Source organism: Parachlamydia sp. AcF125, from assembly GCF_018342475.1.
Lineage (GTDB): Bacteria > Chlamydiota > Chlamydiia > Chlamydiales > Parachlamydiaceae > Parachlamydia.
Genome location: NZ_JAEMUD010000004.1, coordinates 1 through 57671, shown reverse-complemented (window position 1 = coordinate 57671; position 57671 = coordinate 1). Strand labels below are relative to the sequence as shown.

The following is a 57671-nucleotide window of genomic DNA, read 5'->3' as shown; positions in this document are numbered from 1 at the left end:
AGATTCGGTATAACCTTTTGTGGTCTCATATTGATATTCTAAAAGTCCGTGAAATTCTTGATCGCGACATTTAAAGTCTGGTTTAACAAATAAAAGCGTCACCTCTTGGGTTGCTTGCCAAAGGTTGGCATGAAAACTGAGCTTTTCTCCTATTCCTCTAAAATTGCGATTTTCCCAGTCTGCTGTTATCCCAGAACCGCGTTGAGTGGTGAAACTAGCCCCTAAACCAATGCTGCGATTTTTCCCTTCTGTTACTTCTATGACCATGCGAGATAAATGGTCGGCAGAATTAGCGGGCTTTTCAGGAGTAATGATCACTGAGCTAAACAGACGCGAAGCTTCAATGGCATGCTGTGTTTCTTCCACTTTTTTTGTGTCATAAAGGGCTCCTTCTTCCCAACGCAGCTTGCTGCGGAAAAAACGGGCCTTAACGTCTTTATTTCCCACAATTTTAAAAGGTCCAAAAACAACCTGAGGACCGCTATCGACGGTTAAAACTACCGAAATATCTTTTGCTGTTTGATCGGCAAAGACTTCTGTTTTTGAGATAGAAGCAAACGGAAAGCCTTTGCGTGCTAAGATGCTAAGTAAGTTTTCTTTAGCTTCAATGATTGCTTTAGGATAAGCAGCTCGATTGATCCCAATTCCTAAATCAGCCACTTGTATGTTATCTAGTAAATCAGGGATTATGCTTTCTTTTAAAATTTCAGGCTTAGCAAATTGAATTTTAAAGGCTTTGAAAGGGTAAATGGGGCCGGGGAGAATGTGGAATTGGACGACGATAGGAGAAGCTTTAAAATCAATTTTGACATCAATTTTTGCATTATAATAAGCTAAATTATGCATGACTTTGATGAGTTGAGGGGTGTCTGCCTCAGCCCTTCGCTTGAGCATGGCTTGAGTGGTAGGGGGGTGATCTTGCAAGCGGACAAGATCAGATGCGGATTGTAAAAGTTCTTTTGTCTTACTGTCATCTACTCCGTAAAATTCCACTTCGTAAGAAAGAGCGCTAAACCCTTGATTAGGAATAAGGAGAACCAATAGAGTAATGAAACAGTACAAAAAAGGGGGACGTTTCATTTTTTGCTTATCATCCATGAATTAAATGCTGGTTATGCACATTGAGAATTATGAGCTTTTAACCTGATTATTTTCAACAAACTCTGCTTATTAACTTAGAGGAAATCATGATTGAATTGCATGCGATAATTAAAGGACACGTGCAAGGGGTCGGATTTCGTTACACCGTTCAAAATTATGCTAACCAAATGGGAATTTTTGGGGTGGTACGCAATTTACCCGACGGTTCAGTAGAGTTGATTGCTCAAGGAGTACAAGAAATTTTGGAAAAGTTGTTGGAAAAAATCCGAGAGGGACCCGGTGTTGGGCGGGTTGACTCGCTAATGATCGAATATACAGAGGTGAAAGTGCCCTACCATTCCTTTAACATTGTCTATTAAAAGCGCAAAATTCAAGTAGGAGGTTTAATGCCTGAAGACTTAAATATTATTTGGATTTTGGCTGTGGGGCTAGGCTTTGCTTGTGCAGCAGGATATGTGGCACAGCGTTTAAAACTTTCCCCTATTTTAGGGTATCTGATTGCCGGGTTTTTGATAGGACCCAATTCTCCAGGTTTTATTGCCGACCAAAATATTTCTGGCCAGCTTGCCAATATCGGTGTGACTTTACTCATGTTTGCTGTGGGCCTTAACTTTAATTGGAAGGATATCGATGCAGATAAAAAAATCGTGATACCAGGAGCCCTTTTGCTTTCTTTTCTATCGATTTGTGCAGGGATTGGGTTGAGCAGAGCGTTAGGGCAGACGGTGATCGAAGGGTTTGTCATTGGGGTGGCCATCTGCGTATCGAGTACCGTGGTTATTGTGCGAGTTTTGGCAGATCAAAATTTGTTACACACGAAGCAAGGGCATATCGTTGTCGGGTGGACGATTATTGAAGATTTAGTTTCGGTTTTAGGCTTAATTCTACTGCCCGCCTTAATTTATTCTCCTTCTACCTCATCTTCAAGTCCTTTTTTCACCATTTTGGCTTCAGTGGGAATGGTTCTATTAAAAGTTTTCCTGCTCGGATTAATTGTGCATTTTATTGGAGAGAATTTAATTGAAAAAATTTTAAAACTCATTGCACGCGCAAGGTCGCATGAGCTTTTCACCTTAGCGATTTTAGCCTCTGTCTTTTTGATTGCCGTAGGGTCTTCCTATATCTTTGGAATTTCGCTTGCCTTAGGCGCTTTTATTGCAGGGACGGTGGTCGGAAAGACGGAATTAAGCCACCAAGCTGCAGCGAATGCGTTGCCGATGCGCGATGCTTTTGCGGTGATTTTTTTTGTCTCTGTCGGAATGTTATTTAACCCCCTTGTCGTAAAAAACAACCTTCCTCTTTTTGGAGGAGTCTTACTCATTCTTTTGTTTTTACGCCCGCTTGTTGCCTACTTCATTGTGAAAATAGCCAAATATCCCAGCTATGTTGGGTTTACGGTGGCTCTTGCGATCAGCCAAATTGGGGAATATTCCTTTATTTTAGCTGAAGAGGGGAGCCGTTTAAAAATTTTGCCCGATAACGCTTACGATATTTTAGTGGCTTGCGCTTTTATCAGCATTGCCTTGAATCCTATCCTATTTCAGTTTTTTAAACCTCTTACACAAGCGGCCAAAAGGGCTGTTAATGTAAACTCTTCTGACATACATCTAAGCGGGCTTTCAGAGGTGACCGGCTTATTTTTACCGAGGGTCTTAGTTGTCGGATTTGGTCCTATTGGAAGAGCTGTCGCTCATCATCTAGCTGCAAATCACCAAGTGTTAGTCATCGATCAAAATATCGATACCGTTTCTTCGACGAAGGAAAAAAATATCGAGTTGTTTTTTGGAGATGCTACACAGCTTCAACTTTTAGAAAGAGTTAAAATTGAAAACGTGCAACTGATTGTCATTACTACGCCTGATCTCCCTATTACCAACTCGATTATCACAGCGGCTCAACACATTAATCCTCATGCCGATATTATTGCACGCGTGCATTTTGAAAGAGATTACGAGCATGCTAAATTTAGCAATATTCCAATTGTGTGCGACGAAACAGCTTGCGCGGAAAAAATGGTTTTATTACTTAGCCAACGCGTCCCTTCAGGAAATATATAGGGCCTTAAGTTTTATCATTTTAACAATTGAAATTAAGCAAATAGTCTTTTATGATTTTGGTCTGATCGGATAAAGGAGGCTAAATAATGAAGCTATTGCTATCTAAACCCCGCGGTTTTTGTGCTGGTGTAGAACGCGCCATTGAAACAGTGGAAAAAGCTTTAGAATATTGGGGAGCGCCCATTTATGTTAAACACGAAATTGTACATAACCGAGCGGTAGTCGATAGTTTAAAAGCCAAAGGAGCCATTTTTATTGAAGAAATTGACGAGGTTCCTATAGGAGCTCGTCTGATTTATTCAGCCCACGGTGTTTCTCCTGCTGTGCGTGAGGCGGCTAGCCGTAGGCAATTAATTGAGATTGACGCTACCTGTGGGCTTGTCACGCGCGTGCATTCTGCCGTTAAGCGGTATGCGGCCCAAGGATATCAAGTGATTTTGATTGGGCACCGCAATCACGTGGAAATTATTGGCACTGCAGGAGAAGCTCCAGACGTGACCACAATTGTGGAGTCAGTGGCAGATGTGGAAAAATTGGCTTTTAAAAACGAGGAAAAGTTATTTTATATTACCCAAACGACTCTCAGCTTGGATGATGTAAAGGAAATCACAGAAGCTCTAGTTCAAAAATATCCACGCGTTGTCACCCTGCCAAGTTCTTCTATTTGTTATGCGACAACCAATAGGCAACTTGCCCTGCGTGAAATTACGGACCAAACCGATTTGGTTTTAGTTGTGGGAGATCCCACCAGTTCCAATTCTAATCGTTTGCGAGAAATGGCCTCTAAACGGGGAGTGCCCTCTTATTTAATCAACAATGAAAGCGAAATCCAACTAGAATGGATGAGCGGAGTCAAAACCATCGGATTAACTGCGGGCGCTTCTACTCCAGAGGGGATCGTGCAAAAGTGCATTCAAAAATTGATGCAACTAGGAGTTAAAGAGGTTGAAGACGTGGTTTTCACCAATGAAGACGTTGTTTTTCAGCTTCCTAAGCCCATTGTGAATGTTAAATTTGGACAGGGCTAGTTTTTTATAACAGCCCCCTAATAAGAAAAGAGGCTGGGAAAGAGATCTAATAAAGAAAATTAAAGACATTTTCTTAATTGTTCTAGGGGTTGCTAAAAATTTTTTCCATCTTATCAAGGAAAGCTTGATAGGCTTCGGGCGAGCCCCCTCGGATACCGGCTTCGGGGGAGGGAGTCGTAATTTCGTCTGCCAAGGGAATTGCCACAAGAACTACCTTTTCTAAAGTGTCATTCGTTTCAAGTAAACGTTTTAAAACAGCGTGTGTGGGATGCGCAAAGGCCATGTATACGCGGCGCTTCCCTGTTCTGCCTTGAAAATGGCTTTGAGGGCCATAATAACTTGTGTCATAGAAAGTTTTAATTAAGGCAATTTTTTCCGCGGTGACAGCCCCTTGGCTATCATGCCAGTCACTTGCATGGTCATAACCAAAGCGGGTAGTTCTTTTTTTCCCAAAAAAGCTTTCAAATTCATCTACAATCGGCGCAGCGGTGTAATAGCGCACTTCTCCGTTGTAAGGGTCATACCCGCAGCGCGCTGCGTGCGGTGGGAAAAGCACGAAATTATCATGATCGAGCTTTCGTTGTAAAAATTCGTATAAAGCTTGGGATCGGCAGGTCCCCCCCGAGCAAACGGGATATAAGGCATCTCCAAGCTGAAAAGTAAAACGGTTTTCTGACTTTTCAGAAAATGTTTTAACGATATGCAGATGGCCTCCTTTTATTTTAAATTGTTGCTCTAGCTGAGCTAATGCGCAATCTTTATGATTTATTAGGTTAGGATCAGTAAAAATTTTTGGGTCTAATTCAAGAGAAACAGGAAGAGGGGTGGATTGCATAAATTAGCTCGAAGAAGGGTTAGCTGGTTTTCTTTTTTTTGTGTAAAAACGTTGCTTTCGCCCTGTTTTTTCTTGCTTTGACGAAGTTGCTGGAGGAGGAGGGCCGATCCAATGAGGCTCTTTCTTCAAGACTTTTAAGAGCCGATTGAGAGTGCGCAGTTCTCTTTGCGTCACCAGGGTTACGACAATCCCTGCTTTTTCGTAACGTCCTGTGCGCCCCGCGCGATGGATATATAAATCTAAATCCTCGGCTAGGTGATAAATAAAAACATGGGAGACGGAAGAAAAATCAAGCCCTCGGGAAGCCACATCGGTAGCAACGAGCAATTGGATTTTACCTGTGCGAAATTTATTTGTAATAGTAGAGCGAATATCTTGACTTAACCCAGCGTGGAGAAAATCGACCGTCTCCTGGATCTGTTTCCGAAGCATAAAGGTTACTTTTTCACATTCTTGCCTTGAACTGCAAAAGATAATGGCTTTGGAAGGGGCTTGATTCTTGATGAGTTGAATGAGATTTTGTTCTTTTTCATGGTAGCGACAATAAAGAAAACGGTGTTCAATCCTATCAGGAGTGGTATCCTCCCCAATCAATGAAATTTCCAAAGGAGATTGCATGTGCTTTTTTGCAATATCCCGAATTTGATTGGGCATAGTGGCCGAAAATAGCAAGGTTTGATGTTCGTGCACCAAGCAGTGGATGATGAACTCCAAGTCCTCGTAAAAACCCATGCTCAACATTTCGTCCGCTTCATCGAGAATAAGAGTTTCCACATGGGTTAAATCGATTTGTCTAGAATAAATAAAGTCGATTAAACGGCCAGGTGTGGCGACCAAGACTTGCACACCGTGTTTGAGCTTCGATTGCTGAAGGGCAGCGTCTTCACCTCCCAATAGTGCAAAAGTTTTAACCCCTTTCTCTGCTCCAATTTTTTGGGTTTCTGTGGCATATTGTAAGGCTAGCTCTCGTGTAGGAACTACAATTAAGGCTTGCACAAAGCCGGATTGCACATCTACTCTGTCGCAGATGGGAATTGCACAAGCGGCTGTCTTACCAGAACCTGTTTTAGCTAAAGCGATTAAATCTTTTTTTTGAAGGATGTGAGGAATAGCGGCTTTTTGAATAGGGGAAGGCGCATGAAACTTTAATTTTTCCAGCGCTTTTAAAATAGTAGGATCTAATCCAAAATCAAGAAAACTAGTCATATTACTCATTTAGACTTATGATAAACAACATGATAACTTTTTAAGAAATTTTAGTAATAACAGTAATTGTTTTAGCACCTCGCAGGGAGGTTTCTTTTACCTCCAGCTCAAAGGGTTCAATGTAAATAGAATCGCCCACTTCAGGAGCATAGCCAAGCACTTTTGCAACTAATTGAGCCAATGTTAAATCTCCCTCCTCATCGAGTTTAGCTTCGAATTGCTTGTTGAAATCTGCCACGCGCATATCGCCAGGAAATGTTCTTTCCATGAGCCATTTTGTTTTTTGTTTTGTCGAAGCCTCTTCTCCCACTTTTCCGATAATTTCTTCTAATAAATCATCGAGGTTTAGCAAGCCGACGGCAGCTCCTTGGTCATTTAAAATAACGGCCACACTTTGGTTATTGCGCCTATAGTGTTTTAAAATTTGCATGGTTTTTGTATTTTCTGTGACGAACCATGCAGGGCGCGCATGGTCGCGTACTCTTTTTGTAGGAGGAAGTCTAACGAGATCACGTGGAAAAGCAATTCCCACAATGTTAGATGGATCCTTGTGATAAACAGGTAAATAATCGGCCCCGGTTTTTTTCAAGATGGCGCGCATTTGTGCAATGGTTCCATTTGAGGGGATCATAGGAATTGATTGAATGCGAGTCATGATTTGAGCTGCATTTTTAATCCGCAAATGGAAGATGTTAGCCGCTATATCATTGAATTCTTCTGAAGGTGAGCCGCCAGGTCCTCGATCCTCTCCATGCTCTTCTAAAATTTTCTGCAGCTCTTCTTGACTTAAGAAGAGGTCTGGCTCTGAGCTTGGTTGGTTTAAAAGCTTGCTTCCAATCTTAGAGGCTTGGTGAGTAGCCCATAAAATAGGGGACATCAGCTTAGCAGAGGCATATAGGAGGGGCGCTCCTAGCATGGCGACATTTTCAGAATAATGCCGCGCAGCAAACATGGGGGAAAGCTCTCCAAATATTACCACTAAGAAGATTTGAGGAATGGGGGCCCAGTCGGGGCTTAGCCCTAAAGAGGTGAAAAATTCTCGGGCGCACTCCGAACCGATGACCATGGCCACATTGACTCCAATTAAAGTCGTTCCAAATAAACGGGCAGGATTTTGCAGCAGGTAATTTAAATAAATTGCTCGCGTATTTCCTTGGCTGACGTAATAATGAAGCCGTACCTTGTTAAGAGAAACGCAAGCCATCTCCACCATGGAATAAAATGCGAGAACGACAATCGAAAGAAAATTAAAAAAAAGCCACCACCAGGCAGAGAAACTCATTTAAATAATTCCTATTATCTTAAACCTTATCATGCGGCCTTTCGCTTGCCTTTTAATTTGCGAATATAAAGCCGCCGAACACGATTTGGATATGCCGATAACACGTGGAACAAGAAGTCGTGGGTCTCATATTTGGTTCCTGCTTTTGGGATGTCTCCTAGTTGTTCGGTTAACCATCCTCCTAATGTAACCATGTTATTTTCGCTAACCAAATTAGTGTTAAACATTTCATTGAAATCTGCTAATTCTAGCCTGCCGCTTGCAATAATTTCGTTCGTCCCGGCTCTTGTATATAAACTTTTTTTATCGCGCAAGTCGGCGATTTGCCCAATCACAGTTTCTGCAAGGTCTTCGCTGGAAATTAACCCCGAAATAGAGCCATATTCGTCCACTACAAGAGCTAAAACCTGGTTGATTTCATTCATTTGCCGAATGAGGCGCCGGGCTAGAGTGGTTTCTGGCACATAAAAAGGTTTTTCTAGAATGGGGATTAAATCATGGCCAGAGAGCATACGTTGATTGTGAAGGAAGTAAGCTTTTGCACTCAAGATTCCCTGAATATTATCGATATTTTTATCGCAAACAGGAATGCGGGAGACCTCTTGTTCCACAAATAAATACGTGAGCTTAGATAAGGGCTCATGGATGTCGTAAAATAAAATATCTTCTCTTGGGCGAGCAAGTTCTTTCACGATTGCATCTTGAAGATTTAGATAGCCAGCTACAAGCTCTGCCTCGTCTTTATGCAAAACCCCATGTTTTTCAGAGGCGCGCAAGACATGCATTAACTCTTTTTTTGAGATTTCTTGATTGCGTTTAAGATAGAAAAATAAACCGCGCGAAATGGGAGCCGTAATCGCAATGATTGCTTGGCGCACAGGTTTCAGCAATTTTTGTAAGATATCAATCACAGGGCTGACCATGGAAGCAAACTTGACATTGTTTTGAAATCCCAGGTTTTTGGGAATGATTTCTCCAAATAAAAGGGTCATCACTAAAGGAAACCCCACTTTCCATTCCCAGCCACTCTCTATGCCACTCATGCTGGAGGAAACGTTTTGCAGCAAAATGTTAACAATGGTATTTAAAATGAAAACCGTGACAAGTAAGTCCTTAGGATGTGCTAGAAGCTTTGCAATGAGCTGCTTGCGCGGATCCGCATCTTTAGCATAAGCTTTAATTTTCATGGAAGACAGAGAAAACAAAGCTGTTTCAGACATAGAAAAGTATCCTGACAGAAATGTAAGCACCAGAATGAGAAAGACAAATATAAAAAGACTTAACATGGGGGATTTCTTAGAGTTTGTTATCTATCTACACTGTTATTGATTTCTGTTTTACCTTTTCTCATTATTCTCGTCTATTTGCTTTTTGTGTAGTAGAGTCTGAAGCAACAAAGAGAACTTTGATGCTCCCTTTTGGGCTCAGTCCCAACTCTCGCATTAGAGTCAATTCTATCCACGCCGGATCACTTTCGCTGTTGATTTGGGCAAGCAGCTTTTGTTGAAGGAGCAAAGCCTCTTTTTTTTGTTTTTGAAGCATTTGAAGCTGTTCGGTGAGTTTTGAAAAATCAGCTTCTCTTTGTTTGATTCCGTGTTCATAACTCATCAAACAAAAGAGGACAAAAAGGATGACCCACCAGGAGCGGATCATTCCTAAATGTACAATCGAACGCATGTTTTGTTTGAATAAATGCAAAGTTTTTTGAGGCATCATTAAATGCGGGGGGTCACAATTCCAACCTGATTCATGTACTTTCCTTGACGGTCTGCATAAGAGACCTCGCAGGGATGGTCAGACTCAAAGAAAAGAACTTGGGCTAACCCTTCATTGGCGTAGATTTTAGCTGGCAGGGGAGTTGTATTTGAAATTTCAAGGGTGACATACCCTTCCCACCCAGGCTCGAAAGGGGTCACATTCACAATGATGCCGCATCGGGCATAGGTAGACTTGCCGATACACATGGTTAAAACATTTCGAGGAATGCGAAAATATTCTACACTGCGCGCCAAAGCGAAAGAATTGGGGGGGATAATACACTCGGCTGTTTTCAACGAAACAAAAGCGTTGTCTTCAAAATTTTTAGGATCCACAATGGTGTTATAGACGTTTGTAAAGACTTTAAACTCGTTCGACACGCGTAAGTCGTAGCCATAACTGGATAAGCCGAAACTGACGGCTTTAGCCCCGTTATCTGTATGACGGACTTGTTGATCGGCGAATGGTTCAATCATTCCGTGCTCTTTTACCATTTTTCTGATCCAATGATCGGGCTTAATACTCATACTTTTACCTTCATGAAACTTCGTTTAAGTAGAACAATGGTATCACGCTTTAAATAAAAAGGCTAGTGGTTGTATGAATCTTCTTTTTTTTGAAAGATGGTTAGAATGTGTTGAGTAATTTTTAGCAATCAGGTAAAAAGCCTATTTTGCATACTCGCTATAACTTTTTTGAAATCCAAAATAGGAAATATACGACCATGAAAAAGAAATTATTAGTCTCAGGAGTGTTTGCTTTACTCACATGGGGAACTTCTCTTTACTCTCATTGCCAAATGCCATGCGGGGTTTACCATGATAATATGATTTATGATCAAATCGATCAGTATGTGGAAACAATGGCCAAGGGGATCACCGTGTTAACAGATAATAAGTTTACCACGTTGCATGATAAAAATGAGTTTATGCGATGGGTCATGACTAAAGAGATGGAATCAAACAAAGTGGCGGAATTAGTTACCACATATTTCTTGCAGCAAAAAATTAAGCCTGATGAAGAAGATTCAGCTAAGAAAGCAGAGATGGCTCACCGTTTGCTGTTTTTGCTCGTGGGGATTAAGCAAAACATTGATATGAAGATGGTAAAAAATTTCCAAGAGCAATGGGAAAAATTTAAATTGTTATTTCACGTAGAAGGTTACGAATGCAAAATGGGGCAAATTAAATTAAAAGAATGGGAAGAAGCGAGAGAGCGGGCTAAGAAGCAAGAAGCTGCTGATCACGCTCATGATCATTCCCATGACCATGCCCATGCCCATTATCACCATCACCATTAAGAATTAAGGGGGAAACCTGCTCTAGCGAAAAGGGCGCGAAGAACGATGAGAGGGTGAAGGAAGAAAAACTTCATCACTCTCCAATAGGTAACGGAAGAAATGGGCTTCTGGATAACGTGAGAGCAATTCAGCAAAGCATCATGGATCCACTCAAGGTGAATTTCTAAAAAGGGTTGGGGGAGGCTATCGAGAGGGAAAAAAGCCGTTTCCAACGATTCTTCTCCTGGCTGAAGAGTGCCTCCGTTCGGCTTACATTCAAAGACATGCGTACGTGTTGCCAAGCGGTTGATGGGAAAGTACTCCCCTGTTTTCCTAACCCCTTTAACGCATAAGCCGCTTTCTTCAAAAACTTCCCGTTCAGCTGTGCGTGCAGGTAACTCTCCATCGTCGATTCCCCCACCTGGCAAAACCCAGATGGGAGTATCACGCCTTTTAATTAAAAGCACTTGTGAACGATCTTCAGAAAAAACAATTCCTAGAGCGCAGTCTTTCACAATTCAGAAACCTCTGGCAAACGGGCATGCAATTTCAGGACAAAATCCACAAGGTTTTTGCCTTGTTGAATGGCTTTGTGCTGCTCCTTGGGATCTTTTAGCTGCCCTTCAGCAGTGAAAGCTTTATCTGCATAGGCTACCCAAACTTGTTCAGGTAACACGTGGATGAAAATATTTTCAAGCATAGCCCGCAAATGAACAAGTCCTCTTAAGCCTCCTAAATGGCTAGGGGAGGCGCTCATAATGGCAGCTGCTTTGCCTTTGAACGGAGCTAAATATTCAGGCTCATCAGCTGAAGGTCTGGAAACCCAGTCAATCATATTTTTAAAGGTTCCAGGAAGCGAGCTGTTGTATTCAGGCGAAGCAATTAAAAATCCTTGGTGGGCAAGAAAAATTTTTTTTAGCGCTTTAACATTCGCAGGCAGACCCTGACTTTGCTCTAAATCGCCGTCATACAGCGGGAGGGGGTAGTCAGCAAGGTCAAGATAAGTGACTTCTACTCCAGGTTGTTTTGCCCCTTCTAAAGCAATTTTAACAAGCTTTTTGTTGAAAGAGCCTTTTCTTAAGCTGCCAGAAAAAGCTAAAATTTTTGGTTTAATTCCCATTCAAGTCCTTTAAATTAAAATTTTAGAAAAAAAAATCAACTTTATCACATCGCCCGCACTAAGCAGACGGAATGAATTCTGGCGGGCATTTCTCATCAATTTTTCTAAAAAAAGGCGACAAAAATTCACATAAACAGGGGCGGGTTCGTCAGGGTTTTTTTGGGTATATTTAGAAAAAAAGGTATCAAGAAAGTTAGAATTTGCCACTGCTTTATTGAAGTTAAAAAAATCTTTAGAAATATTTTTTCGGTAGTCGCGAACGACATAGTACCCATCCGATTGTTTTTTCTTTTGGAAGCAGGAATAAGCGGAAGCAATGTATAGAGCGGAAAGGGTATCGTAGTAGCGATAAAGTAAAACCGCATAAGCAAGGACTAAGCTGGGATGATTTACTAAGCTTGTAAAATTTTTTATAGATGCAGGCTTAATTTTTATCAGTTTTTCAATTTTTTTTTGCAACGCAGTAGAATCGGGGGCCCTTAGAAAAAATTCAGGCGTAAAAGCGAAACCTTTAATAAATTCTTTTTTAAAATGGAGAAGTTGTTCAACTTCCTTTAGCTGCTTGCTTAAAAGAAGGCCGATTGGTGAATGAGTGGTAAGATAAGAGTGAATGGCTTCCAGCAGCTCGTTACATTTGCGCTCTACTTCTGAGGCCTCACTTGTAGGAATTTCACTGTAAACACAAATTTCAAATAAGGAGTTTTGCACACTTTTGACAAAATCCTCTTTTGAAAGGCCTTGATTAGGCATCGAGATACTTAATGTCTGCTTTGGCATAATTAGTTTGGCAAGCTCACTCGGCTTTACTTGCATTTTATCGCCAGAGGTAAATGAAGTGGGAGGGTAACGGACTTTTCCCTCTAATGCACCCGCTAATACGTCTCTTGCGCTATTTATCTGCTTGGTTTTTTCTGACCAATCAGCAAGATCTAGATCCTCTCCATGCTTATCTGAATGAATTATTCTCATTAATTCACGGTAGCGTCTTTTCAAATTTTCTTGAGTAAGGTCTTTTGGATGAATTCCTAAAATGCGGTAGTAATCGATTATGTTAGAAAATTCAGGTTCGTAGTATAGCCCGGTTTTTTCTTTCTTAGGGGGAGGAATGGAAGGAAGCGGAGCATTTTGCACAGAAGAGAGGCTTTCAGAGCAGAAATAGGAGCAAGTAGGGGCTACCCTTTGAATTTGAAAAAAACTGTTTAGGTCTTTGGGTAAAGTATGGAATTTAAAACGATTCAATCGATCGACTTTCTCTTCTATCCATTTTGCGAGACAAGGGTGAATCAACACACCGCAAGTGTATCCAAAGAAAGAGCCGACCGTTTGTATAATGCGAATGGCCAATCGCATGGCGCTCTTGCTGCAATCGTGCCAAGCCTCAACCTGAATCTTTCCGAGTCCAGGGGTTACGGCCCTTGCTCCCGATGTACCAATTGTGAGCAATACGAATGTTACCGAATGAAAGATAAAGAGTAAGGTATCTTTTGCAAGCTCCACCGGTAAAGATGCAAGCTTAATCAGGCAAACTTTACGACCCTTCAAGTCTGCAAATGACTGAAACCTATCTCGAAATTTACTTTTTTGTAGAGGGGCTGCAACAAAATGAATACTGAAGCTTTTGAGCATCTTAAAATTTCTCCTTCAGGCAAAGCCACCCTTTTGAACGTTGGTCACCAAAGTATAGGAAGCTAAAATATTATCATAAATAAATCGGCTTTCTTGGCAAGATAAGCTTTTCCTGGGGCTTGAAGAAAAAAAGCTGAAAGAAAAAAGGGCTATATGCAGTGTTTCTGGAAGAAGCTTGGCGATAGAGAAATTTCTAGAAGTGGAGATCAGCTTCCCCTTTCCTTTAAAACCAAAGCTGCCGCTACCCCTTCCCGCTATTTGGGGACAAGTAATGACAAGACACTATTCGTCACTGCCAAGACAAGTGCAAATGCGACAGCCCACCAAAATCCCAGCACATAAAAACCTGGAACAACCGCGCTGACAAGTAAAACAAGCAGACCTAAAATGACAAAGCTAAATAGGCCTAATGTTAAAATATTGATCGGCAAAGTCAATAGAAAGATGATAGGTCGAATAAAAGTATTAATAGCCCCAAACGCAATGGCAACGACTAAGGCCGTGCTAAAATTGTCTAGATGCACACCTGGAAGAATATGAGCTGTGACAAAAACAGCGATTGTATTTAATAAAATGGTCATTAAAAAACGCATGCTAAACTCTTTACCATGTTTGGTTTTGCTTTTTTAACTCTTCTTTGGCTTGGGAATTTCCAAGACGAGCCGCTCTTTTGAAAAGGTCTAAGCCTTCATCCATTTTCTTTTGAGTGCCTAGACCGCTTATATAAAGGCGTCCCAAATAGTATAGCCCTGGGGGATCATTTTGCTCAGCAGATTTTTGATACCAATATAAAGCTTTTGTATAATCTTGAGGTGCGCCGCTGCCAGTTTCATATAATCGGCCTAAATTAGTCGCCGCAACAGGATGCCCACTTTCAGCAGCCAAAGTAAAAAGTTCGAAGGCATGTTTTAAATCTTTCTCAACACCCTTCCCGGTAAGGTAAAAAACCCCTAAATTATTTTGAGCAAGATTGGAACCTTGATTAGCAGCTAGTTGATAATAGTGGGCAGCTGTTCGCAGATCAGCTTTAGTCCCCCGCCCATTTTCGTACATTAAAGCTAAATTATATTGTCCTTCGGGATTACCATGTTGGGCAGCTTTTTGATACCAATTAAAAGCCTCTTCCTCATTTTTTGGGACTCCCATCCCATTTTCATACATCACACCCATATTAGTTTCGGCAGATCCCAACCCCTTTTTAGCCGCCATTTGGTAAAATTTTAAAGCCATTTGAAAATCTTGCGGGACCCCCCAGCCATATTGATACATGCGACCTAGATCATTTTGTGCAATATCTAAGTCTTGATTGGCCGCTTTTTGGTACCAATGGATAGCTTCTGAATAATCTTTTTGAACCCCTTTGCCATTTTCATAAAGGCGACCTAAGTTCGCTTGCGCATAGGGGTTACCTTGGTTTGCTGCCTGCCAGTACCAATGTAAAGCTGACGAGATATTTTTGGGGGCACCCCAACCATTTTCATACATGACACCTAAATTATTTTCCGCATGCGCATATTTTTGGTTGGCAGCTTTTTGAAAATATTCGAAAGCTTTATGGGGGTTTTTGGGGGTTAAAACTTCCAGATAAAAACGTCCTACAGCATTTAACCCTTGAGGATTATTTTGATCGGCAGCCTCCATGTAATAATTAAAAGCCTGCGCCACATTTTTTTCGACGCCCACCCCATTTTCACACAATCTTCCCAAATTTGCTTGGGCAAAAGGATTTTTTTTGTCGGCAGCCTGTCGATATAATTTTAAAGCTTGAGAAAGATCTTTTTGAACCCCCCAACCGTTTTCATACATAGTCGCAAGGTTATTTTGAGCTAACGAATATCCGGATTTAGCAGCTTCATTAAATAATTGAAAGGCTTTTTCATAATTTTTAGCGGCGCCCTCTCCCAGCACCAACATGTTGCCAAGAAGAGTCATAGCTTCAATATTTCCTCGATCGGCTGCTTTTTTATACCATTTAAAAGCTTCTGCATAATCTTGCTGCCCATTTGTCCCGTAAAAATAGAGGGCGCCTTTTTGTAAATCCTCATCCCATTCAGGATCGGTGGATAATGATTGCTCTACTGGCATGTTTTTAGCGGGTTGGGAAAGAGAGGAAGAGGTTTCTCTTTCAATTAAAGGTTGGAGAGGATGAACCTCAGGGGACGTGACAAAAGGAATTGCACCGAGAATACGTAAAAAGAAAAAATGCATGGACATAGGTTTTCCTTTGTGAAGCCATTTGATTTCACACTAGTTTATCAGGAAATAATAATCAAGATGTGGCTGGCAAATGTACAAAATGTACAAATTGATTTAAAAGCTTCTTAACAATGACTAAAAATTCTCATCTCCGCTGCTAGGTTTAACGAATTTTTTTAGTCGCTTTACTTAAATTGGAGAGATTGATATGATTCATTTTCAAAGCATTCAAACTTTATTAAGTTAGTAATCGATTAAAATAGCATAACTGATTTAATTGCTTTTAGGAGGGAAAGATGGCAAATCAACAAGCTGTCGTCGAAGTCTTATCGAAAGCTTTAGACAATCAAGAAAGCGTAGATCCTAACCACCTTTCTGTAGAGGCTTTACTTCTTTTGATTAACACGGAAAGGCTGCGCCAGTTAAAAGAAGAAACAATTAAAGAATTTTCTACCCTAAAAAAGCGGCAGGGAGAGGTCAGTAAACTGCACAAGCTTTTACAAGTGATCAATAATGCAACCTCTAGTAAGGGGGAAGTGGATTGCTCCCATAATGAAGAATTAAAAAATCTTTTAGAAGAAGCAAAGCAAATCGGGGTCAGCATTCCTGAAAATAAGCAAAGCTTTAAAAAAGATGAAAGAGATCGACTCATCGAAAACATTCGGATGACGATTGAGGACCAAAATATCCAAAACGAAATGCAAATGCAAACAATTACACGCTTGACAAATGATCGTTATGAGACGTATCAAATGGCAAGAAGTATCTTAAAACCCTTGCACGAAGATAAAATCAATAAGGCGCGCAAGATTGCGGGTGGATAAAGCCATGGCTACTTATGGGACTCAAAGTCAGATGGAAACGATGGAGAAATCCCTCGAACAGATCTCTGATTTTATAAGTAAAAGCGGTCAAAAGCCGATCCTTTCAACAGAGGTCCTCTCATGCTTATATGCCTCTGCTTATGAATTTTATACGCACGGCAAGTATGAAACCGCTCAACATTTTTTTCAAATGTTGACTGTTTTAGAGCCTCATTCCAAAAAAAATTGGATGGGATTAGGGGCTACTTTGCAAGTTCAAAAAAACTATCAGCTGGCACTTGAAGCTTATTCTTTTGCCGCGTTGTTAGATTTAAATGATCCTTATATTTCTTTTCATGCTGCCGAATGCTTTTTCTTCCTCGATCAAATTCAACACGGATTTGACGCTCTCACCGCAGCTGAGGAGATTGCAACTCAACAAAAAAATGATTCACCCCCTCATCCTCTCCTTAATCACATTGAGCTGATGCGAACAGGATGGAAAAAATACCTTAAACAGACAGGAGACCAACATGCCTGTACCAAAACTTAATTCAACCACTCCACTCGGTTTAGAGCAAAAGACGCTGCGTATCAAGGACATTATGGGGAAAACGGCTCCGGTCCTACCAGAATCTGATTATTATGTGAGTACTCTCCAATCGCTTGCTCAATTTGAGGAGAAAGAAGCCGAACCCGAGCTCCTCCCCATTGTGCCTGAGCAGCCTAAAAAGGGCGACTCAGCTGCATTAGGGAAGGTTTATGATTATGTGTCTTGGTTTATAGGGTTATTTTATAAGTCAGAAGTTAAGCCAATCCCTGCTTCCGAAGTCGATCTCCAGGAGCAAGAGGATGAGGAAGAACAACCTAAAATTCTTTCTAAACCGATTACTCCCTGTCCGCGTCTTCAAGCGCCCGATCTGATTGACGAACACGCTTTGCAGAAAACGATGGCAGCGGTGGATCATTTGCTTTATCAAATTAAAGAAACGAATGAGGAGGAGCACGAGCAGGCAAAAGAAACTCCAAATGGAAATAAAGTGGTGGTTCGCTCTCTTTTTCAACCCATTGAAGCAAAGCAGGGTCAATCCAGTCAAAAAGACGATGGAAGCAACTCGGGCAGCCATGCTTTTCTAAAGCAGGAAATAGACCTTAATGCAGAAGAAGCCTACCTCTATAAAGAATACATGCGGCTGCTTCTGGTAGAAAAGGAACTTTCCCAAGAAAATTTGAAAATTTTAACAAATCTCGTTTCGATTGCTGTCACTACTAATAAAGAGCTAGGAAAAACTTATTTTGATCTTAAGGACGAGCAAGCATCTAGGAATAAAGTGGTGAAGGTTATGCAGTGGGCCGATGGGCTTTTTGCCGGGTGCATGATTGCGGGTACAGTGGCAACGGTAGCTCTCACAATTGCCTCTGCAGGTGCAGCTTTATTTATAGTAGCGGGAGCCCTTCAGGCGGGACTGAGCTTGGGAAAAGGCACAACCGATTTTCTTCAAGCGATTTTTCAACATAAGAGTCAAAAACTGATGGGCGAAATGCATGCCCTTTCCTTAGATCGCCACCAAAACAACCAGCAAATCGAGTTATATATAAATGGGCTGCAAGACTCCTTAAACCATGTGAAAGAGTCTTGGGGAGAGCTTATTAAGCTTTTGAGACAACGTCAACGGGCTTTGAAAATTGAAGCTTAAAGGAGGCACACATTATGGCAGTAACGGTGGATTTTAAGAAAAGAGATGTAAAAGATCATAGCGAGCTTCACGATTATGAATCGAGCTTAGCGCAGGGAAGTCCTTTGTTGGATGAGAATGGGAACCCCTGCTTACGTGACCCGATTGAGCTCTATTTAGAAAAATTAGGGGAACAGCTGCGTGAGGAGCTAGCCCATGTCAGCTCTAATGATGAAAGATTGTTGAACCTTGCCTTAAGTGTCTTGATGCTGATGTTTCGCAAAAGCTCTCGCTTTGACCAACAACATTGCCAAGATACTTTCCTTGAGATTAAGTATCAGGGCGTTAAAATTCGAGATTCGATTGATAATTGGAAGAAAATGGTTCCTTCGATTGCTGCGGCGGCCCTAACGATTGCTTCGGGATTCACAGGACTTGCTCCAGCAGCCGGAGGAGCCTTTAAGGCGGTTCATATTATTAGAGAAAAGGGGACTGTTTTTAATACTTTAACAGGAATAGGAAGTATTTCGTCTCCGTTAGGTGCATTTGGACAAGGTGCCGGGTCTGTGCAGGGAATTGTCACCAACCGTTTTGATGCGGAAAGATCGTTTAGGGAGCTCCGCTCAGATCGTGCCAAGCAAAAGCAGCAAGAAGCCATCCAATCTTCTTCTGCGAATACCCAAAAATGTGATGCCATGGCTAGAAAAATTTACGAGCTTTTGGCTCAACATTCTTCTGTTTTTACTCAAATGGCCGGCGGGCAATCCTAGCGTTTTCTCTAATTTCTAAAGCACTCTTCACAAGAGTGCTTTTCTACTTACTTTACAGGCAAAAATAGACGCATCTATACTCTTAAAAGGCTTGGTTGTGCGCTTATTTGTGAAGTCATCCCTTGCTATTTTCCTTAATCCCTAGCTAAGCATCTCCTTCGGCTGTCTCAAAAGAGCGTAGGCCTATTGTTGACTGAGTGGAATTCCTAATTTGACCTCTGGGGGCTATCTTTCTTGCTTTTACTCCAATTTTTTTGCCTTATTTTGGCCCGTCCGAAAGGAGAAAAGCAAGACAAAAAAAGATGGGGCAAGTTCTAAAAGAAATGTGAAAAAGATCTCATGCTTTTGTAATGTCTTTTTATCCCCAAATTTATTTGGAAATTTTGATTGCATTTCTCTTTCTAAAATACTAAAAAAATAAACAAGGGAGAAGGTCCAAAAAAGATCGTTTTCGCCCCTTATCTATTAAATAAATAGAAAGGTTTTATGCAGATTTTTGTTGTTGTCAATAATCTTAAAGATTGGCCACTAGAGATTCCTGAAATTGAAGTCATCGAAGCTAAGACCTATTTGATGGACCCGTCCTATAGTAAAATACGCCACGCCCGTATCTTTAATCTGTGCCGGTCATATCGCTATCAAACAATTGGTTATTACGTGACTTTGATTGCCACGGCGCGGGGGCATAAACCCCAGCCAAGCTTAGTGGCTATGCAAGATTTTAAATCTTCAGCCATGATTCGATTTGTTTCGCAAGAGTTAGATGAGCTCATTCAAAAAAGCTTAAAGTCGATCCATTCAAACCGCTTTACTCTGAGTATTTATTTTGGAAAAAATGTGGCGCAAAAATATGAGAGGTTGTCCTCTCATCTCTTTAAAGAATTCCAGGCTCCTTTTCTTCAAGCTCAGTTTCATCGCGAGGCCCAAAAATGGTGTTTGACCTCGATTGGAACAATTGCTGGCAGTGAAATTCCGATTGAACATCACGACTTTGTGCTAGAAAAAGCCCGGGATTTTTTTCTGGGGCGTAAAACAATCACGCCTAAAAAAAGCAGTAAAACCTATGATTTGGCCATCTTGTATAATCCAGCAGAAAAGTATGGGCCTTCAAATGAAAAAGCCATCCAGAAGTTTATTAAGGCGGCAGACTCGTTGGGAATGTGTGCCGAAATCATTCATAAAGAAGATTTTGGAAGGCTTGCAGAATTTGATGCTTTATTGATTCGGGAAACCACCAATGTCAATCACCATACCTACCGATTTGCACGCAGAGCCGCAGCAGAGGGGCTAGTAGTGGTCGATGATCCCGAGTCGATTTTGAGGTGTTCAAACAAGGTTTATATGACAGAACTTCTAGAACGTTACTCGATTTCGGCTCCCAAAACAATTGTTGTGCACAAAGATAATTTAGAAGAAGCCTTGGCCAGCTTGCCTTTTCCATTTGTGATCAAGCAGCCTGACAGTGCTTTTTCTCAAGGGGTGGTCAAAGTCAGCAATAAAGAGGAGTTTTATCAGGTTTGTAGCTCGCTAATGGAAAAATCGGATCTTCTTGTGGCCCAAGAATTTCTTCCCACTGAATTTGATTGGCGCGTCGCTATTTTTGACGGGCAGCCTCTATATGTCTGCAAATATTTTATGGCTCGAAATCACTGGCAAATTTATAACCATTCTTGCAAAGGGGGGGCCGCTACAGGAAAATATGAAACTATCCCTGTTAGCCAAGCTCCCAAGCAGGTGATTAAGACGGCTTTAAAAGCAGCCAAATTAATTGGGGATGGCCTTTACGGAGTGGATTTAAAACAAATAGAGAAAGAATGTTATGTCATTGAAGTGAACGACAACCCCAGCATCGATGCAGGCATTGAAGATCTTGTCTTGCAAGAAGAACTGTACCATAAAATCATTTCAATCATTTTCCACCGAATTGAAAAGCAAAAAAGAAGATTATAGTTATGTCAGCTCCTCTTAAAGAAGAACCTGTGCACGCCATATGGCATTTATTTGATGTATTTGGGGTAGAATTAGAATACATGATTGTCGATCAAGACAGCCTCAATATTCTACCGATCACGGATCAGCTCTTTTATTCGGTGCTAGGAGAATATAAGGGAGATTACGAGAAAGAGCCGATCGGTTGGTCGAATGAGCTCGCTTTACATGTTTTAGAGCTTAAAACAACGCACCCCACTGCTAAACTCCCTCTCATATATGAAGATTTTCAAAAAGAGATAAAGAGCATCAACGAGTATCTGAGAGCCTTCAATGGGATTTTAATGCCTACCGCCATGCATCCATGGATGGTCCCCTCTCGCGAAATGAAACTATGGACGCACGACAATAAAGAAATTTATGCGGCTTTCAATCGTATCTTCAATTGTCAAGGGCATGGCTGGTCTAATTTGCAAAGCAATCACTTGAATCTTCCTTTTGGAAACGAACAGGAATTCATACGTCTACATGCTGCTATTCGGATGGTATTGCCCTTAATCCCCGCCCTAGCCGCAAGCTCTCCTATTGTTGAAGGAAAACCCACAGGTTTGCACGACACCCGCTTAAATGTCTATCGTTCCAATTCTGCTAAAATTCCTTCTATTACCGCTCATATTATTCCGGAAGTTTGCCGGTCTTTTAATGACTATAAAACCAAAATATTTGATCAGATTTATCAGGATATTGCCCCCTTTGATCCTGAAAAAACGTTGCAGTATGAATGGCTGAATGCTCGAGGGGCCATTACTCGTTTTAATCGGAACGCCATTGAAATTCGCTTAATAGATGTCCAAGAGTGCCCCAAGGCTGATATCGCGATTAACAAGGCTCTAACAGAAGTGATTCGGTGTTTGACTCAGGAGAAATGGGTCTCTTTGGCATCCCTTCATCAATTCCAAGAAGAGCGTTTGAAAGAGATTCTGCTGGATACCATCAAACAAGGAGAGTTTGCAGAAATTCACGATAGAGAGTTTTTACAAGCTTTTGGATGGTCCTTCTCATCAAAGTGTAGAGCTAAAGATTTATGGGGCTATCTGATTCAACAAATTGGATTGGAAAGTGATCAAACGCTTCAACATATCCTCGCACATGGCACACTTTCTACACGCCTTCTTAAGGGGTTAGGTGCCCATTATTCGCGCAAGGAATTAGAAGAAACGTATCGCTATCTCTGCCAAAATCTGGAAAAGGGGACCTTATTTTTGCGTTCTTAGCGGGAAAAATAGGAATGAAATGCGCTTTTTGGTGTTGACTTGTGAGCATGGGGGCAATCAAGTGCCTCCACGTTGGAAATCTTATTTTAAAAAAGCTGGGGCTGCTTTAGCCTCCCACCGAGGCTATGACAAAGGGGCGCTGGAGCTGGCCCAATTTGTGTCCCAACATCTCTCCGTTCCCCTCATTTTTAGCACGACAACGCGCTTGCTCGTGGAGCTTAATCGTTCTCTGCACCATCCCCATTTATTCTCTTCCTGGACAAAAAATCTGTCTTCTGAAGAAAAAGAAGAAATTCTTCAGAAATATTACTATCCTTACCGTTTACAAGTAGAAGAAAAACTTTTAGAACAAATGAAACAAGGACCTATCTTACATCTTTCTGTGCATTCATTTACTCCAGTTTTAGAAGGAGTAGAACGAGAAGGAGAGATAGGCTTACTATATGATCCCAAACGCCAAAAGGAGAAAAATTTTGCTAGGCAGTGGAAGCAAGCCTTGCAAGGCAATGTGGCTGCGGGAATGCGAGTGAGAATGAATTATCCTTACTTGGGTAAAGCAGATGGACTCACAAGTTTTCTGCGTAAAAAATGGGACGAGAATTTGTATTGGGGAATTGAGTTAGAAGTTAATCAAGGACTTAAAGAGTCGGAAAAGAGGTGGGAAAGCCTTAAAAAAGGGATCCTTTTTTCTTTGCGGCAAATCCTTGAGTTAAACTAATTATTTATATATCGTGAAATAACGATAGGCAGGATTATGAAACAAAAGCTTTCCATCAATATGCTTCCTCAACCCAATGAAATTACTTGTGGTCCAACGTGCCTGCAAGCGGTTTACCACTACTATGGAGATGTAGTGCCCTTGTCAAAAGTGATAGAAGAGGTTCCTTCTTTGGAAGAAGGAGGCACATTGGCTGTCTTGCTGGCATGTCATGCTTTAAAGCGGGGTTATGACGCCACTATCTACACTTATAATTTGCAAGTTTTTGATCCTACCTGGTTTGAGCCAAAGCCACTATCAAACATCCAACTCGCCCAAAAACTTAAACAACAGGCTGACGCCAAAAAAAATAAAAAGCTGCAAATTGCCACAAATGCTTATCTGGAGTTTTTGCGCTTAGGAGGAAAAATTCGTTTTCGCGATCTTTCGCGTAGTTTAATTCGACATTATTTGCGTCAAGGCGTTCCCATCTTGACTGGGCTGAGTTCAACCTTTTTGTACCATAGCTGCCGCGAAATTGGGGCCTCAAACCTGCAAGATGACATTGCTGGGGAGCCAGAAGGACATTTTGTGGTTCTTTTTGGTTACGACAAGCAAAAAAAAGAAATCTTAATAGCGGATCCTTTTGTGAGAAACCCCTATTCCTATGATCTGAAGTATAATATAAGTATGGATCGAGCCATCTGTTCGATTCTTTTAGGCGTTTTGACTTATGATGCGAATTTTTTGCTTATTCGGCCTAAACAAAAAACTAAAAATGAGGGGGGGAGAAAAGAGAGGGAATAGGTGTAAAAAACGATGGCATTTCTCCATGCAATGAGAGAGGGGAGATAGGTTGCCTTTTTCGAAAGGTTAGACAGCAGGTTCAAGTTTTATGGTTTCCCTGTCAGGCCCTTTTGAGAAAGAAAAACCGAGGGCTTTCCCATAAGCTATGCAAGCAGCTTTTCCATCTCACCTTTAAAGGTAAAGGGAAGCAGAGAAGGGCAAGAAAACGTCTGTAAAAGTAGGCGTCTCAAGTACACATAGGGCTTTTGAAACTCCTACTTCTTAGCTTTAAAGGCTATCTTTCTTTAGGCATCAGCTCTCCATGGCTTAAATAAACAAGCCGAGCTTATTTTCCGCCATGACAAGGTTGTAAGTATTCATGGCGATTTTTATTTAAACAGCGGCCTCTTTGAGGGTATAATCTTTAGAGGCCTTTCTGCCGTTCCCTAAAAGGTTATGAGGATTTTTCTTTTAGGGTCTTTAACGTTTGTAAAACAGCTAAAAATAACCTTTCCTCTTGAAAAATACTCCACAAATCTAAATTTTTATTGGTATCTCCATCGATGAAAAATGCAGGATTTACAATCTTTAGCTTTTCAATGAGGGCTGGCTGATGTTGTTCAAAAAGCGAGATAAGCTCTACACAAGAAATCTGATAAAGCAAAAGATTTCTTAAACTTTCGTAGGCGGCTGGTGTTTGCTCTATTTTTTCAGCAAATGTGGAGCTTGTCAACAGCTTTGCAAGCAGCGCTTTATGTGTCTTAGAAGCTTCCCCTTTATCTTTTGGAAAAAGGAGGGTGTGCAGGTTTTTTAATGTGGCCGTATGCTTTTTCTTATGTTCTTCGATCGCTGAAGTTAAAATTTTGGGGATTAATAAGGCTTTTAGCTCTTCAACCGTTGTCCATCCAAAACGGTCGATTTGCTTCTTAACTTCAGGTTTAAGCTCCTGCCAGAAAATATGGTTTTTATAAAAGGTCGATATAGCAGCAAGAATCCCTTCAGAAGGGGTTTCAATGTCTTTTTCCGTGATTCCTAAGATTTTTAAGGTGGAGATAATTTCAGCCACTTGCTTCGCAGTCGCTTTTTCGTCTGGATTAAAGGAAGTGAAAATCGCTGCCGCTAATTCCTCAAAAGTTTGGGTTGTAGGGGTATTGTTAAGCAAGGAGGCTTCTTTAACTGATAGAGAGGGCTTTTGCAAGGATGCATATATAAAAGCAACCTCTTCAGGAGTTTTAGGTATAGCTGTGCGGCCTAAAGTTTTTGCCACCTTCTTTATGGAGGAGTGAATAGGAAGAGGCTCTTGCTCGTTTGCTTTTAAGTAGCCAGCAAGAACGAACATTCCGACATGAGCCATATTATCTTTTCCGATAATTAAGGGAACTTTCCCTCCCTTATTTTGACGCAGCTCTTTTTCATTTTTAAGAAAAGCTTGAAATTCTTCAAAAGGGGGAGTCCCACATTCTGGCCAGTTGAGATAGGCAAGCCATGTAACTTCTCTAATAATCGAAGATCGATCCTCCTCTTCTTTTATAACTGAAAAGGTTGTTTTTACAACCTGCTGAGAAATAAAGGAGACATGTTTAAGTTTAATGCTGATAGGTTCTCCCTCTATGAGGGGATAAATTTGCTTGGGTTCTAAGGCAAAATAGGGAAGATAGCCTAAGGAAACCATATGAGAGGTGTTGGCATCATCAAAGGCCTTCTTGAGCATTTCCTCAGTTTGTGGTGGGAAAGCCACATTCAGGAGGGTATTAGAAATTGTAAGTGAGTGAATTCCAGTAAGGCTTTCTGAAGTGTCCTGTGAGGTGTAAGTTTCAAGAAGGCCGCCATTCAATTCTTTTATAAGCTCTTCAAGAGAAAAGTCTAAATTCTTAAGGGGAGAGTAAATGTGCTTGAGATTTTCATTCACCTCCTTAAAGCGAGATTCATCGGTAAGCAAGCTTTTTAAGATGTCGAGGGGGCGATCGCTCGGATTTTTTTGATATTTCTTTGCTAGATATTCAGCAGTTATGCCTGTTTGAGCCCATTTTTGGATAGATTGCAGCCTTTCAGAAGGAAGGCTATGGCAAAAATCGAAGAGCTCAGGATCTTTAGTAAATTTAGAAATATAGGTTTTTTGCAATAAGTTGAGAAATGGCTTAGAAAGTTTTTCTTTGAATTTCAAAAAAAACAAGGCATCTTTTTTTTGATCGGATTGATCTAAATTGCCTTTATTTTGTTCTGCGAGGCCTTTCGCTGTTTTAAAAAGGTGATTTATTTTATTAAGCGTAGGTAAGTCTGTCTCTTCCAGCCGCTTGGCGATATATTTGGAGTTTACAAACCCTTTTCCCTGAAAAAAACATAGCAACTGGTGTAAAAATTTTTTAAAAAAATTAGAGTCTAAACAAGCTATTGCCTGTTTCACGCTTAAAGTTTGTTTTGGCAAGCCAATTTCTAAGCTTTCTGCCTTACGGTAGGTTGTGATCGCTGTCACAGTGCTTGACATATTGCTCCTTTAATTAAATAAAGTAACTTAACTCTTTAGGATATTTTGAATTTCTGAAAGGAGTTGATCTGCATATTGGGATGCAGCTTGTGCCACTTCTTCAATAGAGTGAAAACCTTTCCTCTTTACTCCGCAATAGAGTTTGATTTTTGGCTCAGTTCCGGAAGGTCGCGCAATAATTTTGCTTCCATCTTCTAGCCAAAAGAGAAGGACGTTCGATTTGGGAAGCCCAATAAACTCTTGCTTACCTGTTTTTAGTTCGGTCTTAATAGAAGTTTGAAAATCTTCGATCCTGATAACTTCGACTCCTCCGATGGAGGTGGGAGGAGAGGCGCGTAATTTTTGCATACCTTTTGCCATCCTCTCTTTATCTAATTTGGTCTCTTCGAATTGCAAGGAAAGCAATTTTTCTAGGTAGAAGCCATGTTTTTGATAGAGGGAGTTTAAGAGATCGACTAAAGTTTGATTGTTTTTCTTAGCATGCAGGGCAGCTTCGCAAACTAATAAGCTTGAAAGGAGTGCGTCTTTATCCCGCGCTTGAGTGCCGAAGAGGTAGCCACAAGATTCTTCCCCTCCAAAGACATATTGATAACCGTTTTTTTCTTGTTCCCATTCATGAATATGCTGAGCAATGTATTTAAAACCAGGAAGAACGTTAAAGCATGTCTTATGGTAGGCTTCGACAATACTTTTAAACAACTCCGTGGTGACAATTGTTTTAATAAAGGCGGCGCGTTCGGGCATTTGTTTTTTTTGCGTCAAAGCTTCGCATATATGGGCTAAGCAGATGCAGGCTACTTGGTTTCCTGTCAAAATGTGGATAGTCCCTCCATGTTTCACGGCTACGCCTACCCGATCGGCATCTGGATCAGTTGCAATTAAGAGATCGGCATTTTGCTGTTTGAGCAGATCAATACCCATAGATAATGCTTCTGGTTCTTCTGGATTAGGATAATGCACGGTGGGGAAATTTCCATCTGCAAGGATCTGATCTTTCACATAATGAATGGTTTCAAATCCCCATTGTTTAAAAGCCTGGGGCATGAGGCTAATGCCTGTGCCATGCAGGCTCGTGTATACGATCCTTAATTCTTTTCCATGAACTTTATTTTCTTCAGAGTACATTTGGAGAGATTCAATCGCTTTTAGATAAGCTTGGTCGATCTCTTCTTCCACCCTTTCTATCAACGGGTGTTCAAGAGATTTGACTTGGCGGATCATAGATAAATCTACGATTTTGTTCACTTCAGCCATAATCGCTTTATCGTGCGGGGGGAGAACTTGGCCCCCATCGCTCCAATAAACTTTGTACCCATTATATTCAGGGGGATTGTGGGAAGCTGTTACCATGACGGCTGCTTGGCATTTTTTATATCGGCAGCCGAAAGAAACATAGGGAGTGGGGCGAAGGTGTTTGCACAGGTAGGCTTTAATCCCATTCCCGGCAAAAACTTTGGCTGTTTCTTCAGCAAATAACTGAGAGGAATGGCGCGAATCATAGCCAACAAAAACGGTTTTCTCCTGCCCATCTTTTTGTTGCAAAAGGTAATTGGCGACTCCTTGGGAAGCTGCTCTAACAGTATAGGGATTCATACGGTTTGTGCCGATGCCCATGATTCCACGCAACCCGCCTGTACCAAAAGAAAGAGTGGTGTAAAAAGCATCCACAATTTCTTCGGGATTTTCTTCTAGAAGGTGGCGAATTGCTTGCTTTGTCTCTTCATCATAAGCCTCTTCTAACCAGCGATTGACGTTGGTTTGGGCAATAGGGTCGAGAGCAATTTTTTCATTAAACTGTGTCATTAGCTTCCTCAATAAATTGGACTTAGTTGCAAGAGTTCGTGGACTATTAAATGAAAAGGGGGGTCCTGCCTGGCTGCTATAAAAATGGCACAAGAACCCCTTCATCACCTCTCTACAAATAGAGGGGTGAAAAGGGACACGATCTAAAAGAGAGGGCTGAAATTTTTTGACAATATCCTCAGCTTTCCTTCACCAAAAAAGGCGCAGGTATAGCTAGTGTCCGGTGGTGTGAAACCTGCCATATTTTCGATTAATCCGACAATAAGAATTTCTAATTGGGATAGTAAATCCATAAAGATCAGCTTATAAAAGGCCTGCTGATAAAATTTTTTGCGCAAGAGCAACGGCAAGGCTTATAGTAACAGCCGATTTGCCAATCTTTCCTTTTGCCGAGAAATTAAGTCGGTCGCTGCGCCAATTTGAGATAAAGCCTGCTCCATGAGCTATAAAGAAGCTTGAATAGAGAGTTGGTGCTGTATAGTCTCAAAAGGGACAGCGGGGGCGTTGCTGCGCATCCCTTCACACCGTATGGCTGCTTCCTCCCAATCTTTTCTTGATTTTAACAATTGCGGCCACCATGGAAAAGTACGACACTGTTTTGGACGGAAAGCATACACCTCACATTTTTTGTCTTTTAAGAAAACGCAGTCGAATGTTTGGGGGTGTTCTCTTAATGAAAAGCGATTTCCGACTTTACGCAAATATTTTTCAGAAAACTGATCGAGAGAAAGGTTTAAATGAGAAGCTAGCAGGCTTATTTCTTCTGCGGAAATCCACACATAGCCAGGTGCTCCCGTACAGCACTGGCCGCATCCTGTGCATTCGAAAGAAAGTCCTTGTGTATACCAAAGAGGCTCTTTCTCTGGTTCATTAAACATGGGTATGCGTTTCTCTGACATTTTAATCCCGATTATTGTAAATTTGCCGCATTCCAGCTTCGACAAAAAGATTAAAAAATAATCTACCTAGCGTCTAAAACAAAGGTGGCATTCTTTTTCTTTAAATGAGAAGCTTTTAAGCTAAAATGTTAAATTATCCGAGAGCACTTGTCAAGCTTCCCTAGTAAGGAGAAGGCTTTATGACTTGAGATGAGCACAAAAAAACTTTGTCCCCCGATGTTGGGAATAAGGATTTGAATTTTATTTTAAGAAGTAATGCAGAGAAATTTTATTCAGCCAATATTTGCTGAATTTTCTCTATAATAGAAATCCCAGCTAAAGATCCCTTTATTTTTTCAAAATCATAGGGGTCCTCTTTACTTCCCCTTTGGACGAATCTTTCAATGAGGCTAGCTGTATAGTCATCAAAATTATTGAAAAGAGGTAATAGGCGCGCAAGGTCCTGATCCTGATAACTATAGCTGTTAAACGAACGCGCAAAAAAAGTGTCGATTGAAGCTTTATATTTTTCCCGTTGTTCTTTAAAAAAAAGCTTGCCTAGCAGGGCTTGCTGGATAATCTCTTTTTGTGTGCCCAAGTTTTTTAACTGGGAAAGGATTTGTTTGAATGTTGGGGAAGGATAGCCTGTCAGCTTCTTAGCCGATTTTTTTTGTGTGGCTAAGAGAGGGATAAGTAAGCGTGCGGGAGCGTCTCGCCCAGTCTTTAATAGCCCGATTAGAGCCGCTACAATTTCTTCTTTTTCTTCTTCCCCTTTTCCCTCTGCAAAATTGCTTGCAAATGGACTATAGTTTTCGTCTAGAAATATTTTAACATTCTCACAAAAACAGTTTTCCGAATTTTGGGCGATAAAGCCTAGCATGCTTTTAGCAGTCGTTTTCATAGGGAGATCCGTTTCGGCTTCAAAAATCATCTCTGCCGTGATCCCATCGTGTACCAATTCTTGAATCAATTGATGATTTCGGTGCGGCATGTTGAGATATAAAGCTTGGCACAAATCGGGATCGTGGGTGAAGTGTTCCAAATCGCGGCGAAGGTCAGGGCCCAAATAGTCGTTAATTAGCGTATCGATCTCCTCAGGACTTTTTGCATTTATCAAAGGACCAATACCACCCTCCTCTAGTACAAGGTCATGTGCGGTGATATTTTTTTTCAGGCATTTTAAAAGGTATTCGGCATAGACGTTTTCAAGCTGCTTTTTCACTGCGTCGTCGTTTAAGTCTTTTGTGAATTTTTCATAGGCTTTTTTATCTCTCGCCGGTTTAACAAAATTTTCCACAAAATGCGAAATTTTTTTGTTTTCTTTTGTAAGGCTCGGGTAAGCATTTTTAAATAAATTTGCGAGCTTATTTAGGTCTTTTAAGTTGTGCGAGTTAATTCTTCTCATAAGGTTTTTTTCATTAAACCATTCATACTTTGTAATAAAGAGCTTTAAGCGAGCGATAAACTTAGTGAAAAAATTTCCTATCACAGCGGAGATGGCGTTTTCTACTGAAATTGCTTTTGTAAATTTTTTTGCAGAGGGCGGCGACAGATTGTTGGAGCCAGCTTTATTGGATCCTAATAGAAAATGGTTAAAACTATCTTGCACACTATTTGTCATACTTTGTTCCTTTTCGATCGCTTTTTAATTTGAATAAGCGGGCAATTTTATTAAATTTAAATTTATTTTAGAATAGCAGTTTGGGACGAAATTTTCCAGTGAATAAGAAGGTAAAAATTTCAAAGGCCTTTTTGGGCTAGAAAAGTAAAAGAGAGGATTCTCTCTTAATTTCATACCCAAATTTCGAGAAGGGTTCTATGAAAGACATTATTCACATCGACAAAATATCCAAAAAAAATTTATTCCATCCATTCGTAAAGAAAGGGAGAAGCAGAGTAGTTCCTTATTCGCCGCTAGCGAAAATGCTGCTTATCGTATGCCGCGCTTGCGGCGGAGATTCAAGAAAAAAGAAAGCGCCCCTAGAGGGAAACCTGTCTGCCTAGCAGGGCGGCTATGGCTTGATTTTTGTGCAAAAAGGCTTCTACCGTTTTCTCTTTAGCCCAAGAAGAGGAGCTGCCATTAGTTTTGTAAATAATTTCTCCTTTTCATGCCCTTACTTGCTGAATAGCCTGTAAAATGGATCTCAATGGACGAAGCAGGAAGGGGCATAAGAAGAGTTTTAAAACCATTTTTTACAGAGGCGAAAATAAAACTTCTTTTGCTTGTCTGTTAGATCTTTTTTGAAAAGAGGTCTATCCATCATAAAATTGGAATAAATTTTACAAGCGCGAAAGAGGGCTTGAGAAGAGGCTAAGGGGTGAGTTGCCGAGTGAAAAAACTTTTTTCAAAGGTTGCAGGATTTAAAATGTCTGAAAAATTGCCAGGACCCAAAATAAGAGTTTGGCTAATTAATAGGGTTTGAGTGCAAAATTGTTTGACCCCCTCAAAATCATGGGTAGAAGCGATAATTGTTTTGCCTTTTTGAGACAAGAGTTTCAGGTGACCCCAAATCTCCCGACTGTGATAAATATCTAGGTGACTGGTCGGTTCATCGAAGAGAAGGGTGGAGGCTCCTGTTGCTAAAGCTTGGGCAATAAGAACTCTTTGCTGTTCTCCTGCCGAAAGGGTATGAAAAATTCTAGCCGAAAGATGAGTTGCATGTACATCTTCAAGCCTTGCATAAATCCATTCCTTTTCCCGCGCCTTTTTTGAAAAGTAACACCCCATTTGCACGATTTCGTAGGCAGTAAAAGCATAGGGAATAAAAAGATTTTCTCCCATAAAAGAAATACGGGAACTGATCCATTTACGATCCTTGTCTCGTAAATTCTCTTCCTGAAAATAAACAGAGCCTTCAGAGGGGGATTGGATCCCTGCCAAAAGTTTTAGCAAGGTAGATTTTCCCGCTCCATTTGCTCCCATTAACCCGTAGAGTTGGCCCGGAAGAAAGCTGAGAGAGGTTTTTTGGATTAAAGGTTGATTCTCTATATGGCAGGTTAGGTTAAGGGTTTTGAGCATCGTTCAAAGACTAGGGTATGCAGACTGGTTTAAGAGTAAATAAAGAAAAAAAAATCCTCCAATTAGCGCGGTAAGATTTCCCAAACTCACATATTGGAACTGATAGTAACGAAGAAAGAGGTCGATCCCGACCAACAAAAAAGCTCCTCCAAAGGCGCTCCATGGGATGAGTTCTTTGGCTGTAGGCCGATGGATAAGGCGCATGGTATGGGGAAGAATAAGTCCGAGAAAGGGGATTATTCCTAAGACTGCGATTGAGCTGCCTGTTAAAAGCGCTACGCAGATAAACAAATGCCAGCGTGTCCTGACCACATCGACTCCCAGCGCTGCAGCGTGTTCTTCACCAAATGAAAACAGATCGATTTCTCTTCTGTAAAGCCAGCATCCTGCTAATCCTAAAGATGTTAAGGGGAACTGCATATAAACGTGTTGCCAATTCGCATTTCCTGAAAAGCCACTTTGCCACTCGGCTAAGGTTTGCAAAAGGTCCCTCTCATTTCGCAGAGCATGCAGGAGGAAATCTTGCCCCGCAGTGATAAGCGTAGAGATAGCCATTCCCGCTAAAATAAAGGCATGCGAGGTGTGGAAACGGCCCAACTTATACACACAAAGCAAAGCAATAAAAGCTCCCCCTACACAGGCCAGGGGAAGAATACAGGGAGAGAGGCTTTTCCAACCAAAAATAAAGGCAAATAAAGCACTAAGACTAGCTCCAGAAGATACGCCTAAAATGCTAGGAGAGGCTAAAGGATTGCGAAAAATAGATTGCATAATGATACCGGCTACAGGAAGAGAAGCTCCTGTGAAAGAGAGCACCAGAAGACGAGGTAAACGATCATCCCATAAAGGGTTCCAAGCAGGAGGGTCGGATTGCCATCGGCTGACCAAATCTTCCCACACCTCATTCCACGGAATTTCTCCTTGGACTAAAGTGGCGACTACCGCTAAAAAGTAAGCCGTAAAGAGCAGCAAAGGGATCTTTTTAGCAAACAGGGATCTTATCATCGTTCCTCCGAAATGCAGGCGATAATGGGACAAGCTAAATCGTAGTAGGCTAGCACACAGAATTGGGAAGCGGATTGCTGCACACTTGAATCTACCCAAAAAATACGGTTTAACTTGGCTACTTTTAACACGGTGAATAGGGGGAGGTGAGTGAGCTCCCGCTGAGATGTTTCACCATTTTGAGAAGCGATAATGAGAAGATCAGGATCCAGTTTTTTAAGAGACTCGGAAGTGATTGAGGAGTGAGTAAAATTTTGAAAACGAAGGCGATCCATGAATTCGCCAGCAAGCGTATGTTTGGCTGCGGCAGTAAATTGCAAATGGTGGAACAAAAGAAGAGGTTTAAGAGAATGGAGGTTTTTTTTTGCACGGAAATAAGCTTCGCTAATCTTGGTATCGATTGCGTGTAAAGCCGCCTTCATAAAGAGAGAAAGTAACTTGGCTTTCCTAGAAGACGCTGTATAAAAACCGATTGTTTGAAGAACGTTTTCTACCTGCTTGATTTGATAAGCATGGGGAAGTAAGAGGCAAGGGATCTGGAGCCTGTGTAGAGCAGACACAAAGGCGGGATTGGAATAAGGAGAAATAAACGCAGCAGCAGGTTTTGCCTTCCAAAGGGCTTCCAGAGAAAACAAAGAGCGATTGAGCGGAATTTTTTCTAAAAATGAAGAATCATAGAATTGAGTTTGATGTTGGAAACCATCCGGTATGGCGGTGATATTATTAGGTAGCAGAAGGGATAGGAGAAAACAAGCGGATGGGTAAGTTTGGGCTAAAAATTTTTGAGGAGGTTTTTCGTCTGTTTTGCCCAAAATTTCTGAGAGTAAAAGCGCTTCAAGAAGCTCAGAGGTTTCGAGCTGATAAGTAGGAGATATTCCTTCTTCTTTGAGGGCTTGGGTTTTTAAATGCCATTTTATCAGTAGCGCTTCAATGACCGCTACATCTCCTTGCAAGGCTTTTTGCAATTGAACACGATTTAAAGTCGCATCCATTGGCGCAAGGTCTTGAGGAGGAATGAGAGAGAAATTTGGGTTTGAGGAAAATCCATAAAAAGCGGCCGCCCACCAAATTGCAATCCACATCCCCCCAAATAAATAAGGAAGAGAGTAGTGCCCAGTGAAATTCATGGATGAAAACCGCTTAGTAGAAAGGCGCAGTGATAGCTCACTGCGCCCGTTTAATAAAAGAGTGTTACTCTTCGTCCTCTTCTTCAGGAGCATCGGCAATTAAGGCTTCAGAAATAAGCACAATTCCTGCCACAGAAGCCGCATAGATGAGTGCATTTTTAACCACTTTAGCAGGATCGATCACGCCAGCTTCAACTAAATCTTCCACTTTATGGGAAAGGACATTGAAACCAAAGTTATAGGACGCTTTGAGAACGTCAGCTAATACAATAGAACCGTCAATACCAGCATTAGACACAATTTGCTTAAGCGGTGTTTCGCAAGCTTTTTCCACAATCGCGGCTCCAAGCGCTTCATCTCCTTCTAGTTTTAATTGGCCGATTGCTCTTTTTGAACGTAATAAGGCCACACCTCCACCAGGTACAATTCCTTCTTCCAAAGCTGCTTTGGTAGAGTTTAAACTGTCTTCAAATACTTGCTTTTTTTGTTTGAGTTCCGGTTCTGTGGCAGCTCCTACACGAATGACTGCGACGCCCCCGCTTAGCTTGGCTTTACGCTCTTCTAACTTTTCTTTGTCGTAGGAACTTTTGGAATTTTCAATTTCCTTCTCAATTTGCTTGATTCTTGCTTCAATGTCGGCTGGGGAGCCCGCTCCATGAATAATGACTGTGTTTTCTTTGCTTACGACAATTTTTTCAGCAGAGCCAAGAGCAGCCGTGGGGATTTCGTTTAGCGACATTCCCGCCTCTTCTGAAATCACGGTGGCCCCTGTTAAAACGGCAATATCTTGAAGCAGGGCTTTTCTACGATCCCCAAATCCAGGCGATTTAACTGCGACAACTTTGAGTGTTCCGCGGAGTTTATTAACCACGAGCGTAGACAAGGCATCGCCTTCGATGTCTTCTGCAACAATGAGGAGCTCTTTTGCGGCAGAGGCAGATGCTTGAAGGATAGGAAGCAACTCATGGATGCTTCCGATTTTTCGATCGATAAGCAGGATCTGGGGATTGGTCATTTCGGCGACCATCTTATCTGAATCTGTGCAGAAATAAGAGCTAATATAGCCTCGATCAAATTGCATCCCTTCTACAATTTCAAGGGTTGTATCAATTCCTTTGGCTTCTTCAATGGTAATGACACCAGATTTGCCCACTTTTTCCATGGCATCAGCAATTAGGTTCCCAATTTCTTCGTTACCAGAGGCTGAAGCAATGGCAATGTGCTTAATTTCTTGCGAACTTTTTACAGCAATTGCAGATGAAGAAATTTCTTTTACAACAGCTTCTACCGCTTTATCAATTCCCCTTTTGATTCCGATGGGGCTTGCTCCAGAAGCGATGAATTTCACTCCATTTTCGACTAACGCGCTCAATAGAAGAGTTCCGCTGGTCGTTCCATCTCCGCATTTCTCTTTAATTTTTTGGACGACTTCTTTTCCCATGGATACGCCCATGTTCTCATAAACGCATTTGACATTGATTTCTTTAACAATGCTGTTACCATCGTTGGTAATTGTAGGAGCCCCCCAACTTTTTTCCAATCCAACGTTGCGTCCTTTAGGGCCTAAAGTAAAAGCGACGACATCAGCAAGTTTCTTGATTCCTGAAAGCAATAGCTCTCGTGCTTCTTCTTCAAAAATAATTTGCTTGGGTGTTGAAGACATGTTTTTTCTCCTTAAGTTTTTTCGTATGTTAGTCACTTGATGCTAAACGCATTGCGATATCCAAAGCATGTGAAGATAAGGTAAGTGAACCAAGTGAAATTCCATCTACACCTGTTTCAGCATAAGCTTGAATGGTTTCAAGCGTAATTGTTCCCAGAGATTCGATAAAAACTTTTTTGTTAGTTTTGCGAATGAAATGCACGCATTTCTTGATTTCATGGGGAGGCATTCGGCATAGCATAATGGTTTCAGCTTCGGTATTTAAGGCTTCTGCGAGCTGGTCGATAGCGTGAATTTCAATTTCAATAGGAAGGTCGGGACAATGATTTCTAACTCGCCTAACTGCTTCTTGGATAGGATGGGGCGTACTCGTACCCACAAAAGCCAAGTGGTTGCGCTTAATGATCAGCCTATCATCAAGCCCGAAACGGTGATTAACCCCTCCTCCAACAGTCACAGCGTATTTTTCTAAAGCCCTTAAACCTGGTAGGGTTTTGCGCGTATCTAGTATCGAGCAGTCAAAACCGCTCACCTTTCTTACATATTGATTAGTAAGGGTCGCTATGCCGGAAGCATGCTGTAAAAGGTTAAGAGCCACCCGTTCTCCGCTAAAAATGCCGCGCGCGGGGCCAAACACTTTGGCAATGAATGTGCCAGCTTTTTGATAAGATCCTTCCGGAACTAAAAGTTGTACTTGGATGTTTGGATCAATTTTTTTAAATAAGAGAGATAGAAATGGCAAGCCAGCCAAAACGCCTGCCTGTTTTACAATAAATCGCCCTGTCAAGATGGCGTCTTCAGGAATACAAGCTTCTGAAGTGATATCTCCAGTTCTAATATCTTCTTTAAGAGCGGTATCAAGCAAAAGGTCAATATAATTTGTGATATCCATAAAATGCATTTTATTTAAAGAACTAAAGTCGCGCTGAATTGTGGTAAAAATCCCATTCAAATCCGGGGAAAGATGGGTTTTTTTTTTCATAGGAGGGGGATTTAATTGTCTCAGGACAACTTACTTGTAACATCATCAAAGAATAGTCGAGCATGTTTTCTTGAATTTTACCTTCTTTGAGAACAAACATGTAAGGATGTAAAATGAGTTTTAAATCTTTGCTAAATTTAAAGGCCATAATTCCTCCTCTTAGTCCATTACATCTTGTAAACACGTATGGGTATCTCGCCAAAAATGGTATGGCGTTTTGCGATTCAAACATGTAAGCAAGATTTTGAAATTTAAACCCTGAGCTTGATGCCCAAACTTAGTAAAATTCTCAACCATCCACAATAGCTAATTGCCAAATAAGGAACAAGAGAAAATCAGATTTTAAATTTGCGGTTAATTTATTTTAAAAATTACCCTTGAAAGGCTTTTTTGAAATCAAAAAAAAAGCAAAGTATTTGCCTATTTAACCTATTTTAATGTGGAGAGAGTAGTAAATCCTCCGAGCTTTACCTCCACCTTTTAAAAAGCCAAAAGGTGGAATGGGCCTCCTTAAAATGACATAGGATAAAATTTTTCTTTTTCTTTTCTCAATATTCTATGCTTAATAAGCTAGATTATTTCCTCGGCGTGGCTTACTAAACAGATCAGCTATGGCAGAACAGTCGCTAATAAATGGCGCTTTTTCGAAATTTTTTTTATGTAGGTTTTTGGCCTTTATTCCCTTTTTTTGCCTCGCTTTTTGGCATAGCCAGCTAGGATAGATAAAAAACAAGCTAAAGAAAAATTTGAGCAAAATTCTATAAAATCTTTAAGAAAAGAGCGTTCGAAAGAGATTCACCAAAGTCAGGTAGCCAAAGATTAAAGCCCTTGTGCAACGGGTTTCGAATCCCTGTAGCTGCAAGGAAGATTAAATTTTTATATGTCGCATCGCTCACACCCTAGTAGAATGCTTGGTTTCCTAGCCACGCCCCATTCGTTTGCTTCGCTCCAAGCAAAAAATTCTTTTGCACAAAACTAAGCTTTTTCATAAGGTGACCTTGAAAACCCAACCAGTGAGAAAGAATGTCTTTGCTAACTATTCCAAATGAAAAAATGCTTTCGCAAACGCAGCTAACTAATTTGCATGTCCCCCGCACAGAAAGAGTCGCATCTATTATTTTAGGAGGAGGAGAAGGTGTTCGCCTTTTCCCTTTAACTCTTTCTCGATGTAAACCTGCTATCCCTGTGGGGGGGCGTTATCGATTAATTGATTTTTCCATATCGAATTCTTTAAACTCGGGTTATCAGAAAATTTTTATTCTGACTCAATTTCTCTCTTCATCCCTTCATCAGCATATTTTCCGCACCTACCAATTTGATCCTTTTTCAGGGGGTTTTATTGAATTACTGCCTGCAGAACAAAAGCCCCATAAAAAAACATGGTACCAAGGCACAGCTGATGCGGTGAGACAAAGCCTCGAATGTTTTCTGGAGACTCCTGTCGATTATTTTTTAATTCTTTCAGGGGATCAGCTTTACAATATGGACTTTCGGCCCATGCTGCAATTTGCTCGTCATAATGATGCCGATTTGGTTGTAGCTTCATTGCCTGTGAATGCAAAAGATGCCTCTCGCATGGGAATTTTAAAGGTTAACGAGGCATGTCAAATTATAGACTTTTGCGAGAAACCTAAAACAGAGGAGGATTTGAGCCCTTTTTATTTACCCCATGAGGAGGGAAAAAACTATCTAGGGTCTATGGGGATCTATCTTTTTAAAAGAGAGGTGCTTTTTGATTTATTGCATGCGGATCCGCGAGAAGATTTTGGAAAGCACCTAATTCCCACGAAGGTTAAAGAAGGGGGAGCTTTTACTTATCTTTACCATGGATATTGGGAAGATATTGGAACGATCGGCTCTTTCTATGAAGCCAATATTGCCTTAACACGCCCCTATCCCCCTTTTAATTATTATGATGAAGGCTATCCTATTTATACTAGCCGTTCCTATTTACCGGGGGCTAAAATATTAAAGAGTCAAATTGATCAATCGATTATATGTGAGGGATCGATTGTAGAAGCTTCCACTGTCACCCATAGCATATTAGGTCCCCGTTCTGTTATTAAAAAAGGGACAACTATTCGAAATTCGTATGTGATGGGAAATGAATTTTACGCTCCGCCTGTACAAATCAAAAATCGGCCTTCCAAGTTATCTATAGGAAAAGATTGCGTGATTGAGCGTGCAATTATTGACAAATACGTTAATATTGGAGATGGTGTTCAGTTGATTAACAAAAATCGGTTAACTACGTTTGACGGTGAGCATGTCTTTATCCGAGATGGGGTAATCATCGTTCCGCGGGGAGCTAACTTGCCAGACGGTTTTATCATATAGGCGAATATGCGTATTTGGGCTCTTGCAGATCTGCATCTATCATTTGGGGTGCCTGACAAACAAATGGATATTTTTGGAGAACGATGGGAAAAGTGGACCCAAAAAATTGAGGCGAATTGGCGTTCATGTGTCGCTGAAGAGGATTTAGTTTTAATTCCCGGGGACATTTCGTGGGGGAAAGAAATAGAGGAAGCGCGACCTGATCTCGAATGGATTGCCCAATTGCCGGGGACAAAAATTTTGCTAAAGGGCAATCACGACTATTGGTGGTCTTCTTTAAGCAAACTTCAGAAAATTCTCCCTCCCTCTATGCACGTGATCCAAAATAACGTCTTTCACTGGAAGGGGATTGGAATTGGAGGAGCACGGTTATGGGACACTCCAGAATACACGTTTGACGCTTATATTCCCTATGTAGAAAATCCGGCAACCCAAAAAACGGCCGATCAAGAGAATACAGAAGAAACCAAAAAGATTTTTACGCGAGAATTGGGGAGATTAGAGGCGAGTTTAAAAGGATTTAAAGACTCAGATAAAGTTCGGATTGTGATGACTCATTACCCACCTATTGGCGCCACACTCGAACCTTCAGCTGCCTCAAAGCTGTTAGAGAAATACCGGGTTAACATTTGCGTTTTCGGGCATTTACACAATGTCAATCTGGGTGTTTCCCTCTTTGGGGAAAAAAATGGGATTCAATATAAGCTTGTGGCAGGAGATTATGTCGATTTTATGCCCGTCAAAATTTATGAGGATATCCTTGAAAGGCATTAAGTGACAGAAAGGATTTAATGAGCGCGCAGCTCCGGGGGATTGCTTAGTTGTCGCCTGTATAGGCTGTTGACCAAAGCCCGTTTGTCTTGTTCCAAAACTTAATTTTGACCTAGTTTTTTGCTTTTAATAAGGATAAAAGCCGAAGCTTGAGGATTGCTTCTGGTCTGCTTGCGAATTAATCCCCGTTTCCCTATGATAAGACTTTTTTCATGTTTTTCGAACCGTCGTTTTCCTTTTCTTAGCGATATTATTTTCGATAAGTTTCAGTGAAAATATCATTAATAAGTCAAAATCCTCTTGAGAGTTGTTCAAAAAACGGCATAGTCATCGCAATCCTTTAATTGCTTGATACCACACAAAAACTAAAGTGAATAAAGGAGCGGTCTCGAGACTGTTTGGATTTTAATGCTAATCCCTTAACTAAGCTTTATAAAGAAGGGCATATGAAATGGGACTTGCATAGCGGGGTTGAATGGGGAGAAGGGGACTGCAAAAGGAATAAGAGGATAATCTCGCTTACGTAGACGTTTTGCAAAGCGGAAAAACAAGGGCTTTTAGGGCTCCCTCCTTGGTAAGAAAAAGAGCTCTTTCACGGTTAATTGAGCAAAAAAGGGCAGCATCTCTGAATTTCCGCCGAAGGAGGAAAAATTTCTGCAAAGCAATCGAACTCATTGAAAGGGAATTAAGTGAAGTTGCCATTTTAAAAAAATTCTCGCGCCAGTGAAAATCTCAGGCTGGCAAGGCGCAAGGGATAAACGCCACAAAGACAGAAATTAGAAGTTGCGCATGGAGAGAACTAAGAAAGGTAGCTTAGGAGACCGCCATGCCTGGATTACATGCCTGGATTAATGGAATAAAAAATAACATACCCGGTTGAAAGTGCAAAAGAGATGATAAAGCAAGTAGATAAGAAGTTTTGCTTAACGAAAGAATGGTTTAATTTGCAATTTTCAACATTTAAGGATTAGACTTTCTGCCAAAGTATGTCTCATATTTAGTGAAAATGATCTCTCTCTGACTATTATTAGGAGTTTAAAAGATGGGCAAAGCCTTGATCATCGTGGAATCACCCGCGAAAATCAAAACCTTAAAGAAATTTCTCGGTCCTAACTATATATTTGAGTCATCCATTGGGCATATTCGAGACTTACCTGAAAAAGAGTTTGGAATCGACGTTGATCACGATTTTGAGCCTAAATATGTCATTATGCCCGATAAAGAGAAAGTCATCGCGAATTTGCGCAAAGCCGCTAAAAATGTCGATACAGTGTATCTTTCTCCTGACCCCGACCGGGAAGGAGAGGCAATTGCCTGGCATATTACCCAAATTTTGCCTAATTCCACCCGAATTAAAAGGGTTTCTTTTAACTCGATTACTAAAGAAGCCGTTATCAAAGCACTCGAATCCCCGCGAGAAATTGATTTTGCCTTAGTGAATGCCCAGCAGGCGCGCCGTTTATTGGATCGCATTGTGGGATACAAAATTTCCCCTATCTTAAATCGAAGGATTCAACGAGGAAAAGAAGGCTTTGTCTCTGCGGGTCGAGTCCAGTCTGTCGCTTTGAAAATGGTCGTGGATAGGGAAAAAGCCATTGAGATATTCAAACCCGTGGAATATTGGAACCTAGGAGCTATCCTTAAGACAGAAAAAGAGCCCAAAAACTTTCGCGCCAACCTCCATTCCATCGGGGGAAAGCGTATCGAGAAGGAACTTGTAGAAGGCAAAGAGGTGGTGGTTGTCGACAATAAAGAGAAAGCGGATGCCATCTTAGCCCGGATGAAAACGCAGTCTTTTTATGTTGTAAAGGTGGAACGCAAAGAAAAAAAACGAAATCCAGTTCCTCCTTTTATCACTTCCACCCTTCAACAAGAAGCGAGTCGCCACTATGGATTTTCTTCTGCGAAAACAATGAATATTGCGCAAAACTTGTACGAAGGGGTTGATTTAGGAAATGAAGGCTCGGAAGGTTTAATTACCTATATGCGTACAGATTCGGTGCGTATTGCCCCAGAGGCTTTAAAAGAAGCTCGCCAATTTATTTTGAATAAATATGGAAAAGAGTTTTTGCCTGCCGAAACGCGCAGTTATTCTACAAGTAAAAGTGCTCAGGACGCACATGAAGCCATTCGTCCCACAAGTTTGAATCATTCGCCAGAAAATATTAAAAATTATTTAACAAGAGAACAATTTTTATTATACGAACTTATTTGGAAACGTTTTATTGCTTCCCAAATGGCGCCAGCGATTTATGACACCGTTTCTGCCGATATTGCGGCGGGAGATGAAATTTTGCTTAGAGCCACCGGTTCTGTGATGAAATTTCAAGGGTTTCTCGTCTTATATGAAGAAAAAGAAGACGATGAAGTTAAAAATGAAGAAGGGCGTATGCTGCCCCACTTAGAAGAAGGGCAATCTCTTCAGCTTATCGAATTGATCTCGGAGCAAGCTTTTACCCGTCCGCCTCCTCGCTTTACGGAAGCTTCATTAGTCAAAGAGCTGGAGAAATGCCGCATTGGAAGGCCCTCCACTTACGCCACGATTATGAATAAAATTCAAAGCCGAGATTATACCATCAAAGAAAATGGGCGCTTAAAACCCACTGAACTCGGCGTTGTAATTGTGCAAATGTTGGAAAACAATTTCCAACAGATCATGAATGTGGGGTTTACGGCCTCTATGGAAGATGGATTAGAGCTTATCGCCGAAAACCAACAAGATTGGAAAGGATTGATTCGAGATTTTTGGGGAAAATTTATGCCCACTTTGGAAGAGGCGGAAAAGTCGGCTTTTGTTCCTAAAGTGATGACAGAGATCGACTGCCCAAATTGCGGAGCTAAATTGCAAAAAGTTTGGTCAAAGTCTAAGTATTTTTATGGCTGTTCCCGCTATCCGGAATGCAACTATTCAGCCCCTATCGAAGAGATCGCGTTTAATAAGGATGAATACGCCGCGGATTTTGATTGGGACCAAAAATGTCCCGAATGTCAATCCGCCATGAAAGTGCGGCACGGCCGTTTTGGCGCATTTTTAGGATGTACCCGATATCCAGATTGCAGAGGGATTGTGAATATCCCTAAAAAAGGGGAGGCCGTGATCCCTGCAGCCGAAATGCCCGCCTGTGTGGCGGTAGGTTGTCCTGGCCATATGGTGGCTCGCAAGTCCCGTTTTGGCAAAACGTTCTATTCTTGTTCCACATTTCCGGAATGTGATGTGATCGTAAATGAGTTGTCACAATTGCCAGAAAAATATCCCAACCATCCGCGCAAGGCATATGTGAAGAAAGCGGGAAAAGGGAAAAAAGAAGCCGCTAAAAAACGAACAGCTTCGTCAGCTAAAAAGAGCTCTGTTAAGAAAGAGAAAAAAGGAGCAACCAGGCTACAGCCTTTACAAACTCTTTCTCCAGAACTTGCCCAGGTGGTAGGGGCTAGCGAAATGGCCCGGGGAGAGGTGATGAAAAAAGTATGGGACTATATTCGCGCCCATCAATTGCAAGATCCGACAAACAAAAGGCTGATCAATCCGGATGCCGCTCTAGCTAAGGTGTTTGGGGGACCTGAGCCAATCGATATGTTTAAAATGACAGCTGCTTTGGCAAAACACGTGCATAAAAAAGAATAAATTAGAAAAAACCATGTGCAGGAAATGCACATGGTTTTAAAATTTTCCCTTTTCTTTAAATTCATAGCGGTCTTTATACATTTTTTCTCGGCTATGCTCTCGTGCGTTGTCCACTTCTGCTTGTGAATATTTCCCTTTTGGAATGCATCCAAAATCTTGGCTGCCGGAGCGAGTATGCAAAATTTGTATAAAATTACATCTCAGTTCATAATGATTGATATAAAATTAAATAAGACATAATAAATCCAATATTACTTTATTCAACTGTCCGATTTTTGGGGAGTATTAAATTTAGCACAGGTTTTTTAGCACAGGTTTAAACTAATAAAAAAATATTTAAGGGAACTGCTAGTTTCTTTTCCTAAATGTTGACTCAAATTAATCTGCTTATTTCCTATTAAGGAGGTAAAGGAAAAAATATGTCTAGTCTAGTGCAATTAAATGATCAGTTAGGGCCAGGGGATGGTTCCTTTTCCAAGGAAAACAATCTTACTGAAGCGGAAAGTTCTTCTACCGAGCAGCAGGTAGAGAAATTAAGTAACCTTTTCTCTTTTTTGCAAAAGATAAATGAAGAAAGATTTCAAAGGGATATAGCCAATCTAGTCAAAGAGGGTAACAAGCATTCTTCTAAGGCGGGATATCTTGCTAAAATAAAAAAATTAAATTTATCCCATTGTGATTTAACGGCAATACCTGAAGCAGTAGGTTACTTGTCTGAACTCGAAGAGTTAAGGCTAATGAACAATAAGCTCACCGATCTTCCTTCTAGCCTCATCCATCTTGGAAAACTTCGCAGAATAGAGCTTGAAGGGAATCAATTTTCTGTTTTACCTCAAGTTGTGCATGAGATTGCTCTTGCTAAAATTAAAAATCGTCAATATTTTGAGCTTTACTTACGGGAAAATCCTATGCTGTCTGTTCCTTCTGACATAAAAGCTGTGGTTTGCTCTATGCCTCACTTTGATTCTCGCTTTGATTCTCGCTATGTTTAGGGATATTATAAAGAGAGTGCTGGTACATTTTAACAAAAGCTTTTCTTAAATTTTATTTAAAAGCTGGACTTAATTTTTTAATTTTATACACGTATCTTCTGTGGTAAATTGCCAATTTCACCCTATTCCCGTATCACTTAGCACCCTCTCCCATGCGCACATTAATTCAAATTTTGGCAAAAATTTTTATTAGAGAGTCCTAGCCATTCTTTACTGAAAGTGAAAAATATCCCCTCTTTCTTTGCTTTCATTATTCAACAACACAAGGAAAAATTCGCGAAATTTTACGTTTTTCTTTTTGTTTGGATATTTGACCTCTTCCAAAATTCACTAGGCTAGTCCAAATGATAAATCCTGAAAAAACTTAATTTCGGGAGAGCTCTATTGAACATATATGTGGCCCGCCATGAAAAAGCAGGCCAAAATTTTTATATAACTGCTAACATGGTAAGGAATTTAGCCGTTCCCGCTAGAGAAATATTCGAGATTTCTAAAATTGAGAAAAACGTCAACCTTTAAATTTTGGGTTTCAGAACTTAAAATTGGACAAAAAACTAACGGCTGCATAGGTAAGTGTGAGAACAGGGACTATAAAAAAAGTATGCTAAAGAAGGGGAGCGGTTGGACGCATTCAGAGTTTTGGATTGGGATAAATTGAACATCCCATTTACACTAGGGAATAAAATTTAAGCTGTAACGTCCGTTTTGAACAAAGGTGTCATCGTTCTAACTAAAAGTAAGAATGAGCCAATTTTTGTTAGTGCTAAACAGGTAATGCTTTTCTAAGAAGCGTTGGCTAAGTAAACTGATTCTTCTGACTCGAGAAGTCAAGCTATGGAATGCCCAAACTGTCAGTCCGGTCTTATTAAGTAAAATGTTCACACAAGGTCTGGAAAACAGAATTATTGATGCTTAGAATGCAGCAGGCAATTTGGAGAAGATGCAGAACCCCAGCTGGTATCAGATCACACTAAAGGATTGGTAAGGCGTGTCTTTCTAGAAAAAGTTTCGCTGAACGGCATTTGTCTTAGCTGCACTCTTAGGCAAAAATGCTCAAAGCTAGTAAGGAAGACCCTCTCATTCTCAAAAAAATTAGAGAACCATATCGGTATGATAAAATATTTCATTTGTCATTATAATGAAAGCCTTAGAGCATTACCTGCTTAGCACTACTGGGAAGTATATGGTAACAAATATAAAGCAAGTCAGGGCTGCTGATATTATTGTCATTTCCGATAAAATTGAAGCTTTTGCTTTAAGAGGGGTTCTTGAAGCTTTTGGTGTTCAGGTAAGAATGCATTATATTGGAAATGTTAATCATCTGATTTCTTTACTTCAAGGTTCGAACTACCTCCACAAAATGGTTGTAATTTCTTGTCATGGTAATAAAGAAGAGATATTGATCCCTGAACTTGCCCCCGAGCTGGAGTTAGATATGCTATATCGTAAGGGATTAACCCCTCGTGATTTGCAAGAAATTTTAAGCTTAGACGACCAAATTGTTATCATCACAGGTTGTTGTTTAGGGAGTCAAGCTTTTGCTGAAAAATTCCTTTCTAAAGGCGCTAAAGCTTATATAGGAGCGAAGAATTACATCGATGGTGATGCGTTTTTATTATTTACTGTAACGTTTTTGTACTTTTATCTTACTAAGAGTTTGACAATTAAAGCTGCTTTTAAGAAGGCAAAATGCCTTGGTGAGAATGCAAAAATGATTAAATTATGGCAAAGACGCCCCTAAAAGACATGACCCCAATTATTTTTTGCCTTCCCTCTCTCCAGCGCTAATCCGTATAGACATTCTTCAGGAAAACGGAAAGGGATCTTAAGAATAGGAGAGGATGGATACACTCAAAACTTTGGATTAGGTAAGTGGGAGATGATCAAGGCCTTTGAAAAAACGCATTTACCCCGAGGCCATATCGATTCTTCAAGCAAAAGCGATCAAGTGTTTTTCAATGTTTTTAATTTCATCCTTTAGTTGCACATTATTTGTGAGTATAATAAGAGTTGTATTGGTCTCTAAATATTTAGAGTAAAAGCTGGAAAATCCCTCGGTTTGTCCTCTATGCCAGATATGCTTTATGGGGTGATAGGGTCTGAGGGCCATTCGACATTCAATTTGTATCCATAGCCCATCGTCTGCTCTGCATTAGTAAAACAATGCAGATGATGCATTTTATTTAGACTTTCAGGTGTTAGCAATTGGTATTTAAATGTAAGCGTAAGCTAAGACACAGGTTGAACCAATCTCAACATTTAAGTTATAGGGAACGATTTTTTGCCCAATTATCAGGGAGAAGATCTTGGAATTTAGCGGCAGGATAGTCTAAAAGACGCCTCATGGCATCTTCTAGATAATCCCGCGGATTGATTTGAAGAAACCGGCAGCTTTAGATTAAGGAAAGCGCCACGGCGGCAGCTTCAGCTCCAACTTCACTACCTACAAATAGCCAGTTTTTCCGGCCAATTGCTAAAGGTCGGATTGCTCTTTCGGCGGCATTATTGTCTAAACGAGCTTCTGCATAATTTGTGTAGTTTTTCAAATAGGGATCAAGCTACAGTCTTATTTTCTTTAAAAAACTTTACAATGAGCATTTCGGCAAGATTCTGTTTGCCTTGAAATTGTCAATCTGTGCCTTTTTAACCTGTTTTGAGGCACACATTAGAGGTTTTTCCGAAAATTACCCAAATAGAAAATAAAAACTACGGAAAATTTTACGAAGCCTGCTTTTTCGGAGAAATTTTATCTTAGATCAGGTTTAACTATTTAGCTTGCAGCTAAGAGGCGGGTGATGTAAAGACCTTTTCTGAAGGATTAAAAGAAAAGGAGCTCCTCCAGGAGGAGCCTCTTTCTCTACTGTAAAAGCTTTTCGAGGAAAGGTTCAATTGCAAGCTTGAGTTGTTCGACCCTTTTATCCCAGGTGTGGTCACTCAAGACAAGCTCTTTTCCTTGTTGGTTGATAGCTTGCCGTTTAGGCTCATCGGCTAAGAGGCTATGAATTTTGTCTTGAACTTCATTCCAGTGTTTAGATTGATAATAAAAAAGATGTTTTCCCTCTTTAAAGCTTTCGCGTAAATAGGTACTTTCGCTAGTCACAGGCACAGCGCCGCAGCAAAGGCTTGTAAAGACTCGCTCATGCGTTCCGTCACGGAAGAAGGGCATGCTATTTAAGCTTATTTTGCTTTTTTTAAGAATGTCAAAGGATTGAGGAAAGGAAACAGAAGGATGAATGGTGACGTTGGATTGGTTGGCTAAATATTGCTGCCAACCCAGCACCCCGACAGCGTTGTCTTGCGAAAGCTCTCCAAAAATATGCACAGGCACATCTTTAATCGATCGAATCAGCTCAACTCGATCTTTCCCCCTCGTGTACATGTCGAGATAATAAAATAAAGTGGTAAAATCTATCCCTTCTGCATCTTGGAATGAGCGATTCCAAGCGTTTACCAAGGCATCTGCCAAAGAGATTTGGTTGTTGGAAAATACCATATCAATGGCGTCATCAAGGATGACATTCAGGGCCTCTGGATTGCGCTGTCTCCACGAGGCTCTTAAGCTTTCATAGTCATAACAGCTTCCAAAAAATACCACATCGAATTCTTTTTTTTGCTCAGGTTCCAATCCAAGTTCTTTCTCGACCGCGTGGGGCCAAAAAAAGATTCGATCGAAATGATATTCTTTCATCGAATTGACGTCATTACGATCCACACAGGAAAGGATGGAATAAGGGCTATTTGTTAAGCTCACAGAATAGATAGCGGGATCTACCAAAATCGAGAGATGGGGGATTTCCAATAGATCCCACAAATAACGGTTTTGGGATAAAGGCATCATGCTATTGAAAGAGCAAGTCAGGTGGGGATCAAAGCGTTGAATCGCAGAGATAATATCTGCTCCAATTGGCCCTTCGTTAGCATCAATAATTTTGGTTTCGATATGATGTCGATTTAAAGCTTCCGCGAATTTTTGGGTAAAGTGGCGTTTAGATTCATAGAGGTTGTAATTGGTTAAAAGGCAAATTCTCGACAACATAGCGGCTCCTAAAAAGTTAATCTATACTTAAAAGGAATGTACCTTATTTACATTTCGAGATAAAGGATTTTTGGAAAAAGAATTAAGACCCTTTTATGTCTGAATAGGAGGCTTCGATATGCTATACAAAAGTGCAATTCCCATCAGATTGGCAATCAAGGAGGTTCCTCCTTGGCTAAAAAGAGGTAAATTAAGGCCTGTACTTGGAACTAAGCCTGAAACAACGCCTAGATTTAAAAATGCCTGAAAACAGATTAAAAAGGTGATTGCAGACCCAAAATAAAACCCTGCAAAATCTGGGGCTTGATTGGAGATGGCAAATCCTAAATAAGCTAAAAACATGTAAAGTGAAATCAAGACTAGCATGCCAACAAACCCAAACTCTTCGGCAAAAATGGCTGCGATGTAGTCATTTTGAGCCTCAGGAAGATAGCTCAATTTTTGCCAACTATTTCCAGGACCTTTTCCGAATAGCTGACCCGATCCTGCTGCAATTTTAGCTTGGTGGGGTTGGTGCCCTTTTCCCTGTAAATCAAAGCTTGGATCCAAATAAACCTTTAATCGAGCAGAAACATAAGAAAGGTGATAGGCAGAAATAATTCCAATTAAAGAGAGGCAAATGAGAGGCAGTGCCCAATATTTAACGGGAACGCGTGTGATGAGGCAGAGAGCAATGAGAGTTAACCCGATAACAGCAGCAGTTCCGTTGTTTGGTTCCACTAAAATTAGCAAAATAGGGACGGCACAGATGGCGGCCAATTTTAAAAAGTCTTGTAAAGACAGGGTGGCTCGTTCAAGTCCCATTAACCGTTCAATAAAAAAGGCTGGTAAAATATACTTAACAAATTCGGAAGGTTGAAAAGTTAAGTTGCCAATTGCCAACCATCGGCGAGATCCATTGACCTCTCGCCCGATTCCAGGAATTAAGGTAATGACTAAAAAAAAAGAGAAGAGCGCTAAAAAAAGGGGGCTATGTTTTAAAAAATGGCGATAGCCTATTTTCCATACACCAAAAGCAAGCGCAAATCCCGCTGCGGAGTAGGCCATTTGGCGGATTAAGGCTTGGTGAGTACTGCGTTGCAGATCGTGATCCAAAACTTCTGCAGAAGTTGTGCTAAAAATCATGATCAGCCCAAGGGCAAAGATAAGGGAAGTGCAAAGGAGTAAAAGCAAGCGCATATCTTAACGGACCCGCAGTTTGTCTCCCACTTTTAAGTTTCGGGCTTTTTCCTCATCTAAATCATTTAAAATCAAAAGATCTTCAAAACCAACCTGAAATTTCTTAGCTATTTTCCAAGGATTGTCTCCCCGCTGAACGATGTAATAAGGGCTTTCTTCACCTGTGGATGAATTCTTTTTTTCTTGTGGAAAATTCGTTTTTGGGGTTTCGGCCACAGTTTCAATCGGCTTGGTGGGAGGAGGAATGCGCAGGATTTGCCCAACATTCAACCGTTCACTTGAAAGCCCATTAGCTTGCATAATGGCCTTGATAGTTGTTCCGTGCGCGCGTGCAATTTTCTCCAGGAAGTCTCCCCGCTTCACTTTGATTTCTGTGTAACCATCCTCAGAAGTTGCCGTTTTAGGCTCAGGTGCTGGCATATAAGTCGGAATAGATTCAGCAAGCGCAATTTCTTGTGAAGGGGAATTCACAAATGCTTTTATGGCATTGTCAACTTCATCAGTGGGAATTGTTTGCACGTAGGAAATGTTTGAAGAAGCGTAAGGGGAAGAAGCCTCTTCTACTTTTGGCGCTTCAGCTAAAGGCAAGGAAGAGGGGGCATAAGTAGAGGTGTCATCAGGGTGGATGGCCATCATAAATAAAATTGCGAGTAATCCAGCATTAATTAATACGGCAATGATGATAGTATCTCTTCGATTCATTGCGTTTCCCCTTTAAGTAATAAAGCATTCACAGCTTCTTTAAATATTTTTCCACGGTGCGCATAATTTTCAAACATATCAAAACTTGCACATCCTGGAGATAATAACACATTATATCCCGGAGATGCAAGAGAGGATGCGCATTTTACAGCGTCGTGCATATTTTGACAGCGCACGACGTTAAAGCTTTTAGATAAAGTTTGCTCTAATTTTTTAGCTGCCTGTCCAATGACGCAAATCCCTTTTACTTTATCGACAAAGGCAGAAATCCAAGGAGAAAAATCGGCTCCTTTATCTACTCCTCCAGCAATGAGAATAATGGGGCCCTCAAGCGTTTCAATTGCGCGCATCACAGCATCAATGTTGGTTCCTTTGCTGTCATTGAAGTAAGCCACCCCATTGGCAATGGCGACTTTCTCAATTCGATGAGGGGGAGTACAGAAGGCAGAAACACCTTTCCAAAATTGCGTGGTGTCGATTCCGATTTCTTTGCATAAGCTATAAGCTGCCATTAGGTTTTCTAGCTTATGGCTTTGAGCTCCTCTATACTCTACAGGTAAAATGCAGTCAACGTTTTTATGAGTGAAAAGGTGGTACAGATCGGTCCTCAAATCGCAATCTGGAGAATAGCCATATAGCTTCGTGGTAAAATCGGGCTTTAAAAATCCATAGTTTTGGTAGGCTTTTTCCTCCATGTAAAGGACACCTCTTTCTTTAATGCACGATTTTAACTTCATCTTGGCAAGCGCATATTCTTCCATGGAGGGGTAACGGTCTAGATGATCTGGGGTGATATTTAAAATCGCCCCCATATCGAGGTGCCGAGATTGAAGGGTTTCCAGCTGGAAAGAGCTGAGCTCGACCACTAACACAGTTTCAGGCGGAGAAGAAATTTCTGAGGAAAGGGGAATCCCCACATTTCCCACAGCTTTAGCAGGAATTCCAGCGAAGTTTAAGAGATGGGTAATCAACAGCGTTACGGTTGTTTTCCCGTTCGTGCCTGTAATGCCTATAAGCTTATTTTTGAGGGAACGAAAGGCAAGCTCAGCTTCCCCTATGATTTCGATCTCTGCGGCTTGGGCTAATTGTAGAAGCGGATGGTTGAGAGGAACTCCAGGTGAAGTGACGATCAGATGGAACCCTTTTAAAGAGGGCAAATCTTTTTCATCGACAAGTTGCAATCCTTGCGCGATCAGTTCGCGGACGTCTGGAAGAGAGAAAAGCTGTCCTTTATTTTTGTCTACTGCCCAAATGTGAGCCTTTTGAGCTATGAGAAAACGGGCAGCTGAAAGGCCGCTAATCCCCAACCCAATAATCAAAATACGTTTGTTAAAATAGGGAGAGCTCATAAAAACTCATTTATTGAAATTTCAGAGAAGCAATTCCTATTATGGCTAAAAGAAGTCCTACAATCCAAAACCGAATGACAACCTTCGTTTCAGGCCATCCCTTAAATTCGAAATGGTGATGGAGGGGAGTGCATAAAAAGATCCGCTTTTTGTTTCGCAGTTTAAAGCTTGCTACCTGTAAGATGACCGAAGCCGTTTCAGCCACAAAAATGCCTCCGATAATACCAAGTAACATTTCTTTTTTCAGTAAAATAGCGCAAACGCCTAAAATTCCTCCTAAAGCTAGAGAGCCTGTGTCCCCCATAAAAACTTGGGCAGGATAGCTGTTATACCATAAAAATCCCAGGCAAGCGCCTGCTAGGGCGGATAAGTAAATCGCAATTTCCCCGCTTCCTTCTATATAAAGAATATTGAGATACCCCGCCAAATCAATATTGTTTGAAATGAATGCAATGAGGGCTAAACAGCCTGCGACCATGATGAGGCAACCCGCTGCGAGGCCATCTAAGCCATCGGTTAGGTTGACAGCATTGGAAGAGCCTGTCACTACAAAAATCATAAATAAGGCTGCTAATCCTGTAAAGAAGCCAGAAAAGGTTAAAATAGGGTCCTTGAAGAAAGGGATATAAAAACGGGTTGTGTATTCTTTTAAAGAGATCTGAACGGTGGTTTTCTCATCTAAAGTTCCCTTAGAAAAGATTTGCTCTTTCACAATGGGCGGATCAAACCAGCGTTTAAATGGGGGAGCAGCATTTCCTGCGGGGCTGAGTAAATAAAGAGGTAAGAGGGAAGAGATCAAAATTTGAAACAGAAATTTCTTTTTGCTGGATAATCCCTTGCTGTTTTTATATTTCAATTTGAGGTAGTCATCCCATCCACCTAAAAACCCTAAAAGAAGGGTCGTGATCAACAAAATCAAGGTAAAAATGTGGGTGAGCTTCATCCACAAGAGAAGAGAGAATAGCATCGAAAATAGAATAAGTACCCCTCCCATGGTAGGAGTATCTTTTTTTTTTTGATGTAGCACGCCTAAATGAGGGCATTCATCTGTCCGGATGGACTGCCCTATTTTTAGTTCATACAGCTTTTTTATGAAGCGGGGTCCTAGAAAAATACAAATAATGAGAGACGTGATAGCCGCCAGAATCATGCGGGTAGAGGTATAAGTAAAGACCAGGGGAGCTTTAACTCCAAAAATCTCTCTAAAAAAATCGATGGCTAATAGCAGCATGCTGAAGGCTCCGCTAAAAATAGTCTAAAACTTTCCATAATTGCTTTTTATTAGAACCTTTCAATAAAACCACATCTCCAGGGCGAACATGCTGCTTAAGCTCAGCGATGACCTGTTCAAAATTTAGCGCTAAATGAACAGGTTTGTTATTTTGCTTCCAAACCTCTTGAATCGGTATGCAGCCATTCCCATAGCAGATCATCCGGTCGAGCTTGGGTAACGAAAGAATTCCTACTTCCCTATGGCAGTCTTCTGAAAAAGTTCCTAATTCAGCCATTTCCCCAAGGACTCCAATTCTTTTACCTGAAAGTTGCGGGGGGAGAGGTAAAGCTTCTAAAGCAGCTTTTACAGAAGTCAAGGCTGCATTATAACTATCATTGATAAAAAGAATACCTTTTTTTATGACCTGTTCTAAGCGCCTTTCTGGAAGTGTCAGTGTAGGAATCACTTGCTGAATATCTGGCCATTCCATTCCAAGTGCACGGCAGGCTGCCACGGCTGCTAAAAAGTTATGTTGGTTATGCTTTCCTAAAATAGGTAAAGGGGGCAATAGAGGGCTAACTCCTTTGGGATCCCGTATTTGTAAAAAACTTTCTTTTTCGCAAAGATAATAATCTGCTTGCTTGGAAAATAGGGAGAATGATTGCTTGCCGCATGTTCCTGTTTTTTCTAAGAGTTGATAATAAGGAATGCCTGCTGGAATGATGCCTAATTGAGTTTTTGGATGGGATAAAATTTCCCGTTTCGCATGGGCGATATTTGCTAAAGAATGGGTACTGGCAGCGTGGACAAGTTCGAGAGAGGTGATGAGCGCCACGTCAGGAGGAGCAATTTGGGTTAACTTTTGGATATGCCCCTGTAATGTCATCCCCATTTCTAAAACAAGGACCTCTTCATGCCCATGAAAATGGTTTAAAATGCTTAAGGGCAATCCAATTTGGGAATTTTGATTTCCCGGTGAAGAAGCGACAGAACAATAGCTTTGAAGGAGTTGACAAAGCAAATGTTTAGTGGTTGTTTTGCCGACAGAGCCGGTAATGGCTACGATTTTAGTAGGCCTTTGTTTTAGATATTCGCGAGCCAATTTTTGTAAGGAACCCAAAACGTCATCTACTACAAGCAGGGGCAAATTCAAATCCAGCTTATTCTGCAAAACAAAGCTTTTGGCTACCACAGCTGCAGCTGCTTTCTTTGCCTCGACCTCTTTTAAAAATCGATGGCCGTCTGTTTTCTCTCCGGGTAGTGCAAAAAATAGAGCGTTTTCTTGCACAAAGCGGCTATCAACTACATAAGAAGGGATCAACGCGCCAATTGCTTCAGGCAATTGGGGGCAATTTAAGATCTGGCAAATTTCATGAAGCCTTAACCTTTTTGTGAGCATGGGACTCTCCTTGTGTTGACATAGATTAATCGATTTGCAATCACAAAAGCAAGGTGTTGTTAACTAACAGATCTATTTAAAGGAAAGATTTAAAAAACGAGTTAATTAATTAGATTAAAAAGCTGATAAGTTGCCTTTTTAAAATAAAAACCATATCAAGCATCAACAGGTAGGGAGTAAGTAATTTAAGTTAGGAGTTTAAAGAGGTGCATTTATTAAAAAGTATAGAGGACTTTCCCAAATAATTTCTTGTTCCATTTGCCATGCCTTTGCTGATCTTGAAAGGGGTTCAATTCATTCGGGAAAGCAAAAACATGGTTGTTTCTTGCTTGTCAAAGACACTTTGGCGAAAATCCGCGAAATAAAATCATTTTTAGGGTTCTCTAGAATAGACCTGAAGGCCTTTGTCTGAAAGAGCTTTTAAGGTGCATGTATGGGCAAGAATTTCACTTGCTTGATTTTGTTAAGAATGAATGGCGGGCCGTTGACAAAGGACGGTACCTTGAACACTCTTGTTATTTTGAAGGACAATTTTTTCCACCTCACTATTTTTCCCATTTATAGAGTCTAAAAATTACTCATAGCTAATCTGAGAGCTACCTTGATTAAAACGCATGATCCCCTGGGGTTGGTTACTATTTCCCAATTTCCGTATTGGGATAATAGTTTTCCAACTGGCTATTTTCTATATCCTTAGAGCGAGTTTTCAAGCATAATTTTCAGTATAAGTATTTGTTTATAAGTAACTTAAGGAGTATAAAGATTGCTTGGAATAGCAGAAGATGAGTACACTATGAATAGTCAACATTAAGGAGGTTGCTATGCGGGCTTCATATGGGACTGACTTATCGGATGCAGAGTGGAATCTGATCAAACATTTGGTAGAAAAGCCAAGAGTAGGATTCCAAGAAAAATACTCTCGAAAAGAAATACTCAATGCGATTTTTTATATTACACGGACTGGATGTCAGTGGAGAAATTTACCTCACGATTTTCCTCCTTGGCAGACGGTATATGGGAACTTTCGGAATTGGGAAACGACGGGCGTCTTTGAGCAAATTAATACAGCCCTGCGTGAGCAATTGCGGATAAAAAGAGGAAGAGACAAAGAGGCGACTGGGACCCTCATAGATAGTCAAGCAGCCAAAACTACCGAAAAAGGTGGCCTTGTCGCGGTTACTGTGCGGCCAAAAAGGTATTTGGGAGGAAAAGACATATTCTCGTTGATACGGAAGGCTTGCTCTTACAAGCAAAAGTTACTGCTGGATATACAAGCGACAAGCAAGGCTTAATAGAAATTTTGCAAGAAAAGAAATATCCCTCCGTACGTAAAATATGGGGAGACTCTGGCTATTCAGGAAGTGATCTGAAGACTATAGCTAGTCAGCATGGAGCTCAAGTTAGAGGTTATTAAAAGGCCTCCCGGGAGAATTCGCGTCTATAATGAACACTGGCAAGCTGAATACCTTCCTATAGAAAGGGAGTTTACAATCCTTCCTCGAAGATGGGTGGTCGAAAGAACCTTTGCGTGGATGGGGAGAAACAGGCGACTTAGCCGTGATTATGATTATTTGCCGTGCCTTAGTGAGTCCTATCTCTACATCTGCATGAGTCGATTAATGCTCTCTCGATGGAGTAAAAATTATGCTTGAAAACTCGCTCAGGCTTAATTTTAGGTCCTTTCCTTCGTTCAACCGTTTTATTAATAAAAAGTACTAGAGGATATACGCTTCTTATCATATTCAAAATCAAGTTTAAAATAATCGGTGGGTTGATAATAGAGACTAGTTGTCTCGATTGGGCACATGATAATACTTTGAAAAACTGTTTTCATTAATTAATCCCATGATTCTAAGCGCAGCACATACTGTTCTTTTTCCTCGGCAGGGAATCATACCGAAATTGTATAAAGTCTAGATAAGGGAACAACAAGAATTTTATGAGCTTTGATAAAGAAAATTTATCAAAAATTTAGGCTTCAACTAAAAAACTTGCATGAAACTAAAAATTTAATTAGTTTTTCGCCTTTGATGAGTAAGAGAGTGGGAATGAATGAAGACCCACGTTTCAGATTTTAAAGCGTATTTTTTTATTAAACGTAGTATTCAGCCAAAGAGTTGATTATGTCTATTCCACACGATTTTCCAGCGATCCAACGGTTTGAAAAGTTAGGAGATACCGATTGGGAAACCCTTAAAAGAACCTACGTCATGACCCTGCGTCCGGAAGAAGGATCTCAGCTGCTGGCTACCCAGCAAATGCAAGAGCATATAGAGGATCGCGATATCGTAGACTATGCCAGCTACCGCGAAGCGATTTTAAGAGTTTTTCCTGCCGCTTATTTTAACTTAACCGCCGAGCCCACCGGTGTTCTATCAAAAACCTCGCAGGGAGGGTATACCTTTAAGGCCACTTGGTATCATTTTATAGTCACGCAAAAAAACACTCACTTGCCTGCAGGCTTAGCAAAGCCCGCCAAGTGTATCGTTGCGATTAAAGCTCCAGGAAGTCGCAAATTAACCTCAGATATTGATACTTCTATCCATACTACCTTTAAAGGAGAAAGCTCTTTTTTTGAGCGTGCGACCCCAAGAGTTAAAACAAAAGGGCCTGATTTTGAAGGAAGGGTCAGCAATGCGGTTATTGATGGTTTTTATACCATTTCCGAAGAGCTATTTAAGATGACTTCCGCTTCGCAGCGAGATTCGAATGCCTATATGGACACCCTAGTAAATGATCAAGAAAACTATCCCAAATTTCTGCACGACGAAGAAAATAATCCCTTCATTCAAGGAAAAAGGCTTTTTTCAGCAGAAGAATTTACAGCCCTATTTAAAGAGTTTAAATCCAAGAAACACGTGCAAGAAATGGCAGCGAGCTTATTTTCGCTGCGTTGCAACCTGGAAGAAGAGGAATGGCAGGAATTTAAAGAGTTAGTTAAAAAAAAGCTAAGCAAAATACTTACCTCCGAATTGTCTGAAGAGGGCTTAGAAAACCACCTTTCACACTGCCAAGGGGATTACGAAGCCATTTTTCAAGAGGTAGAAAAAATACATAACACCCATTCAGCAAAGCTGAAAGCTAAAGTTGAAGAGCTGCGCCTATCAGATGCAGTCCCAGTACGCAAACCAGACATTCCGATTGCTGCCCTTAACAGACTTTATGTGGAGTACTTGGAAGAATGCACGACCTGCCATGGGCAAATCCTCCATTTAAAAAGCCAGAAACAGACTTTAATCCATAGCCTAGACAAAGAAACACAAGCATTAAATAAGGAGTTAGCGGTCTTAAAAAAACTAGGCGATCATAGCGAGGATTCTGAACTTCAAGAGTTTATTGAAAAAAAACAGGCGAAATGCGCTTTATTAGAAAAAGGCTGCCAAGAGTTAAAAGCCTCCCTGCGCCAAAACATCCTACAAACAGCTCAGTTGCAAGTGGAGTATCACCTCTACCACATTTTAGCCAGCACATTTGCCAACGAAGCCTATGTGTGCCGCTCAGCAGTGTACCATGTGGTGAACGGGCAAAGCGGTGAGAGCAAGCCTATTTCGCAGCAAACTCTGCTGGGCTCAGCTTTGCAGCAAGTAGGCTTTAAGCTTTTACATACTAAAGAATTAACTCACAAAAAATACTCCCCTGAAGAGGTGGCTTACTATACTGCCAAGTATGGGCAGCGGATTTTTAAC

The 57671-nt window shown here is 40.9% G+C and carries 49 protein-coding genes and 2 pseudogenes (1 of these 51 running past the window's edge); 22 read left to right on the top strand and 29 right to left on the bottom strand.

The window, feature by feature from the left end; all coding sequences use genetic code 11:
• On the bottom strand, nucleotides 1-1080 hold the 5' portion of the coding sequence (locus PARA125_RS08365; RefSeq protein ID WP_213158438.1) for an autotransporter assembly complex protein TamA. 720 nt of this gene lie to the left of the window's left edge; only the first 1080 of its 1800 coding nucleotides appear in the window; it begins with the start codon at nucleotides 1078-1080; its stop codon lies beyond the left edge, outside the window.
• A 107-nt stretch (nucleotides 1081-1187) separates the two neighbouring features.
• On the opposite strand from PARA125_RS08365, the gene PARA125_RS08360 reads away from it, so the two are divergent.
• The 3 genes from PARA125_RS08360 to ispH all read left to right on the top strand — a co-directional run bounded on the left by PARA125_RS08360 (nucleotide 1188) and on the right by ispH (nucleotide 4186).
• A complete protein-coding gene (locus PARA125_RS08360) occupies nucleotides 1188-1460 on the top strand; it encodes an acylphosphatase (protein WP_213158437.1) in 273 nt (90 codons plus the stop codon).
• A gap of 27 nt (nucleotides 1461-1487) precedes the next feature.
• On the top strand, nucleotides 1488-3158 hold the full coding sequence (locus PARA125_RS08355) for a cation:proton antiporter (RefSeq protein WP_213158436.1): 1671 nt from the start codon (nucleotides 1488-1490) through the stop codon (nucleotides 3156-3158).
• An 83-nt stretch (nucleotides 3159-3241) separates the two neighbouring features.
• On the top strand, nucleotides 3242-4186 hold the full coding sequence (gene ispH / locus PARA125_RS08350; RefSeq protein ID WP_349305718.1) for a 4-hydroxy-3-methylbut-2-enyl diphosphate reductase: 945 nt from the start codon (nucleotides 3242-3244) through the stop codon (nucleotides 4184-4186).
• Nucleotides 4187-4268: 82 nt separating this feature from the next.
• Here ispH and PARA125_RS08345 read toward each other — a convergent pair whose 3' ends face one another.
• The 6 genes from PARA125_RS08345 to dcd all read right to left on the bottom strand — a co-directional run bounded on the left by PARA125_RS08345 (nucleotide 4269) and on the right by dcd (nucleotide 9794).
• Nucleotides 4269-5021: a hypothetical protein gene (locus PARA125_RS08345; protein WP_213158434.1), complete on the bottom strand. Its 753-nt coding sequence runs from the start codon at nucleotides 5019-5021 to the stop codon at nucleotides 4269-4271.
• A gap of 3 nt (nucleotides 5022-5024) precedes the next feature.
• Nucleotides 5025-6227: a DEAD/DEAH box helicase gene (locus PARA125_RS08340; protein ID WP_213158433.1), complete on the bottom strand. Its 1203-nt coding sequence runs from the start codon at nucleotides 6225-6227 to the stop codon at nucleotides 5025-5027.
• A gap of 40 nt (nucleotides 6228-6267) precedes the next feature.
• A complete protein-coding gene (locus PARA125_RS08335) occupies nucleotides 6268-7509 on the bottom strand; it encodes a hemolysin family protein (RefSeq protein ID WP_213158432.1) in 1242 nt (413 codons plus the stop codon).
• A gap of 29 nt (nucleotides 7510-7538) precedes the next feature.
• A complete protein-coding gene (locus PARA125_RS08330; protein ID WP_213158431.1) occupies nucleotides 7539-8795 on the bottom strand; it encodes a hemolysin family protein in 1257 nt (418 codons plus the stop codon).
• 64 nt (nucleotides 8796-8859) lie between these two features.
• Nucleotides 8860-9225: a hypothetical protein gene (locus tag PARA125_RS08325; RefSeq protein WP_249274297.1), complete on the bottom strand. Its 366-nt coding sequence runs from the start codon at nucleotides 9223-9225 to the stop codon at nucleotides 8860-8862.
• The gene (dcd, locus tag PARA125_RS08320) at nucleotides 9225-9794 is read right to left on the bottom strand and encodes a dCTP deaminase (RefSeq protein WP_213158430.1); all 570 of its coding nucleotides are present in this window, start codon (nucleotides 9792-9794) and stop codon (nucleotides 9225-9227) included. The genes PARA125_RS08325 and dcd overlap by 1 nt, the downstream gene beginning before the upstream one ends.
• Before the next feature lie 197 nt (nucleotides 9795-9991).
• Here dcd and PARA125_RS08315 point away from each other — a divergent pair, with 197 nt between their 5' ends.
• Nucleotides 9992-10567, top strand: a complete 576-nt coding sequence (locus tag PARA125_RS08315) for a superoxide dismutase [Ni] (RefSeq protein ID WP_213158429.1) — start codon at nucleotides 9992-9994, stop codon at nucleotides 10565-10567.
• On the opposite strand, the gene PARA125_RS08310 is transcribed toward PARA125_RS08315, so the two are convergent.
• From PARA125_RS08310 to PARA125_RS08290, 5 genes are all read right to left on the bottom strand, one after another.
• Nucleotides 10564-11061: an NUDIX hydrolase gene (locus PARA125_RS08310; protein WP_213158428.1), complete on the bottom strand. Its 498-nt coding sequence runs from the start codon at nucleotides 11059-11061 to the stop codon at nucleotides 10564-10566. The two genes, PARA125_RS08315 and PARA125_RS08310, sit on opposite strands and share 4 nt — an antisense overlap.
• Nucleotides 11058-11666: an NADPH-dependent FMN reductase gene (locus tag PARA125_RS08305; protein WP_213158427.1), complete on the bottom strand. Its 609-nt coding sequence runs from the start codon at nucleotides 11664-11666 to the stop codon at nucleotides 11058-11060. The genes PARA125_RS08310 and PARA125_RS08305 overlap by 4 nt, the downstream gene beginning before the upstream one ends.
• Before the next feature lie 9 nt (nucleotides 11667-11675).
• On the bottom strand, nucleotides 11676-13292 hold the full coding sequence (locus PARA125_RS08300; protein WP_213158426.1) for a J domain-containing protein: 1617 nt from the start codon (nucleotides 13290-13292) through the stop codon (nucleotides 11676-11678).
• A 254-nt stretch (nucleotides 13293-13546) separates the two neighbouring features.
• The gene (locus PARA125_RS08295; protein WP_213158425.1) at nucleotides 13547-13885 is read right to left on the bottom strand and encodes a phage holin family protein; all 339 of its coding nucleotides are present in this window, start codon (nucleotides 13883-13885) and stop codon (nucleotides 13547-13549) included.
• A gap of 10 nt (nucleotides 13886-13895) precedes the next feature.
• Nucleotides 13896-15506, bottom strand: a complete 1611-nt coding sequence (locus tag PARA125_RS08290; protein WP_213158424.1) for a tetratricopeptide repeat protein — start codon at nucleotides 15504-15506, stop codon at nucleotides 13896-13898.
• A 278-nt stretch (nucleotides 15507-15784) separates the two neighbouring features.
• Between PARA125_RS08290 and PARA125_RS08285 the strand changes: the two genes are divergently transcribed.
• The 8 genes from PARA125_RS08285 to PARA125_RS08250 all read left to right on the top strand — a co-directional run bounded on the left by PARA125_RS08285 (nucleotide 15785) and on the right by PARA125_RS08250 (nucleotide 23444).
• Nucleotides 15785-16312, top strand: coding sequence for a hypothetical protein (locus tag PARA125_RS08285; protein WP_213158423.1), 528 nt, complete (start codon nucleotides 15785-15787; stop codon nucleotides 16310-16312).
• A gap of 4 nt (nucleotides 16313-16316) precedes the next feature.
• Complete coding sequence (locus PARA125_RS08280) at nucleotides 16317-16844, top strand: SycD/LcrH family type III secretion system chaperone (protein ID WP_213158422.1); 528 nt, start codon at nucleotides 16317-16319, stop codon at nucleotides 16842-16844.
• Nucleotides 16825-17988, top strand: a complete 1164-nt coding sequence (locus tag PARA125_RS08275) for a hypothetical protein (protein ID WP_213158421.1) — start codon at nucleotides 16825-16827, stop codon at nucleotides 17986-17988. The genes PARA125_RS08280 and PARA125_RS08275 overlap by 20 nt, the downstream gene beginning before the upstream one ends.
• A gap of 14 nt (nucleotides 17989-18002) precedes the next feature.
• Nucleotides 18003-18737, top strand: a complete 735-nt coding sequence (locus PARA125_RS08270) for a hypothetical protein (RefSeq protein ID WP_213158420.1) — start codon at nucleotides 18003-18005, stop codon at nucleotides 18735-18737.
• Between the two features lie 486 nt (nucleotides 18738-19223).
• Complete coding sequence (locus tag PARA125_RS08265; RefSeq protein ID WP_213158419.1) at nucleotides 19224-20687, top strand: RimK family ATP-grasp domain-containing protein; 1464 nt, start codon at nucleotides 19224-19226, stop codon at nucleotides 20685-20687.
• A 2-nt stretch (nucleotides 20688-20689) separates the two neighbouring features.
• Nucleotides 20690-21940, top strand: a complete 1251-nt coding sequence (locus tag PARA125_RS08260; protein WP_213158418.1) for a carboxylate-amine ligase — start codon at nucleotides 20690-20692, stop codon at nucleotides 21938-21940.
• A gap of 19 nt (nucleotides 21941-21959) precedes the next feature.
• Nucleotides 21960-22658, top strand: coding sequence for an N-formylglutamate amidohydrolase (locus tag PARA125_RS08255; RefSeq protein WP_213158417.1), 699 nt, complete (start codon nucleotides 21960-21962; stop codon nucleotides 22656-22658).
• A 36-nt stretch (nucleotides 22659-22694) separates the two neighbouring features.
• A complete protein-coding gene (locus PARA125_RS08250) occupies nucleotides 22695-23444 on the top strand; it encodes a C39 family peptidase (RefSeq protein WP_213158416.1) in 750 nt (249 codons plus the stop codon).
• 433 nt (nucleotides 23445-23877) lie between these two features.
• Here PARA125_RS08250 and PARA125_RS08245 read toward each other — a convergent pair whose 3' ends face one another.
• From PARA125_RS08245 to PARA125_RS08200, 10 genes are all read right to left on the bottom strand, one after another.
• Nucleotides 23878-25908 (bottom strand): protein-tyrosine phosphatase family protein, encoded by a 2031-nt coding sequence (locus PARA125_RS08245; protein WP_213158415.1) that lies wholly within the window; start codon nucleotides 25906-25908, stop codon nucleotides 23878-23880.
• A 27-nt stretch (nucleotides 25909-25935) separates the two neighbouring features.
• A complete protein-coding gene (locus PARA125_RS08240; RefSeq protein ID WP_213158414.1) occupies nucleotides 25936-27711 on the bottom strand; it encodes a phospho-sugar mutase in 1776 nt (591 codons plus the stop codon).
• A 443-nt stretch (nucleotides 27712-28154) separates the two neighbouring features.
• Nucleotides 28155-28589, bottom strand: a complete 435-nt coding sequence (locus PARA125_RS08235) for a YkgJ family cysteine cluster protein (protein WP_249274296.1) — start codon at nucleotides 28587-28589, stop codon at nucleotides 28155-28157.
• 289 nt (nucleotides 28590-28878) lie between these two features.
• Nucleotides 28879-30210, bottom strand: a complete 1332-nt coding sequence (locus tag PARA125_RS08230; protein WP_213158412.1) for a hypothetical protein — start codon at nucleotides 30208-30210, stop codon at nucleotides 28879-28881.
• 690 nt (nucleotides 30211-30900) lie between these two features.
• Nucleotides 30901-31608: an ABC transporter ATP-binding protein gene (locus PARA125_RS08225; RefSeq protein WP_213158411.1), complete on the bottom strand. Its 708-nt coding sequence runs from the start codon at nucleotides 31606-31608 to the stop codon at nucleotides 30901-30903.
• A gap of 3 nt (nucleotides 31609-31611) precedes the next feature.
• Nucleotides 31612-32613: a FecCD family ABC transporter permease gene (locus PARA125_RS08220; protein ID WP_213158410.1), complete on the bottom strand. Its 1002-nt coding sequence runs from the start codon at nucleotides 32611-32613 to the stop codon at nucleotides 31612-31614.
• Nucleotides 32610-33740, bottom strand: a complete 1131-nt coding sequence (locus PARA125_RS08215; RefSeq protein ID WP_213158409.1) for a TroA family protein — start codon at nucleotides 33738-33740, stop codon at nucleotides 32610-32612. The genes PARA125_RS08220 and PARA125_RS08215 overlap by 4 nt, the downstream gene beginning before the upstream one ends.
• Before the next feature lie 64 nt (nucleotides 33741-33804).
• Nucleotides 33805-35403 carry a chaperonin GroEL gene (gene groL, locus PARA125_RS08210; RefSeq protein WP_213158408.1) on the bottom strand — a complete coding sequence of 533 codons (1599 nt, stop codon included), beginning with the start codon at nucleotides 35401-35403 and terminating at the stop codon, nucleotides 33805-33807.
• A gap of 28 nt (nucleotides 35404-35431) precedes the next feature.
• The gene (nadC, locus tag PARA125_RS08205; RefSeq protein WP_213158407.1) at nucleotides 35432-36295 is read right to left on the bottom strand and encodes a carboxylating nicotinate-nucleotide diphosphorylase; all 864 of its coding nucleotides are present in this window, start codon (nucleotides 36293-36295) and stop codon (nucleotides 35432-35434) included.
• Nucleotides 36296-36317: 22 nt separating this feature from the next.
• Nucleotides 36318-36533: a hypothetical protein gene (locus PARA125_RS08200; RefSeq protein WP_249274295.1), complete on the bottom strand. Its 216-nt coding sequence runs from the start codon at nucleotides 36531-36533 to the stop codon at nucleotides 36318-36320.
• Between the two features lie 875 nt (nucleotides 36534-37408).
• Here PARA125_RS08200 and glgC point away from each other — a divergent pair.
• From glgC to PARA125_RS08170, 6 genes and pseudogenes are all read left to right on the top strand, one after another.
• Nucleotides 37409-38722, top strand: a complete 1314-nt coding sequence (gene glgC, locus PARA125_RS08195) for a glucose-1-phosphate adenylyltransferase (RefSeq protein WP_213158406.1) — start codon at nucleotides 37409-37411, stop codon at nucleotides 38720-38722.
• 6 nt (nucleotides 38723-38728) lie between these two features.
• Nucleotides 38729-39496 carry a metallophosphoesterase gene (locus PARA125_RS08190; RefSeq protein WP_213158405.1) on the top strand — a complete coding sequence of 256 codons (768 nt, stop codon included), beginning with the start codon at nucleotides 38729-38731 and terminating at the stop codon, nucleotides 39494-39496.
• Nucleotides 39497-40535: 1039 nt separating this feature from the next.
• Entirely contained in the window at nucleotides 40536-43115 is a 2580-nt protein-coding gene (gene topA / locus PARA125_RS08185; protein WP_213158404.1) for a type I DNA topoisomerase, read from the top strand.
• 419 nt (nucleotides 43116-43534) lie between these two features.
• Nucleotides 43535-44107, top strand: coding sequence for a leucine-rich repeat domain-containing protein (locus tag PARA125_RS08180; RefSeq protein ID WP_213158403.1), 573 nt, complete (start codon nucleotides 43535-43537; stop codon nucleotides 44105-44107).
• A gap of 1026 nt (nucleotides 44108-45133) precedes the next feature.
• A pseudogene (locus PARA125_RS10230) lies at nucleotides 45134-45274 on the top strand (IS1 family transposase); the annotation flags it as partial.
• 16 nt (nucleotides 45275-45290) lie between these two features.
• Nucleotides 45291-45848 carry a hypothetical protein gene (locus PARA125_RS08170; protein WP_213158402.1) on the top strand — a complete coding sequence of 186 codons (558 nt, stop codon included), beginning with the start codon at nucleotides 45291-45293 and terminating at the stop codon, nucleotides 45846-45848.
• A gap of 672 nt (nucleotides 45849-46520) precedes the next feature.
• Here PARA125_RS08170 and PARA125_RS10225 read toward each other — a convergent pair.
• From PARA125_RS10225 to PARA125_RS08135, 7 genes and pseudogenes are all read right to left on the bottom strand, one after another.
• A pseudogene (locus PARA125_RS10225) lies at nucleotides 46521-46617 on the bottom strand (IS66 family transposase); the annotation flags it as partial.
• 347 nt (nucleotides 46618-46964) lie between these two features.
• Nucleotides 46965-48143, bottom strand: coding sequence for a glycosyltransferase family protein (locus tag PARA125_RS08160; protein ID WP_213158400.1), 1179 nt, complete (start codon nucleotides 48141-48143; stop codon nucleotides 46965-46967).
• 93 nt (nucleotides 48144-48236) lie between these two features.
• The gene (gene ftsW, locus PARA125_RS08155; protein ID WP_283248347.1) at nucleotides 48237-49322 is read right to left on the bottom strand and encodes a putative lipid II flippase FtsW; all 1086 of its coding nucleotides are present in this window, start codon (nucleotides 49320-49322) and stop codon (nucleotides 48237-48239) included.
• Nucleotides 49323-49325: 3 nt separating this feature from the next.
• Nucleotides 49326-50024, bottom strand: a complete 699-nt coding sequence (locus PARA125_RS08150) for a muramidase family protein (RefSeq protein WP_213158399.1) — start codon at nucleotides 50022-50024, stop codon at nucleotides 49326-49328.
• Nucleotides 50021-51373: a UDP-N-acetylmuramoyl-L-alanine--D-glutamate ligase gene (murD, locus tag PARA125_RS08145; protein ID WP_213158398.1), complete on the bottom strand. Its 1353-nt coding sequence runs from the start codon at nucleotides 51371-51373 to the stop codon at nucleotides 50021-50023. Before murD ends, PARA125_RS08150 begins: the two co-directional genes overlap by 4 nt.
• Nucleotides 51374-51383: 10 nt before the next feature.
• Nucleotides 51384-52604, bottom strand: a complete 1221-nt coding sequence (gene mraY, locus PARA125_RS08140) for a phospho-N-acetylmuramoyl-pentapeptide-transferase (protein ID WP_213158397.1) — start codon at nucleotides 52602-52604, stop codon at nucleotides 51384-51386.
• 13 nt (nucleotides 52605-52617) lie between these two features.
• A complete protein-coding gene (locus tag PARA125_RS08135) occupies nucleotides 52618-53985 on the bottom strand; it encodes a UDP-N-acetylmuramoyl-tripeptide--D-alanyl-D-alanine ligase (RefSeq protein ID WP_213158396.1) in 1368 nt (455 codons plus the stop codon).
• Between the two features lie 821 nt (nucleotides 53986-54806).
• Here PARA125_RS08135 and PARA125_RS08130 point away from each other — a divergent pair.
• From PARA125_RS08130 to PARA125_RS08120, 4 genes are all read left to right on the top strand, one after another.
• Complete coding sequence (locus PARA125_RS08130; protein ID WP_213158395.1) at nucleotides 54807-55277, top strand: transposase; 471 nt, start codon at nucleotides 54807-54809, stop codon at nucleotides 55275-55277.
• Nucleotides 55202-55399 carry a transposase gene (locus PARA125_RS10220; RefSeq protein ID WP_502920599.1) on the top strand — a complete coding sequence of 66 codons (198 nt, stop codon included), beginning with the start codon at nucleotides 55202-55204 and terminating at the stop codon, nucleotides 55397-55399. The genes PARA125_RS08130 and PARA125_RS10220 overlap by 76 nt, the downstream gene beginning before the upstream one ends.
• On the top strand, nucleotides 55374-55637 hold the full coding sequence (locus tag PARA125_RS08125) for a transposase (RefSeq protein WP_213158394.1): 264 nt from the start codon (nucleotides 55374-55376) through the stop codon (nucleotides 55635-55637). The genes PARA125_RS10220 and PARA125_RS08125 overlap by 26 nt, the downstream gene beginning before the upstream one ends.
• Before the next feature lie 471 nt (nucleotides 55638-56108).
• The coding region (locus PARA125_RS08120; RefSeq protein ID WP_213158393.1) for a hypothetical protein at nucleotides 56109-57671 on the top strand (1563 nt) is incomplete at its 3' end.

Excerpts from the sequence above, each read along its gene's own strand:
- PARA125_RS08360 (WP_213158437.1), top strand. The coding sequence starts at position 1,188 with ATGATTGAATTGCATGCGATAATTAAAGGACACGTGCAAGGGGTCGGA.
- PARA125_RS08355 (WP_213158436.1), top strand. The coding sequence starts at position 1,488 with ATGCCTGAAGACTTAAATATTATTTGGATTTTGGCTGTGGGGCTAGGC.
- PARA125_RS08345 (WP_213158434.1), bottom strand. The coding sequence starts at position 5,021 with ATGCAATCCACCCCTCTTCCTGTTTCTCTTGAATTAGACCCAAAAATT.
- PARA125_RS08340 (WP_213158433.1), bottom strand. The coding sequence starts at position 6,227 with ATGACTAGTTTTCTTGATTTTGGATTAGATCCTACTATTTTAAAAGCG.
- PARA125_RS08335 (WP_213158432.1), bottom strand. The coding sequence starts at position 7,509 with ATGAGTTTCTCTGCCTGGTGGTGGCTTTTTTTTAATTTTCTTTCGATT.
- PARA125_RS08330 (WP_213158431.1), bottom strand. The coding sequence starts at position 8,795 with ATGTTAAGTCTTTTTATATTTGTCTTTCTCATTCTGGTGCTTACATTT.
- PARA125_RS08325 (WP_249274297.1), bottom strand. The coding sequence starts at position 9,225 with ATGATGCCTCAAAAAACTTTGCATTTATTCAAACAAAACATGCGTTCG.
- dcd (WP_213158430.1), bottom strand. The coding sequence starts at position 9,794 with ATGAGTATTAAGCCCGATCATTGGATCAGAAAAATGGTAAAAGAGCAC.
- PARA125_RS08315 (WP_213158429.1), top strand. The coding sequence starts at position 9,992 with ATGAAAAAGAAATTATTAGTCTCAGGAGTGTTTGCTTTACTCACATGG.
- PARA125_RS08305 (WP_213158427.1), bottom strand. The coding sequence starts at position 11,666 with ATGGGAATTAAACCAAAAATTTTAGCTTTTTCTGGCAGCTTAAGAAAA.
- PARA125_RS08300 (WP_213158426.1), bottom strand. The coding sequence starts at position 13,292 with ATGCTCAAAAGCTTCAGTATTCATTTTGTTGCAGCCCCTCTACAAAAA.
- PARA125_RS08295 (WP_213158425.1), bottom strand. The coding sequence starts at position 13,885 with ATGCGTTTTTTAATGACCATTTTATTAAATACAATCGCTGTTTTTGTC.
- PARA125_RS08290 (WP_213158424.1), bottom strand. The coding sequence starts at position 15,506 with ATGTCCATGCATTTTTTCTTTTTACGTATTCTCGGTGCAATTCCTTTT.
- PARA125_RS08285 (WP_213158423.1), top strand. The coding sequence starts at position 15,785 with ATGGCAAATCAACAAGCTGTCGTCGAAGTCTTATCGAAAGCTTTAGAC.
- PARA125_RS08280 (WP_213158422.1), top strand. The coding sequence starts at position 16,317 with ATGGCTACTTATGGGACTCAAAGTCAGATGGAAACGATGGAGAAATCC.
- PARA125_RS08275 (WP_213158421.1), top strand. The coding sequence starts at position 16,825 with ATGCCTGTACCAAAACTTAATTCAACCACTCCACTCGGTTTAGAGCAA.
- PARA125_RS08270 (WP_213158420.1), top strand. The coding sequence starts at position 18,003 with ATGGCAGTAACGGTGGATTTTAAGAAAAGAGATGTAAAAGATCATAGC.
- PARA125_RS08265 (WP_213158419.1), top strand. The coding sequence starts at position 19,224 with ATGCAGATTTTTGTTGTTGTCAATAATCTTAAAGATTGGCCACTAGAG.
- PARA125_RS08260 (WP_213158418.1), top strand. The coding sequence starts at position 20,690 with ATGTCAGCTCCTCTTAAAGAAGAACCTGTGCACGCCATATGGCATTTA.
- PARA125_RS08255 (WP_213158417.1), top strand. The coding sequence starts at position 21,960 with ATGCGCTTTTTGGTGTTGACTTGTGAGCATGGGGGCAATCAAGTGCCT.
- PARA125_RS08250 (WP_213158416.1), top strand. The coding sequence starts at position 22,695 with ATGAAACAAAAGCTTTCCATCAATATGCTTCCTCAACCCAATGAAATT.
- PARA125_RS08245 (WP_213158415.1), bottom strand. The coding sequence starts at position 25,908 with ATGTCAAGCACTGTGACAGCGATCACAACCTACCGTAAGGCAGAAAGC.
- PARA125_RS08240 (WP_213158414.1), bottom strand. The coding sequence starts at position 27,711 with ATGACACAGTTTAATGAAAAAATTGCTCTCGACCCTATTGCCCAAACC.
- PARA125_RS08235 (WP_249274296.1), bottom strand. The coding sequence starts at position 28,589 with ATGTTTAATGAACCAGAGAAAGAGCCTCTTTGGTATACACAAGGACTT.
- PARA125_RS08230 (WP_213158412.1), bottom strand. The coding sequence starts at position 30,210 with ATGACAAATAGTGTGCAAGATAGTTTTAACCATTTTCTATTAGGATCC.
- PARA125_RS08225 (WP_213158411.1), bottom strand. The coding sequence starts at position 31,608 with ATGCTCAAAACCCTTAACCTAACCTGCCATATAGAGAATCAACCTTTA.
- PARA125_RS08220 (WP_213158410.1), bottom strand. The coding sequence starts at position 32,613 with ATGATAAGATCCCTGTTTGCTAAAAAGATCCCTTTGCTGCTCTTTACG.
- PARA125_RS08215 (WP_213158409.1), bottom strand. The coding sequence starts at position 33,740 with ATGAATTTCACTGGGCACTACTCTCTTCCTTATTTATTTGGGGGGATG.
- groL (WP_213158408.1), bottom strand. The coding sequence starts at position 35,403 with ATGTCTTCAACACCCAAGCAAATTATTTTTGAAGAAGAAGCACGAGAG.
- nadC (WP_213158407.1), bottom strand. The coding sequence starts at position 36,295 with ATGGATATCACAAATTATATTGACCTTTTGCTTGATACCGCTCTTAAA.
- PARA125_RS08200 (WP_249274295.1), bottom strand. The coding sequence starts at position 36,533 with ATGGCCTTTAAATTTAGCAAAGATTTAAAACTCATTTTACATCCTTAC.
- glgC (WP_213158406.1), top strand. The coding sequence starts at position 37,409 with ATGTCTTTGCTAACTATTCCAAATGAAAAAATGCTTTCGCAAACGCAG.
- PARA125_RS08190 (WP_213158405.1), top strand. The coding sequence starts at position 38,729 with ATGCGTATTTGGGCTCTTGCAGATCTGCATCTATCATTTGGGGTGCCT.
- topA (WP_213158404.1), top strand. The coding sequence starts at position 40,536 with ATGGGCAAAGCCTTGATCATCGTGGAATCACCCGCGAAAATCAAAACC.
- PARA125_RS08180 (WP_213158403.1), top strand. The coding sequence starts at position 43,535 with ATGTCTAGTCTAGTGCAATTAAATGATCAGTTAGGGCCAGGGGATGGT.
- PARA125_RS08170 (WP_213158402.1), top strand. The coding sequence starts at position 45,291 with ATGGTAACAAATATAAAGCAAGTCAGGGCTGCTGATATTATTGTCATT.
- PARA125_RS08160 (WP_213158400.1), bottom strand. The coding sequence starts at position 48,143 with ATGTTGTCGAGAATTTGCCTTTTAACCAATTACAACCTCTATGAATCT.
- ftsW (WP_283248347.1), bottom strand. The coding sequence starts at position 49,322 with ATGCGCTTGCTTTTACTCCTTTGCACTTCCCTTATCTTTGCCCTTGGG.
- PARA125_RS08150 (WP_213158399.1), bottom strand. The coding sequence starts at position 50,024 with ATGAATCGAAGAGATACTATCATCATTGCCGTATTAATTAATGCTGGA.
- murD (WP_213158398.1), bottom strand. The coding sequence starts at position 51,373 with ATGAGCTCTCCCTATTTTAACAAACGTATTTTGATTATTGGGTTGGGG.
- mraY (WP_213158397.1), bottom strand. The coding sequence starts at position 52,604 with ATGCTGCTATTAGCCATCGATTTTTTTAGAGAGATTTTTGGAGTTAAA.
- PARA125_RS08135 (WP_213158396.1), bottom strand. The coding sequence starts at position 53,985 with ATGCTCACAAAAAGGTTAAGGCTTCATGAAATTTGCCAGATCTTAAAT.
- PARA125_RS08130 (WP_213158395.1), top strand. The coding sequence starts at position 54,807 with ATGCGGGCTTCATATGGGACTGACTTATCGGATGCAGAGTGGAATCTG.
- PARA125_RS08125 (WP_213158394.1), top strand. The coding sequence starts at position 55,374 with ATGGAGCTCAAGTTAGAGGTTATTAAAAGGCCTCCCGGGAGAATTCGC.